At 56.5% G+C, this 52428-nt stretch carries 44 protein-coding genes and 1 tRNA gene (1 of these 45 cut by a window edge); 25 read left to right on the top strand and 20 right to left on the bottom strand.

What is annotated here, in order from left to right:
* The 5 genes from ACR0AL_RS13905 to ACR0AL_RS13885 all read left to right on the top strand — a co-directional run.
* Positions 1-184 (top strand): hypothetical protein (locus tag ACR0AL_RS13905; protein ID WP_480567545.1); only part of this gene is annotated, 184 nt, incomplete at its 5' end.
* Positions 185-476: 292 nt separating this feature from the next.
* Positions 477-1229: a 5-oxoprolinase subunit B family protein gene (locus ACR0AL_RS13900; protein WP_170397355.1), complete on the top strand. Its 753-nt coding sequence runs from the start codon at positions 477-479 to the stop codon at positions 1227-1229.
* Complete coding sequence (locus tag ACR0AL_RS13895) at positions 1226-2224, top strand: 5-oxoprolinase subunit C family protein (RefSeq protein WP_480663445.1); 999 nt, start codon at positions 1226-1228, stop codon at positions 2222-2224. The genes ACR0AL_RS13900 and ACR0AL_RS13895 overlap by 4 nt, the downstream gene beginning before the upstream one ends.
* Before the next feature lie 11 nt (positions 2225-2235).
* Positions 2236-2997, top strand: a complete 762-nt coding sequence (locus ACR0AL_RS13890; protein ID WP_170412923.1) for a LamB/YcsF family protein — start codon at positions 2236-2238, stop codon at positions 2995-2997.
* A 151-nt stretch (positions 2998-3148) separates the two neighbouring features.
* Entirely contained in the window at positions 3149-4396 is a 1248-nt protein-coding gene (locus tag ACR0AL_RS13885; RefSeq protein WP_480663443.1) for a hypothetical protein, read from the top strand.
* Between the two features lie 71 nt (positions 4397-4467).
* Here ACR0AL_RS13885 and ACR0AL_RS13880 read toward each other — a convergent pair whose 3' ends face one another.
* Both ACR0AL_RS13880 and ACR0AL_RS13875 read right to left on the bottom strand, forming a co-directional pair.
* Positions 4468-5850, bottom strand: coding sequence for a D-alanyl-D-alanine carboxypeptidase family protein (locus ACR0AL_RS13880; RefSeq protein ID WP_170412917.1), 1383 nt, complete (start codon positions 5848-5850; stop codon positions 4468-4470).
* A 281-nt stretch (positions 5851-6131) separates the two neighbouring features.
* Entirely contained in the window at positions 6132-6833 is a 702-nt protein-coding gene (locus ACR0AL_RS13875) for an HAD family hydrolase (protein WP_170361593.1), read from the bottom strand.
* Between the two features lie 93 nt (positions 6834-6926).
* Between ACR0AL_RS13875 and clpS the strand changes: the two genes are divergently transcribed.
* Genes clpS through hemF form a run of 4 tightly spaced genes read left to right on the top strand, consistent with a single transcriptional unit; the run spans position 6927 to position 9992 of the window.
* Positions 6927-7271: an ATP-dependent Clp protease adapter ClpS gene (clpS, locus tag ACR0AL_RS13870; RefSeq protein WP_170350453.1), complete on the top strand. Its 345-nt coding sequence runs from the start codon at positions 6927-6929 to the stop codon at positions 7269-7271.
* Between the two features lie 27 nt (positions 7272-7298).
* Positions 7299-8264 (top strand): class I SAM-dependent methyltransferase, encoded by a 966-nt coding sequence (locus ACR0AL_RS13865; RefSeq protein ID WP_480663441.1) that lies wholly within the window; start codon positions 7299-7301, stop codon positions 8262-8264.
* Positions 8265-8301: 37 nt separating this feature from the next.
* Complete coding sequence (locus ACR0AL_RS13860) at positions 8302-9102, top strand: SDR family NAD(P)-dependent oxidoreductase (protein WP_170350457.1); 801 nt, start codon at positions 8302-8304, stop codon at positions 9100-9102.
* A gap of 5 nt (positions 9103-9107) precedes the next feature.
* A complete protein-coding gene (hemF, locus tag ACR0AL_RS13855; protein ID WP_170377575.1) occupies positions 9108-9992 on the top strand; it encodes an oxygen-dependent coproporphyrinogen oxidase in 885 nt (294 codons plus the stop codon).
* Positions 9993-9999: 7 nt separating this feature from the next.
* Here hemF and ACR0AL_RS13850 read toward each other — a convergent pair whose 3' ends face one another.
* Positions 10000-10413 (bottom strand): hypothetical protein, encoded by a 414-nt coding sequence (locus ACR0AL_RS13850; RefSeq protein ID WP_480663439.1) that lies wholly within the window; start codon positions 10411-10413, stop codon positions 10000-10002.
* A gap of 191 nt (positions 10414-10604) precedes the next feature.
* On the opposite strand from ACR0AL_RS13850, the gene ACR0AL_RS13845 reads away from it, so the two are divergent.
* Positions 10605-11117, top strand: coding sequence for a toxin-activating lysine-acyltransferase (locus ACR0AL_RS13845; RefSeq protein WP_480663437.1), 513 nt, complete (start codon positions 10605-10607; stop codon positions 11115-11117).
* A 1-nt stretch (position 11118) separates the two neighbouring features.
* The gene (locus tag ACR0AL_RS13840) at positions 11119-12033 is read left to right on the top strand and encodes a Hint domain-containing protein (RefSeq protein ID WP_480663435.1); all 915 of its coding nucleotides are present in this window, start codon (positions 11119-11121) and stop codon (positions 12031-12033) included.
* On the opposite strand, the gene modC is transcribed toward ACR0AL_RS13840, so the two are convergent.
* The 3 genes from modC to modA are packed head-to-tail and all read right to left on the bottom strand — an operon-like array spanning position 12030 to position 14599.
* Positions 12030-13127, bottom strand: coding sequence for a molybdenum ABC transporter ATP-binding protein (modC, locus tag ACR0AL_RS13835; RefSeq protein ID WP_170506829.1), 1098 nt, complete (start codon positions 13125-13127; stop codon positions 12030-12032). The two genes, ACR0AL_RS13840 and modC, sit on opposite strands and share 4 nt — an antisense overlap.
* Positions 13124-13816, bottom strand: coding sequence for a molybdate ABC transporter permease subunit (gene modB, locus ACR0AL_RS13830; protein WP_170350469.1), 693 nt, complete (start codon positions 13814-13816; stop codon positions 13124-13126). Before modB ends, modC begins: the two co-directional genes overlap by 4 nt.
* A 3-nt stretch (positions 13817-13819) precedes the next feature.
* Positions 13820-14599 carry a molybdate ABC transporter substrate-binding protein gene (gene modA, locus ACR0AL_RS13825; RefSeq protein WP_170350471.1) on the bottom strand — a complete coding sequence of 260 codons (780 nt, stop codon included), beginning with the start codon at positions 14597-14599 and terminating at the stop codon, positions 13820-13822.
* A gap of 217 nt (positions 14600-14816) precedes the next feature.
* Between modA and ACR0AL_RS13820 the strand changes: the two genes are divergently transcribed.
* The 3 genes from ACR0AL_RS13820 to ACR0AL_RS13810 all read left to right on the top strand — a co-directional run bounded on the left by ACR0AL_RS13820 (position 14817) and on the right by ACR0AL_RS13810 (position 18081).
* Positions 14817-14892: transfer RNA gene (locus tag ACR0AL_RS13820), tRNA-Val, on the top strand.
* Between the two features lie 252 nt (positions 14893-15144).
* Positions 15145-16029 (top strand): tyrosine-type recombinase/integrase, encoded by an 885-nt coding sequence (locus ACR0AL_RS13815; protein ID WP_480663433.1) that lies wholly within the window; start codon positions 15145-15147, stop codon positions 16027-16029.
* Positions 16030-16569: 540 nt separating this feature from the next.
* Entirely contained in the window at positions 16570-18081 is a 1512-nt protein-coding gene (locus ACR0AL_RS13810) for a hypothetical protein (protein ID WP_480663431.1), read from the top strand.
* Between the two features lie 698 nt (positions 18082-18779).
* Here ACR0AL_RS13810 and ACR0AL_RS13805 read toward each other — a convergent pair.
* A complete protein-coding gene (locus ACR0AL_RS13805; protein ID WP_480663429.1) occupies positions 18780-21278 on the bottom strand; it encodes an arylsulfatase in 2499 nt (832 codons plus the stop codon).
* Positions 21279-21585: 307 nt separating this feature from the next.
* On the opposite strand from ACR0AL_RS13805, the gene ACR0AL_RS13800 reads away from it, so the two are divergent.
* The 4 genes from ACR0AL_RS13800 to ACR0AL_RS13785 all read left to right on the top strand — a co-directional run bounded on the left by ACR0AL_RS13800 (position 21586) and on the right by ACR0AL_RS13785 (position 28833).
* Positions 21586-23544: a DUF3604 domain-containing protein gene (locus ACR0AL_RS13800; RefSeq protein ID WP_480663427.1), complete on the top strand. Its 1959-nt coding sequence runs from the start codon at positions 21586-21588 to the stop codon at positions 23542-23544.
* A gap of 346 nt (positions 23545-23890) precedes the next feature.
* Entirely contained in the window at positions 23891-25156 is a 1266-nt protein-coding gene (locus tag ACR0AL_RS13795) for a TAXI family TRAP transporter solute-binding subunit (RefSeq protein ID WP_480663425.1), read from the top strand.
* A gap of 227 nt (positions 25157-25383) precedes the next feature.
* On the top strand, positions 25384-27258 hold the full coding sequence (locus ACR0AL_RS13790) for a DUF3604 domain-containing protein (protein ID WP_480663423.1): 1875 nt from the start codon (positions 25384-25386) through the stop codon (positions 27256-27258).
* A gap of 576 nt (positions 27259-27834) precedes the next feature.
* On the top strand, positions 27835-28833 hold the full coding sequence (locus tag ACR0AL_RS13785) for a LacI family DNA-binding transcriptional regulator (protein WP_170350473.1): 999 nt from the start codon (positions 27835-27837) through the stop codon (positions 28831-28833).
* Here the strand turns inward: ACR0AL_RS13785 and ACR0AL_RS13780 are convergent, their stop codons facing one another.
* Both ACR0AL_RS13780 and ACR0AL_RS13775 read right to left on the bottom strand, forming a co-directional pair.
* Positions 28834-29967, bottom strand: coding sequence for a Gfo/Idh/MocA family protein (locus ACR0AL_RS13780; RefSeq protein WP_170350475.1), 1134 nt, complete (start codon positions 29965-29967; stop codon positions 28834-28836).
* A gap of 36 nt (positions 29968-30003) precedes the next feature.
* Positions 30004-31107: a Gfo/Idh/MocA family protein gene (locus ACR0AL_RS13775; RefSeq protein WP_480663421.1), complete on the bottom strand. Its 1104-nt coding sequence runs from the start codon at positions 31105-31107 to the stop codon at positions 30004-30006.
* Positions 31108-31219: 112 nt separating this feature from the next.
* Between ACR0AL_RS13775 and iolC the strand changes: the two genes are divergently transcribed.
* The 4 genes from iolC (at position 31220) to ACR0AL_RS13755 (ending at position 34762) form a co-directional block, all read left to right on the top strand.
* On the top strand, positions 31220-32200 hold the full coding sequence (gene iolC, locus ACR0AL_RS13770) for a 5-dehydro-2-deoxygluconokinase (protein WP_480663419.1): 981 nt from the start codon (positions 31220-31222) through the stop codon (positions 32198-32200).
* Positions 32201-32209: 9 nt separating this feature from the next.
* Entirely contained in the window at positions 32210-33046 is an 837-nt protein-coding gene (locus ACR0AL_RS13765; protein ID WP_170412888.1) for a 5-deoxy-glucuronate isomerase, read from the top strand.
* Positions 33043-33882, top strand: coding sequence for a class II fructose-bisphosphate aldolase (locus tag ACR0AL_RS13760; RefSeq protein WP_480663418.1), 840 nt, complete (start codon positions 33043-33045; stop codon positions 33880-33882). The genes ACR0AL_RS13765 and ACR0AL_RS13760 overlap by 4 nt, the downstream gene beginning before the upstream one ends.
* Positions 33883-33955: 73 nt before the next feature.
* Positions 33956-34762: a hypothetical protein gene (locus ACR0AL_RS13755; protein WP_170350484.1), complete on the top strand. Its 807-nt coding sequence runs from the start codon at positions 33956-33958 to the stop codon at positions 34760-34762.
* Positions 34763-34773: 11 nt separating this feature from the next.
* Here ACR0AL_RS13755 and iolB read toward each other — a convergent pair whose 3' ends face one another.
* From iolB to nhaC, 11 genes are all read right to left on the bottom strand, one after another.
* Positions 34774-35580, bottom strand: a complete 807-nt coding sequence (gene iolB, locus ACR0AL_RS13750; protein ID WP_480663416.1) for a 5-deoxy-glucuronate isomerase — start codon at positions 35578-35580, stop codon at positions 34774-34776.
* A 24-nt stretch (positions 35581-35604) separates the two neighbouring features.
* Complete coding sequence (locus ACR0AL_RS13745) at positions 35605-36786, bottom strand: phytanoyl-CoA dioxygenase family protein (RefSeq protein WP_480663414.1); 1182 nt, start codon at positions 36784-36786, stop codon at positions 35605-35607.
* Between the two features lie 49 nt (positions 36787-36835).
* Positions 36836-37735 carry a myo-inosose-2 dehydratase gene (gene iolE, locus ACR0AL_RS13740; RefSeq protein WP_480663413.1) on the bottom strand — a complete coding sequence of 300 codons (900 nt, stop codon included), beginning with the start codon at positions 37733-37735 and terminating at the stop codon, positions 36836-36838.
* The gene (gene iolD / locus ACR0AL_RS13735) at positions 37732-39564 is read right to left on the bottom strand and encodes a 3D-(3,5/4)-trihydroxycyclohexane-1,2-dione acylhydrolase (decyclizing) (RefSeq protein WP_170350491.1); all 1833 of its coding nucleotides are present in this window, start codon (positions 39562-39564) and stop codon (positions 37732-37734) included. The genes iolE and iolD overlap by 4 nt, the downstream gene beginning before the upstream one ends.
* Before the next feature lie 87 nt (positions 39565-39651).
* Positions 39652-40470 carry an ATP-binding cassette domain-containing protein gene (locus ACR0AL_RS13730; protein ID WP_170350493.1) on the bottom strand — a complete coding sequence of 273 codons (819 nt, stop codon included), beginning with the start codon at positions 40468-40470 and terminating at the stop codon, positions 39652-39654.
* 1 nt (position 40471) lies between these two features.
* Positions 40472-41596, bottom strand: coding sequence for an ABC transporter permease (locus tag ACR0AL_RS13725; RefSeq protein ID WP_480663412.1), 1125 nt, complete (start codon positions 41594-41596; stop codon positions 40472-40474).
* A gap of 80 nt (positions 41597-41676) precedes the next feature.
* Entirely contained in the window at positions 41677-42618 is a 942-nt protein-coding gene (locus tag ACR0AL_RS13720; RefSeq protein ID WP_170361549.1) for a sugar ABC transporter substrate-binding protein, read from the bottom strand.
* A 125-nt stretch (positions 42619-42743) separates the two neighbouring features.
* Positions 42744-43757 (bottom strand): inositol 2-dehydrogenase, encoded by a 1014-nt coding sequence (iolG, locus tag ACR0AL_RS13715; protein ID WP_170350499.1) that lies wholly within the window; start codon positions 43755-43757, stop codon positions 42744-42746.
* Between the two features lie 162 nt (positions 43758-43919).
* Complete coding sequence (locus tag ACR0AL_RS13710) at positions 43920-45176, bottom strand: Hsp70 family protein (protein ID WP_170350501.1); 1257 nt, start codon at positions 45174-45176, stop codon at positions 43920-43922.
* A gap of 108 nt (positions 45177-45284) precedes the next feature.
* A complete protein-coding gene (locus tag ACR0AL_RS13705) occupies positions 45285-46301 on the bottom strand; it encodes a GlxA family transcriptional regulator (protein WP_170350503.1) in 1017 nt (338 codons plus the stop codon).
* A gap of 70 nt (positions 46302-46371) precedes the next feature.
* Entirely contained in the window at positions 46372-47844 is a 1473-nt protein-coding gene (gene nhaC / locus ACR0AL_RS13700; RefSeq protein ID WP_170350505.1) for a Na+/H+ antiporter NhaC, read from the bottom strand.
* A gap of 344 nt (positions 47845-48188) precedes the next feature.
* On the opposite strand from nhaC, the gene ACR0AL_RS13695 reads away from it, so the two are divergent.
* The 3 genes in view from ACR0AL_RS13695 to ACR0AL_RS13685 are tightly spaced (at most 56 nt apart) and all read left to right on the top strand, a layout consistent with a single transcriptional unit that may run on beyond the window.
* Complete coding sequence (locus ACR0AL_RS13695; protein ID WP_480663411.1) at positions 48189-49427, top strand: hydroxymethylglutaryl-CoA reductase; 1239 nt, start codon at positions 48189-48191, stop codon at positions 49425-49427.
* Positions 49428-49483: 56 nt separating this feature from the next.
* Positions 49484-50335, top strand: coding sequence for a UbiA family prenyltransferase (locus ACR0AL_RS13690; RefSeq protein WP_480567537.1), 852 nt, complete (start codon positions 49484-49486; stop codon positions 50333-50335).
* On the top strand, positions 50332-52428 hold the 5' portion of the coding sequence (locus ACR0AL_RS13685; RefSeq protein ID WP_480663409.1) for a PEP/pyruvate-binding domain-containing protein. 360 nt of this gene lie beyond the right edge of the window; the window shows 2097 of its 2457 coding nt (coding positions 1-2097); it begins with the start codon at positions 50332-50334; its stop codon lies beyond the right edge, outside the window. Before ACR0AL_RS13690 ends, ACR0AL_RS13685 begins: the two co-directional genes overlap by 4 nt.

The raw sequence follows: 52428 nt of genomic DNA, 5'->3' as shown, positions 1-52428 counted from the left end.
TAACAAATCCCTCAAGATGCCCCCAGTCTCTCCTGAGCGTCTCCGCCGTCTCCAGCGTCCCAACACCGCCTCAGCAGCGCCGGTGAAGGGGGTTCTAAGGTTTACCCAAACAACCCGCAAGTGGAAAATTGCATCTTGCGCGATTTTTTTGCGAATTGATTTTTTTCACTTATATTTCAAATGATTAAGATGAACCCAACTAAGCCACATACACCGCTCACGAAGTAGGCACACGCAGTTGCCCCACCATAAGCAATCGGTCAACCACCCGCATACCCTATATATAGTGAGTTCCTAACCGACATCCACAAGACCCAACCGAGTCGCATCATCTGATCCGGGCCGATTTTGAGCCCGTTTCCCCGACTCGCCTCCAAACAGGGCACTGAAAAAGGCACAACGCGCGCGCCGGGTCTTGCGCATTACCCTCGGATACTGTCACCTCGCCGGAAAGAGACAGCCAAACGCACAGTAATATGACAGCTACACACGCGCACCCCTTTCCTTGCATACGGACGGTTGGTCAGGACGGTCTATTGGTCTCGTTTGCTGACACGATGGCTGAATCCTCGAACCGGGCGGCGCTTGCATTTCGCAATGCGGTCGACCTTCTTGGATGGGAAGGTGTGATTGAGACATCGGCGTCTCTGGCCTCGGCCTATGTTCGGTTCGATCCCCTTGCCCTGCCGCACACGGAAATCCACGGGCGGATCGAAGAGATGCTGCATCAACAAGACTGGTATCGGGCACCGCTTCCTGCAGGTCGCCGCTTGTGGCAGGTACCCACTGTGTACGGAGGTGAATTAGCGCCGCAATTGGACGAAACCGCAGCGGCAGCTGGGCTGACACCAACCGAAGCCATACGACGCCTGAGTGAAACCCGTGTTCGCGTACTGACCATCGGCTTTGCGCCCGGCCTGCCATATCTTGGACCGCTAGGGCCTGAGTTCAACATTCCACGCCTCAAGAAGCTCACTCCTATGGTGCCGGAAGGAGCGCTGATCCTGGCGATATCGCAACTTGTGCTGTTTTCCAGACCCAACCCGACAGGATGGCGACATGTCGGCCAAACCGCTTTTCGCTGCTTCCGTCCCGAAGCCGAACAGAGCTTTGTCCTGCGCCCCGGCGACGAGATGCAATTTCTGCCGGTCTCACGCGCAGAACTGGAACAGATACGCGAAACCAATGATGGTCTAGGCGGGGCGACCCGAGAGGAGATCCCGGCATGAGCCTGCTGGTACATCAGATTGGCCCGGCCTGCACCATTCAGGATCAGGGGCGTTCGGGATATCTGGATCAGGGACTTTCACGGTCAGGGGCGGCAGATCAACTGGCGTTGCATGAGGGTGCCGCGCTGCTGGGTCAAAACCCGGACTGCGCAGCCCTGGAAATGGCGGGAATGGGCGGCACGTTCGAGGCCACGCAACCGGTCAGCATCGCCCTGACCGGCGCGCCAATGCAGGCCAGTATCGATGGCTTCCCGATTGTCTGGAATGCCTCTTTCTCTATGGAGGCGGGTCAGAAGCTGACGATCGGCGCCGCCAATCAGGGCAACTATGGCTATTTGCATGTTGGTGGCGGATTTGAAGTACCGCTGTTTCTGGGTTCACGTTCCGCCCACCTGACAGCGAATGTCGGGCGTGCCGTGCAGGCCGGCGACCGACTGCCCGTCGGTCCCTATTCAGGCAACACCGGTATGAAACTGCGCCCCGATGACCGATTTTCCGGGGGCACCCTGCGCGTGTTGGCAAGCTTCCAGACCCCCCTGTTCGATCCAGAAACGCTGGACCGTTTTACCAAAACCGCGTTTCGGCGCGGTGCGCGGGCCAACCGAATGGGCATGCAATTGGAAAACGATGGCGAAGGCTTTGCCGCAAAGGGTCAATTGAACATTCTGTCAGATGTGATCACCCCGGGCGACATCCAGATGACCGGCACCGGAAACCCCTTTATCCTGCTGCCCGAGTGCCAGACGACCGGTGGTTACCCTCGTATCGCCACTGTCCTGCCCTGCGATCTGCCCCGGGCGGCGCAAACCCCGGCCGGCGGGCAGATAAAGTTTACATTTGTGTCCATGGACGAGGCCGTCGCCCTGCACGCCACTTACCTGTCCGATCTGTCGCGATTGCGCGCGCGGGTCGAGCCCTTGGTCCGCGATCCGCACGACATCCCTGACCTGTTATCCTATCAATTGATCAGCGGAATGATCTCTGGCACCGAATAAGGAGTTTGCCGATGCCCAGCGTCGATTTGAATGCCGATATGGGGGAAAGCTTTGGCCCTTGGAATATGGGCGATGATGAAAGCCTGCTGAAGATCATCACCTCGGCCAATATCGCGTGTGGTTTTCATGCGGGTGACCCCGATGTCATGGCGAAAACGATGACGTCGGCTGCCCAGAACGATGTCGGCATTGGCGCGCATCCCGGCTTTCCCGATCTGCAGGGATTTGGCCGCCGCAATATGAAGGTGCCCCACGAAACCCTGCGCAATCTGGTCCGTTTTCAACTTGGCGCGGCGATGGGCATGGCCAAGGCGGTTGGTACGAAGGTCCGACATCTGAAGCTGCACGGCGCTTTGGCCAATATGTGTTCGGTCGATATCGATATGGCACGAGCTTGTTATCAGGGCGCGCTGGACGTGGACCCTGACATTATTGTCATGGTGCTGGCTGTTACCAAGCAGGAAGAGGCAGTGCGCGAATTGGGTTGCAAATGGGTGGGAGAAATTTTTGCCGACCGCGCCTATAACGATGACGGTACGCTTGTTGATCGCAGCCTGCCCGGCGCGGTCATCCACGACCCCGAACTGGCAGGACCACGCATGCTGAACATGGTCCGCAAAGGTGCAATCATCACCGAAACCGGCAAGCGGTTGGAAACCTCAATCGACACGATCTGCCTGCATGGGGATGGGCCGACCGCGGTACAGATCGCCCGGTCTGTTCGCGAGAACCTTATCGCAGGTGGCGTCGAGGTGACAAAATTCACCCGATAGACATCCGGGTGTAAGGTTTGCACCCCACCTTCTTACTGTTGCCCAGTTGGATTTCTGACCCTAGCATGCCTGCAAGTGCATGTTCTGATTATTGGAAATCCAGGCAACGCCGGACCCAGAACTCTCTGGGCCCACGCAAGGAGGGAAATTTATGTCTTTCGATTTGATGTCTTATGAACCGCGCGGGGACAAGAAGAACTCTGACTTCTTCGGCGAGTATCTACCCAAAATTTATGAGCGGCGCAGCAGCTCTGGTGTTGCCGATCAGGTCGGGCCGATGCGGGCGATTGTCCAGCAAGTGGAAACCACGGCGCTGTTCGATACGCTGATCGAATTGTATGTGATGACCCCTTATCGCCACACGGCCACATATTTGGGGCAAACGCATAAGTTTTCGGTCCTGCATTCGCATGCCGACTACCCGGCGTTGATCGTGATGGCGCCGCTCAGCCCCAGCTTTGAGGATTTCATTCCCCGCATCAATCGCATGTATCCGCTGGCGCGCGGCACTCCACAAACACGTTACGTCGGAGAGATTTACGGCGTGACAGACTTGAATACCCTTAGCAAGACGCTTGAGGATCAGAATATCCGCTTTGAATATGAAGGCGATACCGAAAACCCGTTCTACACGCTGGATGGGTTCCGGTTCACCACCCCGTCGGATTTCACTTGCAACCGGGTCGGTTATTCCACGCTGGATTTCAACGATCCCGACAGTCTGGGCTTGGGTGACCGCGTGTTGCTGAGCGATGCCGAGCAGGCGCAGTTGGATCAAGCCGCCGCTTTTGGCTCTGACAGCAGAATCTCACCCTTGATGTTGGGGGTCGACCACCTTGCCACACGTATTCTGGCTGGTGAGCGTGAAGACGCGATCCTCGAGTTTCTGACCATGGTGCCCTATTACTTCTGGGGTGCTTACAACATCTTTGACATGAACTCGTCGACCAACGTGAACCGAAACCCGAATGTGGATGATGACAAAAAATCTCCCGCCAAGGTTTTCACCGCCAACAACACCCCGTCCTTCATCAATTCATTCGAGCGACTGCCGATGCCGACCGAGGATTTCGTCCGAAATTTTGGCCGTCGCCTGCATCACATGGCCATCGAAATTCAGGACGGAGATCACAACGCCGGTGAGAAAAACGTCGATTTCGTGGTTAATACGCTCAAGGATAAAGGCGTGCCGTTTCTGGCCCATGTGGTGGGTGAATGCAAAGACGATCCGAACCTCAAGCAGATTTTCTCGAAACACTCGAAGAATACGCTGCTGATCACGGAATATATCGAACGCTGCCACCACTATGACGGGTTCTTCACCAAGGACAACGTGGCGGCCCTGACAGCCGCCGCCGGGCAGGACGAACAATACCAGCATGGCCACGTGTTCGACTAAAACGCCCTGACAAAAAAGGGCTGCGAGTTTCCTCGCAGCCCAGATCCATCCAGGAGAGTATATGTCGGATCTTATGACGGCCCGATCATGAAACAGGTGACATTCCGGGCCTGAAGCCTGCGGCAGGCCAAATCGGCCTGTTCGCGGGTCATGCCCTGGAATGTCGCGTCAAAGCCGCGCGAGCTTTGGTTCACCTTGCGCAGCGTGCCTTCCAGAGTGGTCATTTCCGACAGGGCAGTTTTCAGCAAAACCTTTTCCGCCTCGTATCGGGTGGTATAGCGGCCCACGTTGACGCCCCACAGATGCCCGCCGGACGTGGAAAGGCGGGTGACAATTTCCGGTTCGGGTTCCGGCTGCACGGCCGGATCGGCCGACGCCAGAACCAGATCATCCGGACGCGCAGCGGGGCGCGCTGTGTCGCCGGTTGGGGTTTGGATATCCGCAGCGGCCATGGCGGCTGCAATACCGTCCTGAATACGCGCGCCGTTCTTGGCCGCTGTCGCAGCAACCGTGCCCGCAACCTGTACCGCAGACCCTGCCGTTGGACGCAGTACCGGACGGAGACTGGAATTTGGTGCACCGGTCAGAGCTGCAACCGTCGCGCCCAATCCGGCATTCCCGGCATAGGCCGGGCGCGCCGGTTTACGGATCGGTGCCCGAGACGGGGCGCGGCGGAAGCCCATGTCCAACAGCTCGGCCACTTTGGCGTTGCGCGATGCGCCCGACTTGCCGCCAAAGACGGTGGCGATGATACGTTCATCTTTGCGCTTGGCCGAGGCCACAAGATTGAAGCCCGCAGCCCGGGTGTAGCCTGTCTTGATCCCATCAGCGCCCTTATAGGCGGCCAGCAGGCGGCGGTTGGTGTTGGGAACGGTCTTGATCCCCGCATGTGTCGATTGGCGCGAGAACAGATTGTAGTATTGCGGGTAATCATACAGCAGATGACGGCCCAAAGTGGTCATATCACGCGCGGTCGACAGGTGGCCTGATTCCGTCAAACCATGCGCGTTCTTGAAGGTTGTGCGGCTCATGCCCATCGCCTTGGCCGTACGGGTCATGCGGCGGGCAAAGGCGGCCTCGGACCCGCTGATCGCAATACCGATGGCGGTAGCAGCGTCGTTCGCCGATTTAACCGCCGCGGCACGGATCAGATAGCGGAATGCAATTCGCTGACCGGACCGCAAGCCCAGCTTTGACGGCGGCTCGGACGCGGCCTTTTTGGTGATGCGCACCTGGGTATCCAGATCGATCTCACCGTTCCGCACCGCTTCGAACGCAATATAAAGCGTCATCATCTTTGTCAGCGAAGCCGGATGCAGCCGTGTGTCGGCATTGCGCGAATGCAGCACCTCGCCGGTGCGTGCATCGATCACCATCGCCGCATAAGGAGCAGCCACCCCTTGCAACGGCGCAAAGGAGAGCAGCCACAAGAATGCTATAAGGAATAAGCCCATTCGGGCCGGAACTGTCCGCCGAACCTGCACGATCTTTGCCTCTGTCTACCTCGGGCCGCCGGGTTTTCCCGGTCGGCTAAATAATTATTTTATTATTGATCAGGCTAACACAGAGACCCAGTGAAAGAAACAAAAAGCTCGTGAATTCGCGGTTTCTTGAGCTTGCCACGGACACACCACATGTGGTCAGGCGCACCCTTGCCACCACCAAATCCATGAATATGACCAGATTTTGCCGACGCTGGGCGTCGATTTTTCAGGACTGAGACCATTCGGCCACATCAGCTGAGTCGCTGAACAAGATTGGCAAGCTGACCCAAATCCTGAAGCTCGCGGTATCGCGGGTTATCCGCCGGGGTTTCGGCCTGTTCGATTTCCCAAACCAGACCGTGCGGCACATACACGCCCCAGCACCCGGCCTGTATCGGGGCCACCACGTCCGAGCGCATCGAATTGCCAACCATCATCGCCGATGCAGGCCCGTCACCGTATTGGCCAAAGATGAGCCGATAGGTCTGAGGCGTTTTCTCGGACACAATCTCGACCCCGTCGAACAGCTCACCCAACCCCGACTGGGCCAGTTTCCTCTCTTGATCAATCAGATCGCCCTTGGTGATCAGCACCACCTGATGAGTCGCCGCCACGCTTTCAATCGCCGCGCGTGCATGGGGCAACAGCTCGATCGGATGGGCCAGCATCTCTTGCCCGGCTTCTATCAATTGCCGAATGACCGAGGCGGGAACCCGGTCATCCGTCACCTCAATCGCAGTTTCGATCATTGATAGGGTGAAACCTTTGATTCCATATCCATAGTGCCGGATATTGCGTTTTTCTGCGGCCAGCAGACGCTCCATCAGGTGATCCCTTTCGGCGTGATCCGCCAGAAGATCGGCGAAATAAGCCTGCGTCAGCTGAAAAAACCGCTCATTGTGCCACAATGTATCATCCGCATCGAAGCCGATTGTGGTAAGATTTTGGCCCATGGCTATTACGTCCTGCTGGCTCTTTTCTCTGGCTGGTTCGACGTTATATAAGCGCAAAGACAAACCGAAGCCTGAATCGGACAGTAGAACGCGATGCTTGAACACCAATGGATGATGTCTGACAAATCGGACGACGACGATGCCGACGCGTCTGTCCTGGTACAGACGCGCACCAAGACCAAGCGTCCGCCGCTGTACAAGGTTCTGCTGCTGAATGACGATTACACGCCGATGGAATTCGTTGTGCATGTACTGGAACGGTTCTTTGGCATGACCCACGCGCAGGCGTTCGAGATCATGCTGACGGTGCATAAAAAAGGCGTGGCCGTCGTTGGCGTGTTCAGCCACGAGATCGCCGAGACCAAAGTGGGCCAGGTCATGGATTTCGCCCGCAGGCACCAGCACCCCTTGCAATGCACCATGGAACGGGAAGAGTAAGACCAGACCGGTCTTACGGAATCGCTTATGTCCCCTCGCCTTGATATTGCGCTGCAAAGCGGTCTGACCTTGTCGCAACCACTGACTGTACTGGGGCCAACAACGGCCAGTGACCTGTCTGATTTGCCGCGTGAAACGCAAGTGGTGCAGCCGTTTAAACCCTTTCACGACCATTTCACCCAACAGGGCTTCGCGGTTGTACCCGTGGCGCAAGATCCCTGTCAGGACGCCATCGTAATCCTACCTCGCGCCAAGGCATTGGCCCGGTCGATGGTGCAGCAGGCCTGCACCCGCGCGAATGGCGTGATTGTCGTTGACGGCGCCAAGACCGACGGTGTGGACAGTTTGCTGAAGGACATCCGCAAGCGGGTCGCGGTTGAGGGGCCGATTTCAAAGGCGCATGGCAAGATCTTCTGGTTCCAGTCCGATCCGCATGCTTTTGCGGATTGGGCCGCGCCCGCCCATCAGACCGCGGACGGTTTTAAAACCGCGCCAGGCGTATTCTCGGCCGACGGCATTGATCCGGCCTCGGCCCTGTTGCGGGCCGCGCTGCCGGACAAGCTGGGCGCTCGGGTCGCCGATCTGGGGGCTGGTTGGGGGTATCTTTCGGCCGGGCTGCTGCAGGCGCCGGGCCTGAAATCCTTGCACCTGGTCGAGGCCAACCATATTGCGCTGACCTGTGCCCGCACCAATGTGACTGATCCCCGCGCTCAGTTTCACTGGGCCGATGCGGTGACATGGCGTGCCGACGAACCCATCGACACCGTGGTGATGAACCCACCGTTTCACACTACGCGCAACGCCGATCCGGCACTGGGGCAAGGCTTTATCACATCCGCGGCAAAGAACCTGACCCGCAATGGCACATTGTGGATGGTGGCCAACCGCCACCTCCCCTATGAGCCCACATTGACCGACACATTTGCGCATGTCGAAGAAGTGACCGGCGACAATCGGTTCAAGGTGTTCCATGCCTCTCGCCCTCGGCGGTGATCCCAGTTAACCTGCGCCGCAATTCAGGAGGAAGCGCATGTCCTTTTCCATAGCAGGCAAAACCGCAATCGTGACCGGCGGCGCCAACGGAGTCGGCCTGGCCATCGGGCGCCACTTTGCCGATGCCGGGGCCAATGTGATGTTCGCCGACATGGACGAAAAGCGGCTGGCCGAAGAACTGGGCGAGCAGGCCGATGACAGCAATATCCGTTTCTTTGCTGGCGACCTGCGGGAAAAGCTGACAATTGCCAACCTGCTGTCGGCCACAATCGACGCCTTCGATCAGGTGGATATCCTGATCAACGGCGCCCGTCAGGTGATCCCTTCTGATCCGCTGGATGCCGAAGACGATTCAGTCCGCACCCTTCTGAATCAGAACCTAATGCCCGCCCTACGGTTAAGCCAGTTGGTCGCCAAACGTATGATCAAACAAGCCGGAGATGACGAGGAAAACATTGCAGGCTCGATCATCAACCTGTCTTCGATTGCAGCGCGACGAACCCACCCTGACCTGATGGCCTATTCCGTCTCGACCGCCGCGCTGGATCAGATGACCCGATCCTTGGCTGTCGCGCTGGCCCCCAACCGTATTCGGGTAAATTCCATCGCATTGGGATCCGTGATGAGCGCCTCATTGCGCTCCACCCTGAAAGAGAACCGCGACTTTCGGGACGATATAGAAAAACACACTCCGCTGGCCCGCATTGCTGCGCCGACCGAACTGACCGAAACAGCACAGTTTCTGGCCTCGGACGCCGCAGGTTTCATCACCGGACAAATTCTAACCATTGACGGCGGCCGCACCCTGCTGGACCCCGTTGCAGCCCCAGCGCACTGACACATATGTTCGACACCGAAAAATCCACCGCTTCTGCATGGTTCCGCCAATTGCGGGACCAAATCGTCACCGCCTTTGAGGCTCTTGAAGACAGCCACGACACCGGGCCGTTTTCGGACGCCAGACCTGGACGGTTCGAAATCAAGGAAACCACGCGCCAGTCCGAAGATGGCACGGATGCGGGCGGCGGATTGATGTCGGTGATGCGCGGTGGCCGCGTGTTCGAAAAGGTCGGCGTCAATATCTCAACCGTCTACGGGACACTTGGCGCGCGCGCGCAGCAGGCGATGGCAGCGCGCAAAGGCATTCCGGGCATGACCGAAGACCCTCGCTTTTGGGCCTCGGGCATTTCGCTGGTCGCGCATATGCAAAATCCGCATGTTCCGGCGGTGCATATGAACACTCGCATGTTCTGGACCCCACATGCATGGTGGTTCGGCGGTGGATCCGACCTGAACCCTTGCATTGAATATGACGAGGACACGGCCCATTTCCACGCCACGCAAAAGGCGCATCTGGACCCGCACGGGCCAGGTCATTACCCACGCCTGAAAGAATGGGCGGACGAATATTTCTATATCCCGCACCGCAAACGCGCCCGCGGGGTTGGCGGTATCTTCATGGATGATTACTGCACCGGCGATTGGGCCGCGGATTTTGCGCTGACACAAGATATCGGCCGTGCCTTTCTTCCGGCCTTTTTACCCCTGGTCGAACAGCGCCGAGTACAAGGATTCAACGATGCCGACAAGAACGCTCAGCTTGTGCATCGGGGCCTCTATGCCGAATACAACCTGGTTTACGACCGGGGCACCAAGTTCGGGCTGGAAACCGGCCACGATCCCGACGCCGTGCTGATGAGCTTGCCGCCGATGGCCAAATGGGTCTGATCTACCCTCAGAAATCGAAATCCATAAAGTTATCGTAGCAACGGCTTTGCGCCCCGGATGCCGACATACTTTCGCCCACGCGGCTGACGCTGATCGAATAACTCTTTTTTGTGCTGCCCCCTTCGGGCTTAGTCAGCGAAAACTCCACCGTCCGTGTTTGCTTTTCATAAGGTCTCGAGACATAAATCTGCTGCGTTGTCGGCAGGCCAAGGGTGCGGATGGCGAAATCACCGATACCGCACCAATAGGCAATTGCCTTTGACGTGCCATGCGTGGCCACTTGATAGTTGCCATTGTCCAATGGCGTCACTGTCGTGCGAAAGCCGGGATTGAAGCCATACCTAAACCCAAACCCGGTCGCTTGCGCCAGGGTTGGCACCAACACCAGAACACCTATGCTGAATAATCTGAATAATTGCATGGCAAAACTCCTCTGACCAAAATTCGGCTTTGGTTGAAATGATAGGGATCAGGCCCGTTGAGTAAAGTTTGCGATATGCGGCGCAATTCTCACCGTTCCGCAACGGAAACAAGCCGCTGTGACTGAAACGGTATCATTTCAGGGCGTTAGAGGGTAAACTCAGATCGTCGGTCATTTGCACGAGGCACGGGTTGAGCAAGGCATTCCCAAAGGACTGGTTCGACATTCCGCCCGAAAAATACGCGGATTTCGGCGCGATGTTCTATCTGGCGTCGCTGACAACACCGCATGGGGATCGCAGTCTGGCGCAGGTGCTTTATGCCTTTGAAACGCCGTTCCGGCTGGGCCAATATCACATCTTTCGGCAAAATGGCTTTCCGCGCGGATTCGTGACATTCGCTGGCCTTAGCCCCGAGGTCGAGCATCGATACGCCATTCAGGGAACCCCATTGACCGAAGTTGACTTCACCAGTGGCTCATCGTTCTGGATCATCGACTTGGTTGCCCCGTTCGGGCAGACCAATCAGATTGTAGAGATGCTGAAAAAGAGCATCCCCCATCCTAGGGTTCGCACGAACCGCATGGACAGTGATATGTCTCAAAACCGGATCGTGGAATGGACGCGTGATGACACGGGCGCGATTCATATGCAGCTGTACCGCAAGCAGGAGTTCGCGCAGATTCTGGCGGCAGAGGGCACGTGACATGGTTTCGATAGCAATTACGGGTGAAATAATTGGCGATGTGACCGGCAACCCTCCGAACCAGGCTATGGGCGATCTGGATCTGGACAGCAACGTCCCCATTTTGTCGGAAACATGGGTCATCTCTTCGCCTCCGGCTTTTGGAACAGCCAGCGTCGACCCGAATACTGGGGAATGGACTTATACAGTTGACCCGACTTTTTTTGACAGCCTGGACGACAATCAAATCGTCACCGACACCTTCACCATTCAAGTGACTGGTGAGTTCGGCACATTTCTTGGGCCGTTCCCTTTCGACCTGCAGCAAGAGATCACGATCACCATCGAAGGGGTGTGTTTTACGGCTGGTACGCTGATCGAAACCCTGGAAGGTGCGCAACTAATCGAGGCCTTATCCGTTGGAGATCAGGTTCTGACCGCAGATCACGGCCCGCAACCGATCCGATGGATCGAAAGCAGCGTATTGCCACCCGAGCGATTACGAGAAAATCCCGCCATGCGGCCTGTCAGGATCAGCGCGGGCAGCCTTGGCCCAAATACGCCCAGCCGGGATTTGCTGGTGTCGCAGCAGCACCGCGTTCTGATCCGCGGTCCCAAGGTCGATTTGCTGTTCGGCACGCCCGAGGCGCTGGTCGCGGCCAAACATCTGTGTTCCTGGCCAGGGATCGATATTGAAACCTCTGACGCGGCCGTCGAGTATTTCCACATTCTGCTGGACGAACATGAAATCCTGACCGCCGAAGGCGCATCGGCTGAAAGCCTGTTTCTGGGTGAGGAATCCTTGTACACGCTGTCATCCGAGGCATTGCAGGAATTGGCGGCGATATTCCCCGATTCCGCGACCCCTGATGGGAAGGGCTTCGGTCGCGCCGCCCGTTTGGTTCTGCGTGAATTCGAAGCGCGCGCGCTGATTTAAGACGGGGTCAGCCTGCCGCCCACATCCTGCGGAGCCAGGGCAACGGTCTTGATTACCGCAAAACAGGACTTGCCCGGTTCCAACCCCAAAGCCGCGACAGAACGGCGGGTCACGCGCGCCAAGATCGGCCCTGCGGACGTTTGCAATGAGACGATGGCGCCCGGCCCGCCGCCCGCGCGGATGGTGTCAACCGTCCCTTCCAACATGTTCAACGCCGACAATCCATCAGGCCGCTTGCTGGACAGGATCACCTCTTGCGCGGGAATACGGATTCGAAGGTCTTCCCCTACTTGATGCGGGATACGTGGCAGGAACAGGCGTGCACCGCCGGCCTCCAGCTCGGTCAACCCATCCGCATGATGTTCCTGAACCCGCACATTCAGCACCGCGCCCACAGCGCGAACCCCGGCCGGAGCCACGGACGGGTCAGCCATAACTTCTGAGGCCGGGCCATGCCGCACCACTTTGCCATCCTGCAAAGCGACGACAGAGGTGGCCAGCCGTGCGACCTCGGCCGCGGAATGGGTGACGTACAGAATGGGCACTGAAACCTCATCCCGCAGCCGTTCGAAATAGGGCAGGATCTCAGCCTTGCGCGCCTCGTCCAGCGCGGCCAGCGGCTCGTCGGCAAGGATCAGGCGCGGGCTGGCCAATAGTGCACGCCCAATGGCGACTCGCTGCTTTTCTCCGCCCGACAAGCCCGCTGGACGGCGATCCAGCAGATGCCCAATGCCAAGCATTTCGATCACTTTGTCCGGGTTCTCGCGGCGCGCGCGCTTTGGTGCGAACCAGCGACCATAGGCCAGATTTTGGCGCACTGTCAGATGCGGGAACAGGCGACCTTCCTGAAAGATATAACCCAACCGCCTGCGATGCGGCGGTAACCAGAGGTCCTGTTCGGTATCAAATAGTTCCCACCCATCAACGGCAACACGCCCGGCTTTGGGCCGCAGAAGTCCCGCCACGGCATTGACCACGGTGGTCTTGCCCGACCCCGACCGCCCGAACAGAACCGTCACCCCCAAGGGCGCGTCAAAGCTGAGGTCCAGCTTGATATCGGGCAGGTCATGCTGCAGGCGGACAGACAGCCTCATGACCCGGACACCCGAGCGGCGGCGCGACGACCAATATATTCCGACAGTAGCAGTGCGCCCATGGCAATGATGATTGAAATCACAACCAGTCGGGTCGCTGCCCCCTCACCGCCGGGCACCTGCAGGAAGGCATAGACGGCTGACGGCAAGGTCTGTGTCTGGCCGGGAATGTTTGAGACAAAGGTGATCGTGGCGCCAAATTCGCCCATTGCCTTGGCGAAAGCGAGAATACTGCCCGCGATCACACCGGGCAGGATCATTGGCAGGGTCACGGTCGCAAACACAAAGGGCCGCGACGCGCCCAAGGTCGCTCCGGCCTGTTCCAACTTGGGGTCTACCGCCTCGATCGACAGACGAATAGCGCGCACCATCAATGGAAAGGCCATAATCCCCGCCGCCAGCGCCGCTCCGGTCCAGCGGAAGGCGACCACGATGCCGAACTCCCCCAGTAGCCTGCCCATCGGCCCCTGAATCCCGAATGTCAGCAGCAGCAGATACCCGGTTACAACCGGCGGCAGGATCAGCGGCAGATGCACCAACCCATTCAGCAATTGACGCCCGGGAAACCGCCAGCGCGCCAGCGCATAAGCCACGAAAATGCCAAAGGGCAATGTCACCAACGTCGCCCAGAAGGAAACGCGCAGCGACAATCTCAGCGCTTCAATTTCTGCGGGCCCCAACCATCCCATGTGTCAACTGCCCGGCAGGGTAAAACCCTGTTCTGCAAAGATGGTTTGGGACGTATCCGATTGCAGGTGGTCCAGAAACGCCCGTGCCTCAGGCCGCGCCGAAGTGTTTACGGCAGCGGGGTAAATGATCGGCGGGTGAAGCTCTGACGGGAACGAGGCCACGACCTTCACCCGATCTTCAACCTGCGCATCGGATTGGTAAACGATCCCCAGTGGCGCCGCCCCTGCCGCGACCAGCGCGAGCGCCGCGCGCACGTTGTCAGTCTGGGCGATCCGAGGTTGCACGCCCTCCCACAGCCCCAGTTTTTGCAGGGCCGCCTTGCCGTAGATACCCGCAGGCACCGCATCGACCAGCGCCATGGCCAGATGCCCGCTGCCCAGCCTTGCAATCAAATCGGTGTCCGCCTGAATATGCCCGATCTGCGCCTGATCCGACCCACCGATCAGAACCAGCCCATTGCCCAGCAGATCCACGCGCGAGGCCACGTCGATCAATCCCTGATCCTGCAGAACATCCATCCAATCCACATTGGCGAAAATGAACACATCTGCGGGCGCGCCCAACTGAATCTGCCGCGCCAACACTGACGAGGCCGCATAGGACACCGTCACCTGATGCCCTGTTTGCTGCTCGAATATCGGTGCGATCTCATCCAACGCGGTTTTCAGACTGGCAGCCGCAAACACCAAAACTTCTGCCGCGCTGACCCGGAGCGGTGCCAGCGTTACAGTGCCAAGCACCAGGGCCGCGATTGCGCATCGGCGGGCAAGGGACAGGATCATATGCTCTCGCGTCAGGAAGGTTGCGTCCCTTCGGAGATATCTGAGGCAACCGGGGGCACGCAAGCGTCTTTCCCATACGATCAGGGCCAGCCTGCGGAAAATGAACAAGACTACCGGGGCCTGCGATACACTGGGGCGGATTATCCGGTATTGAGGTAAAGAAATTGTGCCGGACCCTCTTGCACCCGCGCGCAGGCTTGGCTACATGCAGCGTCACGGGTGATTAGCTCAGTTGGTAGAGCGCTTCGTTTACACCGAAGATGTCGGGAGTTCGAGTCTCTCATCACCCACCATCCTTTCCCTGCAATGTATCAAGGTCTTATGCGACTAGCACCTTTTGCTGTGCTGCGCGTAAAACAGTGTCCGCTGCGCCTCCGCTGCACTTAGACAGAAGAGATGTCTCCAACACAGGAGATATGGCCATGGCAACTATCGTAAAGCGGCCTAGTGGAAAGTGGCAAGCGACGGTTCGGAAAGACGGGCAATCTCGATCTAAGTCCTTTCTGAAGCGTGCTGATGCAGCGAAGTGGGCGCGAGAGACGGAGTTGAGCGCCGACAGAGGATTGCTGACGCCTACTCTCGGTGTCAGCCCATCCGAGATGACCCTTGGAGAGGTGCTGCGCAAATACCGAGATAACGTCACGAGCGAGAAACGATGTGCGAACAATGAAAGTTACGCAATTAACGGGTTCCTGCGGAAAGGCTCCAAGCTAGCCAAAATGAAGGTCAGCAAGCTGCGATCCGCTGACTTCGTCCGCTATCGTGACCAACGCATCAAAACCATGAAGGCGGCGACTGTCGTTAGGGAACTGGGTTGGTTGCAGCACGCCCTTGATATCGCCTGTGAGGATTGGGGGCAAAACGTGCCGCAAGGAAACCCGGTCAAGCCTGTCCGACGACCAAAGATTGACAACCGCCGCGAGAGACGATTGCAGCAAGGAGAATGGCAGGCTTTGTTGGCAGCCGTAAACCAAGTCCGGTCTCCGCTGATGAAACCGTTGCTGACGCTGGCCTTGGCAACCGGGATGCGACGCGGGGAATTGTTATCAATGCAATGGAAGAACGTAGACCTTGAGCGTCGGACAGTGTTCTTGCCCCAAACCAAAAACGGTTGTGCCCGTACAGTGCCTCTAAGCCCGAATGCCGTTGCCGTATTGATGGGCCTGCCACGCGGTGAGGACCGTTGTTTGCCCCTGTCTGGTAACTCTGTGCGATTGGCCTTTGAACGCCTCAGACAACGTGCAGGCGTGGTTGACCTTACATTTCATGATATTCGACACGAGGCGGTGTCCCGCTTTGTGGAAAGCGGGTTATCGTTGGCGCAGGTCCAAATGATCAGCGGCCATCGGGATTTGCGGATGCTGATGCGTTACACCCACCTGCAGACCGATGACATCGTGGCAAAGTTGGCAGCCGTAGAACATGCCTAAATCGGCGTGATGCTGTGCAGGGTGGTCGTAGTTTCTCGATGCGTCAGTTTTTGACCACCCTACTCCCTATCAAGCGACGACACTGCTCCCTTTGCCTTTTGGCTGTTCCGTGGCTGGCGTTCTGTCCCGCACACATTTGGAAATGGCATTAACCCTTCCTCTTATGAACACACAGGCGCTAACCCTCCGTCTTGTGAACTAACAGGCGTTACCACTCCCTCATTTGAGCAAAACCCCTCCATCAATTGAGCATACAGGTTTCGCTTGGTCAGTGTTGATCGGGTCGCTTAGACGACTTGGCCTTCCTTCACTCCAATGCGAGTGGAGTAAGTGGCCAGCAAGCACAAGTAAATAAACACTAAATTACGCCGACCTGTAAGCAAAGGTACTTAAAAGAAGGCTATTGATCCCTCTAGCTTAGCCATTGCGTGTTCACCGGGATTTTCTCCCAGTCGCCCCAACGGGGCAGTTCCATTTGCTCGGTATCCACCAGAGCGCATTCCCCAAACTGGTCCAATGGACCGAACACAGGAGGCTTACATGCCCTATATCACTATTGTCGACAAACCGTGTGGCTATGGCAAATCCACACAGATCAACCGCAGCTTCAAAAAGCGGGAGAAATATATCGCCGTTGTACCTTACCTGAGTGAGGTGGAACGGTTCATCGAAGATGCCCGAAAAGGTTCCGATTTCATTCTTACACAGCCTGGTAACAATGGTGGCAACAAGAGCGATCACTGCGAGAAGTTGATCCATGCGGGCAAATCAATCGCTTGCACTCACGCACTTTTCTACCGGCTTGGAACTCTGGCAACCCAAAGCACAGGGATTGCGAGATGTACTGATTTCGACAGTGGCGGCAAACCGACAATCGTAGTCGACAACCTTCTTGATGGATACAACCTCATCATCGACGAAGTCATAAACCCCTTCGAGGTGGAACAGACAGTCCGAAAGGTTGATTTTGACGCAGCTTACCTCGGCCTTGGCATGGCAAAAGAGGAGCCTGACGGACGTATTGTTCCAACGGAAAAGTGGGATGAGCTATACTGCATAGGGGATAAGACATTTGACAGATCACTCTATGACAAGGCCAAGTCGGGTGCACTGTATCGCATAAGCGAGAAGCTGTTCGTCCTCGCCATTCCCAAAGAACTCTTGCTCAAGCCCAAATCCGTGACGATTTACACGTACCTTTCGGAAGGATCGGTGCTGCTGCAATACCTGCAAAAACTGCAGAAAGACCACCCCGAATGCTTCACATTGGAGGTGGAGCGTCTGGATGCAGTAGATGAGGCAGCATGGCGAGAAGATGTTGCTAACGCGCTAACGGTTCTACCCATGCCAGAGATAGGGAACCAAAAGTGGACACATTGCGCACAGCTAAAGTCGATCAAAACGCATCGGGAGTGCTCTTCGATTGGTCAGAAGCTACGCAAGTTCAAGGATAGAGAACTGTATGGAGTAAACCTCAATACCGTTATGCTGACTTGTGCACGTGACCTGTGGCATGGGGCAGTAACAGGCCAAAAGCCAAAGGCAGGCAGGCTATCAAAGCATACACGACTGTTCGGACGCGCTATGAAGGAAGAGGTGTACAACAAGGATACTGAAGTCTTTGATGAAGTGTGGACCACAAACGGCGTTAGCTTCGTGCCAAACACCACACGCGGGACCAATGATCATATCGGATGCACAACAGCGGTATACCTATATGACCAATACCCCAACCCACAACTGTTGACCTTCCTAGGCATGAAGCGCGACAGCAAGGAGGCCCATAGGTTCTCTGATGCCTATGCATTGACCGAACTGGTGCAGTGGCTATTCCGGTCCGCAATACGTGTGGGTGGGCTAAATGGCACAGAACGCGCCCACATACCAAGGCGTCGCGTAACGCTCTACATGCCATCTCAGAGAATGCGGAACCTACTGCTGAATTGGCTGCTATCGGGTGAGGTCAATAGTGGACAGGTTTGTGCCAAGGGGCAGAGGCAGAAAGAAATGCTTGCCCGGTGGGAGGGTCGTCAGGTGGCGGCAGCAGCATAATGCCGTTTGACATAGCTGGGGAACAGACGTTCCTAACTCGTGAAGAGGCCGCCCTGAGCGGCCTTTCTCGTTTCTGGACTGGTCGTCCGTGTAAGTATGGGCACGTGGCTGAGCGGTATGTCAGCAATCGCCAATGCGTTCAGTGCAACGCTGAGAAAACGGCTGAGCGGGATCGGAGGTGTCGAGCAATTGATCCATCTTACCGTATGTTCAGGTCAGTACAAAACCGGTCAGGTCAGGTATTGAGGGGTTGGGCCAGCCCGTCTCGGGCAGTCGGTTGCTCGCATGCTGCTTTAAAGCGGCACATTGAAGCCCGGTTCACGGACGGCATGACATGGGATCGGTATGGTCAATGGGAGGTGGACCATATCGCCCCTCTCTCAGCTGCGCGGTCTTTGGAACACCTCATCGAACTTTGCCACTACAGCAACCTGCAACCTCTTTGGAAGCGGGACAACCTAGCAAAGGGCGGGGCGTAAGCCTCGCCCCTGCGAGTGGGCATCTATCTTCTTTGGATTAGGCCGGTTTCAAGAGTGGCATAGGCCGCTCTGATAGCGTGTTCCGGTTAGAAGGACCAAGCAGAGATTCCATGAGTTTTAGCCGAACTTCCGCTTAGCGGACGAAGCGGACAAATATACCATCCGGCTTTCCACTGCCCGACTCAAGCAGGTAGGCAGCCTCTCAACCCTGTGAGCCAACTAGTCGCTTGCTCTTTGCATCGCGTCTTCGAGCTTTTGAATGTCGGCTTGACTCAACTGGGGCCGGTCGATTTTTATCGTTAGCTTTTCCAGCTTAGCGGTTAGTGGGAAAGGTGGTTGGTAATCGTCGTCGTTAAGGCCAGTCAATGTATCAGAACCTATGTCAAACGCCTCGTCCCACTGAAGGGTCGTGGGAATAGTGTTCTTCATCTTTTGGGTTGCTACGACTTCGCCATCGACTTTCAGCGTCCCGGTGCCACCCTGGCCTAAACCACTGGTGCTTCCATATGCGAGGGTTCCTAGTCCGAGACCGTCATATTTGAAGTCAAACTCCAGAGTGTGCTTTCCGGGTGCCAAGGCCTCTTTGCCTTCCCATTTGATCCGTTCGAGATTCAACATATTCCAGAGAAAGACTGGCTTGCCATCAAGTAGGTAGAAACCGTAACCGGCAAAGCGGCCGCCTGATGTCAAAATCATGCCTTCAGCACCACCTTCGGGCACATCTATCTCTGCTGTAATGGTGTACGAGCTGTTAAGAATACTTGGGGAATCTCCCTGAGGAACCCCAGTCATTGGCCGGACATAGACGAACTCGTTTCGTCCCGCCGCAATGCTTGGCCGAGGCAATGAAATTCTGGACGTGACCGAGGCATCCATCGGGAAGACCTGATACTTATTTGCTTCTTCTATAAATATAGCCTTCAGTTCTTCGATCTTCTCTGGGTGCTGCGCCGCCAGATCATTTCTTTGATTCATATCCGTGGTTAGATCGTAAAGCTCGAGCACTTGATTGTTCAAAGGGTCAGGGTTTGGCGTCTTTGGCGTTTCCCATGGCATCCGGTTTACTTTGGTGCTCAGTAACCAACCTTCGTGATACAAAGCCCATTGTCCCATCATCTCGAAGTACTGAGTTCGGTGGCGGCTCGGTGCATCCTTGTTTTTCTCATCGAATGTATAGGCAAAGCTGGTGCCTTCAATTGGAGATTGAACAATCCCGTCGACTTCCAACGGCGCTTCAATTCCGGTGACTTCGAGGATCGTCGGCACGACGTCGATTACATGCATGAACTGATCTCGCTGACCGCCTTTGTCTGCGATTCCGTCAGGCCATGACACCACCATGTTCTGTCGGATGCCGCCAAGCCTGTTTGCATTCTGCTTGAAGTAATCGAACGGAGTATCAAAAGCCCAGGACCATCCTGCCGACATGTGGTTGTAAGTCTCTTCGGTTCCCCAAACATCGTACCACTGCAACTGCGTTTTTGCAGGCATCTCTGCGATACCGTTGAACCAAGCCACCTCGTTCGGTGTCCCCATCGGCCCGCCCTCAGCCGAGGTGCCATTGTCACCGTTGATGTAGAAGATCAGCGTGTTGTCACGTTTTCCAAGGCCCTCTATTGCGTCAATCACACGCCCAATTTCATGGTCTGTATAAGCCGCATAGGCGGCGAACACTTCCACCTGTCGCACGAAGAGTTTTTTCTCGTCGTCTGTCAATTGATCCCACGGCTTGATTTTGTCTGCGGGCCAAGGCGACAGCGTTGCATCTTGCGGTACAAGCCCCAACTTTTTCTGGTTCTCAAAAATTGTCTGCCTAAGTGCTTCGTACCCGCCATCAAACAGGTTCATCGCCTCGATCTTCTCGACCCACTCTTTGGTCGGGTGGTGAGGCGCATGCGTTGCACCGGGCACATATTTGACAAAGAAAGGCTTACTTGGCTCGATTTGGTGCAACCGCGAAATGTGGTCAATCGCATCGTCGGCCATTCCGGTGATCAGGTTCCACTCAGGATCACCTTCAAACGGGTAAATCGGGGTGGTGTTTCGATATAGGTTCGGCTGCCATTGGTTCGCGTCTCCACCAACAAACCCATAAAAGTACTCAAAACCTAAACCAGTCGGCCATTTGTCAAATGGACCAGCCTGGCTCGCCGCAAATGCTGGAGTGTTATGATTTTTTCCAAACCATGAAGTGGCGTAGCCATTGTCTGAAAGTATCCTCCCGATAGTGGCTTTGTTGTCTGGAATAATACTGTTGTAGCCGGGATACCCGGTCGAAGATTCCGAAATCACTCCGAACCCGACCGAGTGATGATTGCGGCCTGTCATCAAGGCTGCCCTGGTCGGTGAACAAAGTGCGGTCGAATAGATGTTCGTAAAACTCAAACCCTCTTTTGCCAATTCATCCATCGTATCAGTCGGGATGACGCCGCCAAAAGTACTAGGAATACCATACCCAGCATCATCCAACATAATGAGGAGGATATTTGGCGCGTTCTCAGGTGGCACGACACGCGGCGGCCACCAAGGGGTTGAATTGGTCGCTTGCTCCTCAATTTTTCCCCCGAACACCGGAGGTTCCGGAGGCAATTGCCTGCCATCAATTGTGGTTGTTCCGTCTGGAGAGCCCACTTGCGATTGGGATAGCGCCAATTCAGTAGTGGAAACGAATGAGACCAAGACTGCTACAGTTAGCTTCAATCTATTGGTTGCAGGCATTTCTAACCCTCCCTCCACATTGACACACGGGATTGCGGTCAACATCATTTCCGACGGTTTCGGGTTTTAGAGCCGTGCTAGACCAAATCCCGTAGTGATATTCATATTCAAGAATGTTCTATGTGTAGCATTAAGTTTCCTTGGCACGGCATTTTTTTTGCGACCCCTATGGGCTCAGAGCGGTCATCTGACAACTTCTGTCAGCCATCAAAGGCCTCCCAGCGCGCCAGAGGTAGGCTAAGCGGACAAAGCCGCCGTTTTTGAATTGGTAGCTTTTGGTAGTTGGGCTGGATACAGTCCTAGGATTATGAGACTAGTTTGGAAGCTTCAGGGATTTTCCAAGATGCGGATACCGTACCTTGTTGTATGCATGGCCTTTGTCACAGGGACTGCTTCTTTTGCACAAGTTGCTCCGCCTGACGCCAGCGATACGTTTTTGAAGGGGCGACCTTATTCCCCTTACGCTGATCGCGCCTATCCAGAGAATGTTTTCTTCGGGGATACACACGTACATACTGGCCTGTCGGCAGATGCGGGAGGCGGTGGAACACGCCTCATGCCACGCGATGCTTATCGTTTTGCACGAGGAGAGCAAGTTACTTCTAACACTGGACAGCCCGTTAAACTGCACCGCCCGTTTGATTTTTACATGATTACTGACCATTCCGACGCGATGGGGGCTATCACGGACATTATTTCGGGAGCCCCCAACATTCTGGCTGACGAGCAAGGCCGCGAGTTTCACAATGCTTTCAATGCGGGTGGCGAAGAGGCCCTTCGTGCGATGCAGCAACTCATTGCGAGTTTTGCCCAAGGTACAGTCTCCCCCGCGCTCAACTATCAACCCGGCAATCCGGCATTTGCGACAGTTTGGGGTGACATTATCGATGCAGCAGAAGAGTTTAATAATCCCGGTGTGTTTACGACTTTCATCGCTTTCGAATGGACCTCACTTGTCCAAGGCAACAACCTGCATCGCAACGTGATCCTGCGCGATGGGCCTGACATTGCGCGCCAGATACTGCCCTATACAACGACGCCACCGGTAGGCTCACCTAATCCGCGGGACCTCTATGCCTGGCTTCAGAATTTCGAAGACACTACAGGCGGAGATGCCCTCGCGATTGCGCATAATGGCAATCTATCCAATGGTTGGGTGTTTTCACTGGTTGATGACTTTGCAGAGGGCAAACCGCCGTTGGACCGCGCATACGCCGAAGCCCGCGCGAAGTGGGAACCGCTTTACGAGTGGTCCCAAATCAAGGGCGATGGTGAAACGCACCCGCTGTTGTCGACAGAAGATGAGTTTGCCGACTACGAGACATGGGATTTTGGCAACCTTGATGCCAGCGCTACAAAAACGCCGGAGATGCTGCCCGGAGAATATGCACGGTCAGGGCTACTGCGCGGCCTTGCTCTTCAAGCTGAGCTTGGTGTGAACCCCTACAAGTTCGGTGCCAGCGCGGCAACAGACACGCACACTGGTTTGTCTGCCGTCACAGAAGACAATTTCTTTGGTAAACACACGGCTTACGAACCAAATGCGGAACGTGCAAGCCATGTCGGGAAGTCTTTTTCTGATGGCGATGTAGCTTACTACGGTTGGGGTTACAGCGCCGCCGGATTGACTGCCGTGTGGGCGCGGGAAAACACGCGAACATCTATATTCGACGCAATGGAACGTCGCGAAGCCTATGGCACTACTGGCCCGCGCATGACTGTCCGCTTCTTCGGCGGTGACTATTCCAAAGACGCAATTGCACGGCGTGACCTGGCTCGGATTGGTTACGGTGGAGGGGTGCCGATGGGCGGTGACCTCACCGTCGCTGAAGGCGAGGCGCCGGACTTCTTGGTCTATTCATTGCGTGACCCCGTTGGCGCAAACCTCGACCGCATCCAGATCATTAAAGGTTGGATTGATGCGGATACCGGTGAGGCGCAGGAGAAAGTCTATGACGTGGCATGGGGTGGAGACAGAAGCCCGGACGAAAATGGTAAGCTGCCAACTGTTGGGAGCACGGTCGACTTGTCCATTCCGTCTTGGACGAACACGATCGGCGCGTCGGAGTTGGTAGCGGTTTGGACAGACCCGGACTTCGATCCCTCGGAACTCGCTTTCTATTATGCTCGCGTGATCGAAATCCCAACACCACGGTGGACTGCTTACGATGCCGTAAAATTTGGGGTCGAGATGAGTTCAGATGTACCGATGACAACTCAGGAACGGGCGTACACTTCTCCTATTTGGTACACACCGAATAACTGAGAGTGAATCGTTTACGCTTGCTGGCTTAAGGCTGCTTTGGGCTCACTGCGGTCGTTCGCTGCACCTTGCTTGAACGTCCTCTTTGCGGGACATTGCCGACGAGAAAGACAAAACTAAAATTCTAGTTTATGATAGGATAAACCGTTGCTTAGGCGGCCAGTTTTTGATTTCAACCTCGTTCAAGCGCTCTTGGTTTTTTGCGCAACCAACTTAATCTTCAGGGATACTTGAACCGAAGAACTCGAACTTTCGAGTGCTACCCACTGTGATCGGTTTCTCGTTGGCAAAAAGACTGCTATCAAATGAGAACGAATTATCGGTTCCGATCATCTGAATGTGAGAATAAATGCGCTTAGCTCTTTTCATTCTCTTTCCGATTATGTTTATCGGGTTGCTTGTTTTTCTGATCTTTGGCTTGAAACCGCCCAACAGTATTAAGCTGGCCGCTGGCATAAGCGGCGGCGGATATTGGCAAGTTGGACAACTCTACAAAGCAGAACTTGCACGTGACGGCATTCAGGTAATTTTAGTTGAAACTGAGGGGTCCATTGAGAACATTCAGAAACTTGTTTCTGGCGAAGTGGATGCCGCATTTGTTCAGGGTGGCCTGGAATTACCTCAGGACGAAAACCTACAGTCTTTGGGCGCCATTTTTCTTGAACCCATGGTGGTGTTCCGCGGAAAGTCTAGTCCAGTCGGGGCCAATGCAGGAGAATGGGGAGACATTCGCTTAGCTGCAGGAACCAAGGCGTCCGGTACTCGCGCCGCCGCTTTAGCTCTAATTGAGGCCGCCGAGTTGCAAAATGTCGGCATAAACCTCGTCGATGTCGGGGGCAATGATGCGATAAAGGCGTTATATGCCAACGAAGCGGATGCGGCGTTGTTTGTCGCTCCACTCGATGCACCTTACCTTATGGATGCAATTTTTGATCCAGAAATCATTTTCGTCCCTATGGCTTTGGTCGATGCCCTTGCATTGAAACTTTCCGGAGCGAATTCGGTAACTGTACCGGCAGGATCAATCACACTTGACCCTCCGAGACCACCAGAGGACGTCAAGATCTTAGCATTGCGAGCTTCACTTATCGCCGCATCCGATCTGCACCCTGCAGTAACTGATAGGTTAGTGAATGCAGCAAAGAACATTCATAGCGAACCTAATATTTTGCAAAGTGCGCGCGAGTATCCGAACACGGCTTCACCGCCTGTACCACTGAACAAAATTGCCACAGAACTCATAAACTCTGGGCCAAACTTTTTGCATGGCGTCTTGCCATATTGGATCGCAGCGCAGTTCGGCAGCGTACTGTTATTGCTGTTGCCTTTGTTGTTCTTAGTACCGTTTTTGCGGATAGTCCCGTCCAGTTACGTGTGGTTTCAAAAGCGCCGGGTCTGGCGTTTTTATCAGCGTATCATGGCGCTCGAAGAGGAACTCAGCAAGGCACAGACCTCAACTGAGGTTGAAGAAGTCGCCAAAAATATCGAAAACGTGGACACCGCCCTTGCAAATCTGAATCTGCCGCTCGCATACCGCCAGGGAGCATATGATGCACGTTTGCACATAGACCTAATTCGACAGGAGATTGCGCGTCGTCAAACTGCAAAAAGTTGATCAAACCTCAACGTTCGCAAGCAAACCACGCTAAAATACCTTTTCAATTTGAGACTTCGATACAGGTGTGTGCTTTAGTTGTTGCGTGTACGCCGCTTTGGGGTCGCAGCCATCGTTCGCAGAGATTTATTGAGCGGCGGCTGTGCTGGACGAATAGAGTTCAGATTATGCGTCATAGTTACTTGTATTGAGCGTTGTAAGGTTTGAACAAAATATGAGGTTACGAAATGTTCCGTTTAGCATCTATTTTGACTGTTGCGTTTACTGCTGCCGCGTATGCCGAGGACGTCCCAAGCACTCAACCCGGCGAAAGAGAGTATTCCCCATACCCACAACAAAACTTCCCTAATCAGGTCTTTTTCGGCGACACCCATTTGCATACATCATACTCTGCCGATGCCGGTATGATCGGGAATGTACTTGGCCCTGATGAAGCGTACAGGTTTGCCAAAGGCGAAGTCGTTACATCCAGCACCGGTATCGAAGCGAGGTTGCGCCGACCATTGGATTTTCTGGTTATTGCCGATCACGCCGAGAACCTTGGTCTTGCGCCGCTGCTCTCAGCCAAAGACGCCACGCTGCTCTCCACGGAGTTTGGCCAGCAACTGAACGCGGCTGTCGAGGCCGGTGATCCCGTTGGCGCATGGTCGATTTGGAGCCAAGCCAAGTCCACTGGCACAGACCCATTGGCGGATTATCAGGAGATTTACCAAACAGCGTGGAGCAACATTACCACCGCCGCTGAGGCACACAATCAACCGGGTTTGTTTACTGCGCTTATCGGGTTCGAGTGGACCTCAAACCCACAGCGGAACAACCTGCACAGGAATGTCATATTCAACGGTGGCAAAGAGGGCGCTGACAAGATCATCCCGTTCTCGAACTTTGATAGCTTCGACCCCGAAGACCTTTGGGCATGGATGGAACAAGCCGAAGAGACAACAGGCCAAAAGCTGCTCGCGATCCCGCACAATGGCAATTTGTCCAACGGGTTGATGTTTGACGAAGTGCGCTTGTCCGGCGAACCGTTCGATGTTGAGTATTTCAAACAGCGTGCCAAGTGGGAACCGATCTACGAAATCACGCAAATGAAAGGTGACGGCGAAGCACATCCCATGCTGTCGCCAGACGATGAATTTGCTGACTTCGAAACGTGGGACAAAGGACAACTTGGACCGGAGCCCAAGACACCGGAGATGCTTCCGCGCGAGTATGCACGGGCAGCATTGCGGCGGGGGCTTGGATACGAGGCGGAAACAGGGACAAACCCGTTCAAGTTTGGCGTGATCGGCTCAACTGATGCTCATACATCGCTGTCCACGGTTGGCGAGGACAATTTCTTCGGGAAAGTCGCGGCTGTTGAACCTACTGCTGACCCGATCCGATTTGAAGAGGTCGTCGGCGGTATTGGTGGTGACGAGAGTGTTGCCCAATATGCATGGCAGACTTCGGCGTCCGGTTTGGCGGCCGTTTGGGCAAGGGAAAACACCCGCGAGGCCATTTGGGATGCTTTTGCTCGGAAAGAAGTCTATGCAACCACGGGGCCGCGCATGCGTGTTCGCGTTTTTGCGGGGTACGAATTTGATGAAACAGACCTGCCACGTGCGGACTTTGCCTCGTATGGATATGAAAATGGCGTCCCGATGGGGGCGGATTTGCCAGCGGATAGTGACGGGCGGTCTCCACGCTTTCTCATCCGTGCTCTCCGTGACCCCGATGGGGCCAACCTGGACCGTATTCAGATCGTCAAAGGCTGGCTGAACGGTGACGGCACGACTTCGGAACGAGTGTACGACGTAGCCTGCGGTGGACGTGAAATTGTCAGCGCTGAATGCGATGGCCCGGTTGGCAATACGGTGGATGTAGAAAACGCGTCTTGGACAAATGACATCGGCCAAGCAATTCTTGCCGGATATTGGGAAGACCCGGACTACGACCCAACGCAAAGCGCGTTCTACTACGTAAGAGTGCTGGCAATACCAACGCCGCGTTGGACGACATACGATGCAAAGGTGTTCGGAACAGAGATCCCAGACGAAGCACCGCACTCGATACAGGAGCGGGCCTACACATCACCAATTTGGTACACACCTCAGGGATGAGTGGTATTAGGTTAAGACTAGAACTCACTCAGTCTGCTCTGGGCTCGAAGGGATCATTCGCTGCGGATCCTACAAAATCCCGCTTAGAGCAAACGGAAATTTGCGGCACATTTTTTTGGGAGGGCATCTAAACGTACTTTGTAGCCGGTTGCCCCCATACCCCCATCAACAAGTAGCGACCGCTGCGCCTCCGCTGCAAATGTGCCACTGCTCTTACTGAATTTTGGGGTTAGTTTGTGGCTAAACACACTTGCAGTGTTGCAGTGCCTTGTCGACTGTGAGAGTGTCAAGCTACTGGCAACGAAAGACATCTTTCAAAAGGGTGTTGGTGGCGGCAGTGGAAAACAGCACCTTGTTGCACATGCGAATTGGGTAAGAGCGCTTCGTTTACACCGAAGATGTCGGGAGTTCGAGTCTCTCATCACCCACCATTCTCCCTCTGCTTCCACAAATACCACGGACTCGGTGTTATTTGACTCTCGGCCTTGCAACCGATTGCAAAATATAGCTGTTGGCGCATACTATCTGTTTCATGAAATTGCTGATCAGCTTCCCCCCTAACCGTGGGTGCCAGTCATGAGTGTCACCTTGAAAGATGTTGCTGCCCTAGCGGGTGTGTCACGCTCGGCCGTGTCGCGGACCTTTACCGAAGGTGCCTCGGTTTCGGCAAAGACCCGCAGCAAGGTTGAAAAAGCCGCCAAAGAGTTGGGCTACAGCCCCAATGCGCTGGCGTCGTCGCTGACAACCGGGCGGACCAAGCTAATCGGGCTAATTTCCAACAACTTTCACAACCCGATCTTCCTTGAGGTTTTCGACCAGTTCACCCGCGCCCTGCAGGAGCGCGGGCTACGACCCCTGATCGTCAACCTGACGGACGAGACTGAACCGGCCAATTCGGTGCGGATGCTGCGGCAGTATTCTGTGGATGCCGCCATCGTCGCCTCATCGACCCTGCCGCCCAGTTTTGCCAAGGCGTTCCATGATGCTGGCGTGCCGGTGGTGCATACGTTTGGCCGCTCAGCCACGTCGCCCGAAGTGCATGTGGTCGGAATCGACAACGTCGAATGCGGGCGCATGGCGGCGCGGGAATTGCTGGCGCGCGGGTATCGGCGCGTGGGGTATCTGGGGGGGCCAAAAGATGCGACTTCGGCCATGGACCGATATCGCGGCTTTATGGAAGAGGTCGAAAAGCACCCCGAACTTGATGTGTCCCACTCATTCGCGGGAGCCTATTCGTTCGAGGCTGGACGTGCCGAGATGTTGCGACTGCTGGCAGGTGCCCCGGCTGATGGGTATTTTTGCGGTGACGACATTCTGTCGGTTGGGGCGCTGTCCGCCTTGCGCGACCACGGGCTGAAACCCGGCGAAGATATCGGCATCATTGGCCTGAACGACATGGAAATGTCGCGTTGGGAGAACATTGACCTGACCACCATTCATCAGCCGATCAAGCAGATCATCACCTCGTCCGTCGATCTGGTTGAAGAGATGCTGAAAGATCCCAAACGCTATCCCGAAGCGCGAATTTTCCCCTGCCGGGTGATCGAGCGGGGCACATTGCGGCCCCGCCCCTGATTATCGGAACATCGGCGGGCGCGCATCTTTCCACGCGCCGTCTTCTTTGCCTGATGCGACTGCCGCGTGGACGGCAGCAATCGAGCGGACGCCGTCTGAAGCGCCGGGCAGGCCGTCACGGGTTTCTCCGCGGATCGCATCGGCCAGATCGCAATAGATATTGGCGACGGCCAGGGGGAACCCTTCGGGATGCGCAATCGCCACGCGGGACAGGCGCTGCACCTCATCATGCAATCCACCCTCACCCTTTTCAATGATCTGAGTACGCCCCCCCACGGGTGTATAAATCAGCTGGTTGGGCTGTTCCGAGTGCCATCGCACTCCCCCGATTTCGCCAAACACCTGAATGTCGAACCCGTGCTGCCGCCCGATTGCCACGGATGAGGTCCACAGGCGGCCGACTGTGCCGCCCTCCATTCGGAAATTCACCATGGCATCGTCCTCCAGTTCCCGGCTTGGGATGGTCGAGGCCATATCGGCGGACAGTGTTTTGACCTCATCATCGCAGATGAAACTGGCCATATGCAGCGCGTGGATACCGCAATCAGCGAATTGGCCGGACACACCCGCCATGGCCGGATCATACCGCCAACGGACGCGCGGGTTGTCGGCGTCGGTGGCGTCGCCGTGGTGGCCATGGCTAAAATTAGTCACCACCAAGCGCACTTTCCCAATGTCGCCAGCCCGCACCATTGCACGGGCCTGCCGCACCATCGGATAGGCGGAATAGCAATAATTCACTGCACAGATCTTGCCCGAAGCCTCGGCCACGCGGACAATCTCTTCGCCCTCTTCCACGGTCATGGTCATCGGCTTTTCGCACAACACATTGAATCCGGCTTCAAGAAACGCCTTGGCAATCTCGAAATGGGTTGAGTTTGGCGTGGCAATTGTCACCAGATCAATCCGGTCCTCGCGCCCTTTTTCACCTGCCAGCATTTCCTGCCAATCGCCATAGGCGCGGTCCGCAGCAACACCCAGCCGTCGGGCATATTCCCGACCCACATCGGGGCGGTGATCCAGCGCGCCCGCGGCGAGTTCGAACATCCCGTCCGCCAGCGCTCCCAGACGGTGCGCGGGCCCGATCTGGCTGCCTTCGCCACCACCGATCATGCCCCATCTCAGCTTTGCCATGGTTCTAGTCTCTCTTCAGGTTTTACGGTTGCGCGATCAGAAATCGCTTATGTTTTGCCATTGCCGCCGCTCGGACGAGGCCAGCGCTGCAGCCAGCACCCGGTTGACCTCATGCCCGTCTCGGAAGGTGGGCCAGATCGGTTGGCCGGCATGAATGGCTTCAAGGAAATCCTTGGCCTCAATGATAATCTGATCCTGATATCCAGTGCCATGGCCAGGGCCCTGACAGAAGGGTTCGTAGTCCGGATGTGCAGGACCGGTCAGGATCTTTGTGAAACCGCGATGCGCCTCGGGGCCTTCGCGACGATAGAACCACAGGGCGTTTTGGTCTTCCTGATCGAAACGCAGCGCGCCTTTAGTGCCCGAAATCTCATACGCATAGCCCATTTTACGCCCGGTTGAGATTCGGCTGACATAGATATTGCCCATCGCGCCATTTTCGAACCGGCACATGATCTGAGCATGGTCGTCATTGGTGACTTTTCCGCCGGGACGGGTTTCGTGGACGGTTTCAACCTCGGCCATCACTTCGGCAATCGGCCCCATCAAGGCCAGCGCCCCATTGACCATATGTGGCGCTAAATCGCCAATGGTGCCGTTGGCCATACCCGTTGTGCGCCACGTGGCCGGGGCATCGGGGTCGGCGTAGAAATCCTCGGTATGTTCACCCCGAAACCAGGTGACCTCGCCCAATTCACCGTCGGCAATCAGATTCCTTGCAAATTGAGTGGCAGGCGTGCGGACGTAGTTGAAACCAACCATGTTTGTGACACCAGCCGCTTCGGCCGCGGCAACCATGGCATCTCCATCAGCCATCGACGCGCCAAGGGGTTTTTCGCACAGGACCGGCTTGCCCAATGCAAAGGCCGCCTCGGCAATCTGACGGTGGGTTTCCTGAGGCGAGGCGATGACCACGGCCTCGACCGCCGGGTCATTGACCAGCGCCTGCCAATCCCCAGTCGCGCGCTTGAATCCATAGGCCGCCCGATAGCGTTCGGCGCTTTCAGGGCTTGAGGCACAGATCATTTCCAGACGCGGACGCAACGCGGTGTTGAACACCGCACCTACTGCTGACATCGCGACGGAATGAGCCTTGCCCATATAGCCGCCACCTACAATTCCAATTCCGATTTCCGGCATCTATCACGGCTCCGAACATACTATTTGCAACCGGTTGCAAAATGAGTATCGTGTGAATCGATTCAACGCAAGGTCCAAACTTTGCCGACCCCACTTTGCCGGAGGACATGACGTGAGCGCTTTGATAGACGGTATCAAAGGTAACCGCTTTGCCGTATTGGGGCGTGCAGGCATGGACCTGTACGCAGATCCCATCGGTGTCAAAAGCGAAGATGCTGACACCTTTCACGCCGATCTGGGCGGGTCTTCCGCAAATATCTGCGCCGGTCTGGTCAAGCTGGGCAGTCAGGCATCTCTGATCACATCAGTCTCGGATGATGCGGTGGGGCGGTTCTGCCTTAACAAGCTGCGCGATTACGGCGTGGACACATCCTATATCCGCGTTCTGGGCGGTGAATACCGCATGTCGCTGGCCGTCTATGAAAGCCGAATCGAGAATTTCCAGAACGTCATCTATCGCAATGGCGCAGTCGATTTTCAGGTCACCGACGAAGATATGGACAGGGTTGATTACTCGGCTTTCTCTGCTGCGATTTCGGCTGGAACCGTCTTTGCCGCCGAACCCTCGCGCAGCGCCACGTTCCGCGCTTTTGACAATGCCCGCGCGGCTGGTCTGCCGATCATCTTCGACATCGACTATCGCCCCTACAGCTGGCCTTCGGCTGAGGTTGCCGCGGGTGTGCTGTCGCGCGCGGGAGACGCCAGCGACCTGATCGTCGGCAATGACGAAGAATTCGGCTTCATGGCTGGCGGTATCGAAAAAGGGTTCGCAAAAGCCAAGGAACTGGCCGAAAAACCCGGCCGGATCGTCATCTACAAGATGGGCGAGAAAGGTGCCGTCACGCTGGTAGACGGTCAGGAAATTGCCACCGGCATATACCCCGTCACCGCCGTCAAACCCAACGGCGCGGGCGACAGTTTTATGGCTGGCCTGCTGGCCTCGATCGCGGCGGGGCATTCACTGAAAGACGCCGTGATGCGCGGCTCGGCTTGCGCATCAATCGTGGTTTCGCAACCCGGTTGCGCCCCCGCCATGCCCACAACACCCGAGCTGGACGCATTCCTTGCCGCCCATCCCGGCCCGACCACATAGGAGACCCCAATGCATATCGCGCCCTATGACAATCAGAACAAACCCATCGTCGATGCCGACGACCCTACGGTGCCTTTGAACTATTTCAACATCGTTAAACTGAAAAAAGGTGAGGTGTTCGAATACCAGGTGCCGGGGTATGAAACCTGCATCGCCCCCGCCACCGGCAGCGTGGATATCGACGTTGAAGGCGTACAGTTCCCCAAGCTCGGCAACCGGGGTGAAGACGTCTGGGATGGCGAGCCCGAGGGCGTCTATGTCCCCGTCGGCGCCAAGGCTCAGATGGTCTGCGTCTCGGACCAGGCCGAAATATTCATCGCCGGGGCCAAATACGACAAGGTACTGGACCCGTTCGATGTGCGCGAGCATGACCTTGTGCAATACGGCAGCGATGACACCAAAACCCATCGCAAGATCAAGCACATCCTTGGTCAGAAACAGCACGACAAGGTAGGTCGTCTGTTGGTCAGTGAGCTGTTCACTGTGGGTCAAGGCGGTTGGTCCGGATTCCCCAGTCACAAGCACGACACCAACCGCCTGCCGGAAGAGTCGCGCCATGACGAAACTTATAACTTCCGCTTCAAGCCCAATTGGGGATCGGGCCTGCAGATGTTGCAACGCGAAGATAACGAGCCCGGCGATGCCTATCACATCGTCGACGGGTCCACGATTTGCATCGACAAGGGCTATCACCCCTGCTGTGTGCTGCCGGGGTATGAGATGTACTATTTCACCATTCTCGGCGGTCTCAGCCAGAGGTCTCTGGTACAATATTTCCAGCCAACCCATGCCTACCAGATCGAGACTATTCCGGGCATCAAAGACATGATTGCAAAGTTCAAATGACCCTTGTCACGCTGAAAGACGTTCTGTCCCCTGCTTATGAACAAGGTTATGCCGTGGGTGGCCTGGTTACGCTGGGCTGGGAAGACATGCGCGCCTATGTGGCCGCGGCCGAGGCTGAAAACGCGCCAGTAATCCTGCAAGCGGGCCCCAGCTGCCGCGAACACACGCCGCTGCCTGTGCTGGGCAAGATGTTCCGCCATCTGGCCGAAAACGCCTCGGTACCCGTCGTCGCGCATCTGGACCACGGCTATACGTATGAGGACTGCAAAATCGCGCTGGACAGCGGGTTTACATCGCTGATGTTCGACGGGTCGCGCAAGCCACTGCGGCAGAATATCGACGAGACGGCCGCGATTGCCGAAATGGCCCACGCGGCGGGGTTTTCATGCGAAGGTGAGATCGGCTTTGTCGGCTATACCGGTGGCGAAGGGTCAAATGGTACCGACCCGGCCGAGGCCGCGCAGTTCGCACGTGAAAGCGGTGTGGATGCGATGGCGATTTCTGTCGGTAACGTCCATCTGCAGCAGAACAAGGAAGGCGGCCTAGACGAAGACCGCATCCACCAGATCGACGCCGTGACCAACGTGCCCTTGGTCATTCATGGTGGTTCCGGCGTGCCGGTTGAACAGCGCACCCGCCTGGCCCGCGAGACCTCGATCTGCAAATTCAATATCGGGACCGAGCTGCGCATGGCCTTTGGCGCCGCCCTGCGCGAAGCCGTAAACAGCGACCCCGAAAGGTTCGACCGGGTCACCATTCTAAAAGAAACCCACGACCCGGTCGAAGCCGCCGCACGGCTCGTGATCCGGGCCTTCGGAGCGCCGCCGCAAAGTTAATATCAGAGCATCTAACATATTGCTTCAAAAAGAGGATTTTGCGCTCCATGAATAATCCTGTTATTCGTGAGGTATGCAACAAAACGCCGAACGCTTCCTCAATAAGCTCTTGCGGGGCATTTCAACTGACCACATAGAAACTGTTAGGGATGCATGGCGGGCATTACTTTCTGATAAGGAAGAGGCCGTCCCGGTCATAAAGAAAAAACTCAACTCCAATGCCTGGAAAAACAATCCTCCGGGTCCTTTACCAAAGTACTTTGGTATCCTGTTGGCGCTGCTAAGCGAGATGGACGGCGACGCGTTCCGGCAGGAAGTCATGCGGCTGGGACCGATCAAACTGCATCCAGTTCATCGCAGAACGCTGAACCTTTTGGCAAAACGGCTGGAAGATGCACCTTCAGCCTATTTGGCCGAAACCGTTCCGGTATTCATTGCCGATGACGTCGCAAATTCGCGTCGCGTCATTCGTAACCTTCAGCGTTGGAGCAAAACCAAAGGATTGTCGTTAAAGGACGTGACCCGTATCGACGTTATCGCCGAGCGGCCTGAGCTTGACTATCTGGGCAGGTACAACCTGTTCTTCTCCGGCATTGTGCTGACCCAACCAACGATCCAACTCAAAGGTCTGATTAGTTGGATTGAAACACTCAACAATGAAGTCACCTTTTACCACGAGGTCGGCCATCACGTTCTTGGGCACAGTGAGGGTGGACAGGTGGCCGAGCAAGAAGAGGAAGCCAACGCCTATGCCCGGTCCATGATCCGCGCGTCGAGACCGGTTTTCTTTTTCGTTGTGGACGTGTTCAAAAAGCCACTGAAGCTGGCCCTCAAACCCTTATTTCCGCAAAGCAAACGTAACTCAAAGCGCGCCGCGTAGACCGATCGGACCTACCCGTCGCGCTCCATGATCCATTCAACCTCGGGAGCGGGTACAAACCGCCACTTGCGTAAAGGTCCGGCCATGACGTTCAGATAGTACATCTCAAACCCATAAGGTGCGCCGCACGGGTGATGGCCGCGCGGGACGGTCACGACCTCGCCGTCTGAGACTGCCATCGTCTCATCCAATTGACCGTCATCGGTATAGACCCGCTGAACGCCAAAGCCGTTGGCCGGGTTCAGGCGGTGGTAGTAGGTCTCTTCCAAATAGGTGATCCGCGGGTAATCATCTTCGTCATGTCGGTGGCTGGGATAAGATGACCAGTGCCCGTTCGGCGTAAACACCTCGGTCACCAGCAGACTGTCGGCATAATCCTCGGCTTCCATCGCGATGTTGTTGATATAGCGCGTGTTCACCCCTTTGCCGCGTTCGGTCAGAGTGATGCCGTCGGGCCCGATCCGCCGCGCCGCGTGCCCACCTTTTCCCGGAGCGGTGCAGACGGCGATGACGCAATCGGTTTCGGCGATGGCCTCCCACTCGGTTCCATTTGGCAAATACAGGCAGTGCGGCGGGGTCTTCTCAAAGACATTCATCCGGTCGCCCAGAATGCCCCAATCCTGGCCGGCGCCAGTGATCTGCGCCTTGCCCTCGACCATGACCAAAATGACCTCGCGCTCACCAGTGGCTTCCGCCGCCTTATCCCCTGCGCGCAGATGATAGAGGCCGAACCCGACATACTGCCAACTCGCACTGGCCGGGGTGATGTCATGGACCTTGCCATGGGTACCGAAGGGTTTCTTAAGCAGGTCTGCCATTTTAGCCTCCTTGATGTTCTTGCTTCAGGCAGCTTGCCTTGTGTGCAGGGCGGATAGCGCCTCGGCCAGAATTGTTTCGGTCCAGCCCTCGGCCACGGCCCTTCGAAGGATATCGGCCTGACTTTCCGGCGCGTTGCCTCCGATCGGAGGGTCCGTGTCCAGATTTGTCGGAAACGGGTAGCCTTCCGCTGTGGCGGCGATGGCGGCGTCCAGTTCTGCTCTTGCCAGCTCGCCGCGCTGTTTCAGGGCAACGAGAGACGGGAAAACCTCCAGCGCCATGGCGCGGCGATCCACCGCCTCCATCGCACGCCCGAACGCGGATGAGATTTGCAGCAAGTTGGCCATCCTGTGAATGTCGGCGCTGCTGTTTTCACCCGCCGCATGAAACAGCGCCGGGTTGAAAAACACTGCATCACCTTTTGCCAGTGGCAGTTGAACATAATTGTCTTCGAAATGATCCTGATGGGCGGTATCGTGAAACGCCAGATATCCTGACGGGTAAAGCTGTGAGAACGGCAACAGCTTTGTCGGCCCACTTTCCACTGGCATGTCGCAATGGGCAATCGCCCCCTGCAACGTAAGAGACGCGGTCACAAGATGGGCATGCGCCGGATATTGGGCGGCACTGTCCGCGCTTTGGAACCCTAGGTGGTAATCCCGATGCGCCTGTTGTGCCTTACCGCCGGGACGCACCTGATTGACCTGCGCGGTGAGCTGATAGTTCGGGCCTAACCATGCCTCGCACGCTGCCGCAATCGCGGTATTCCCGAAATACAGCGCAAAGCCTTCGGGGTCGCGAAGGCACTGTTTTTGCAGTGCGTTCCAGATCCGATCATTCGCGCCCGAGACCGCAAAGTGATCGCCCTCGCCCGCCCCGCTTTGGCGTTCCTCGTCAATAAGCTCTCGGAAGATTTCGGTGGCGCGGTCGATGATAGAAGTATCCGCATACGCCCCCTTGAGGGCGATCACGCCAGCGGACTTGTCCAGCACCCAAGCCCATTCCGCCAGCACTGCCCGGCGTGTATCGGGCCGTTCCAATGCCGGGCGCAACGCCTGCATGTCATAGACAGGAATGTTCTTTTCAACCGACGCGGCAAGGGGCACCGCGTCGGCCAAAAGACTTTGCGAGGTCAACACCTTAAATTCATCCAGATCGCAGGATTCCCGGTCGAAATAGCCGACATATCCGAGGTCTTGATTTACCATGACTTTTTCCTTTCTCATGGCTTTTGGTGTTGCTCTCTTGGGCGGCGTGTTACGCCTTGATCTTCAACCCTGCCGTTCCGCACACGTCCACAATGTGGTCGTAACCCATCTTGGAGTATTCATAGGGTGGCGCCTTGGCTGGGTCCTGTTCCGCCTCGACCACGATCCAGCCGTCGTAGTCCATCGCCTTCAGCGCGTTTGCAATCGCCTGGAAATCAATGCAGCCGTCGCTGGGCACGGTAAAAGCCCCGGCGATAACGGCATCCAGAAAACTGCGGTTTTTTTCGCGCGTATCCTGTACCACGGCGGGCCGGATATCCTTGAAATGCACATGATGCACCCGGTCGCCCCAGCGGTTCAGGGTGGCCAGCACATCGCCGCCGCCAAACAGCAGGTGGCCGGTGTCAAAGCACAGCTTCACCTCGGGGCCCGACCCCTCCATCAGCCAGTTCACCTCATCTTCGGTTTCGATGATCGTGCCCATGTGATGGTGATAGGCCATCGTCATGCCCTGATCGCCCATCCACTTGGCCAGATCGGTGATCTTAGCCGCATAGGCCATAACCTCATCTTTCGACAGTTTGGGGCGGTGGTTGACCGGCGTTCCAATCTGCCCCTGCACGGTGTTCGAACACTCGGCGTAAACGATGCAGGGACTGTTTAGGGCTACGAATTGCTCGACCTGCGCGCGCACAGCGTCGCGTTCAGTTGCAAAGTCATTGACCAGCGACGCGCCCGAGCACCAGCCACCGCACAGCGCAATGTCGTTGCCGTCGAGATAGGCGCGCAAACCTTCGGTATCGCTGGGCATTCGCTGGCCCCGTTCGACGCCTGTATAGCCGATCTCACGCGCCTCTTTCAGCGCCTGCTCCATGGTGAAGGCCGCAGTAATGTCCGGCAGGTCATCATTCTGCCAGGCGATCGGAGAGATTCCGATTTTTACGCTCATTTCGTGTTTCTTTCCTTGATAGCAACCTCGTAGGCCGCCCGTTTTTCATTCACTTCGGGGCGGATGCTGACCTCGGGAACGGCCACTTCCCACCATGTTCCGCCATGTTCGGTCGAGGGGTACGGATCAGTGTCGATAACCACCACATTCGGCCCCTTGATCTCGCCGCGTTTAGCCAGCGCCTCCTCAAGCTCGGCAATCGAGCTGACCTTAACCGAAGTCGCCCCCATCGCCGCCGCATGGGCAGCAAAGTCGATGGCAGATGGCGTTTCGTGCACCGCATGATCCAGCAGGTTGTTAAACTCAGCCCCGCCCGTGCCCATCTGCAGCCGGTTGATACAGCCAAACCCGCGATTGTCGGTGATGACGACCGTAAACGAAATTCCCATCATCGCTGCCGTCGCCATTTCCGAATTCGCCATCATATAGGTGCCGTCGCCGGTAAAGCAGATCACATCACGTTCCGGTTGAGCCATCTTGATCCCCATGGCACCAGCGATTTCATAGCCCATACAGCTGAACCCGTATTCCATGTGATACGAACCCGGGCGCGGCGCTTTCCACAGCTTGTGCAACTCACCCGGCATGGTGCCCGCCGCACACATCACAACGGTGTCGTTGTGCGAGGCGCGTTGAACCGCACCCACCACCTGCATGTCGGTCGGCAGAGCGTTGCCGTCCCCCGGCGCATCGGTCAGCTTATCGACCTTGCCAAACCATTCAGCCTTCAGCGTGTCGGCCACCGGATCGACACGGTATCCTTGCAAGGCCGTGCCCAGCTCTTGCAGCCCGACTTGCGCGTCGGATTGCAGTGGCATGGCGCCGTGTTTTTCGGCGTCATAGGCAGCTGTGTTCAGGCAAATCGTCTCACGTTCGGGATTCGAGAACAGGCCCCATGAACCTGTGGTGAAATCCTGCAACCGCGTGCCGACTGCCAGAACCAGATCGGCGGCGGCACAAACGTCATTGGCGGGCTCACCGCCAGTGACGCCAACCGGCCCTAGATTCAAAGGGTGATCCCAGGCCAGTGCCGATTTACCAGCCTGCGTCTCGGCAACGGGGACGTTGTGCGTCTCAGCAAAGCTTTGCAGTGCATCGGTCGCGCCCGAGTAATGCACCCCACCCCCGGCAACGATAACCGGACGCTTCGCCGCTTTGATGGCCGCGACGGCACGGGCCAGTTCGCCTTCATCCGGGCGGATACGGCGCTGGTACCAGACCCGCGGCTCAAAAAAGCTTTCGGGATAGTCATAAGCTTCGGCCTGCACGTCCTGACAAAAGGCCAATGTTGCCGGTCCGCAATCGGCCGGGTCCGTCATGGTGCGGAAGGCACGCGGCAGTGCGGTCAGCAGATGTTCGGGGCGCGAGATACGGTCATAATAGCGGCTGACCGGGCGGAAACAGTCATTGGCGCTGACGGTGCCGTCGCCAAAGCTTTCGATCTGTTGCAATACCGGATCGGGTCCACGCGTGGCGAATACATCACCGGGGACGATCAGAACCGGCAGGCGGTTCACATGCGCCAGCGCGGCCGCTGTCACCATATTGGTCGCGCCCGGCCCGATCGACGAGGTCACTGCCATCGCCCGGGTACGCCGCATCTGCTTGGCATAGGCAATCGCGCAATGCGCCATGGTCTGCTCGTTATGGCCGCGATAGGTGGGAAGGGTGTCTTTGACAGCGTGCAGCGCCTCACCCAGACCTGCCACATTGCCGTGGCCGAAAATGGCCCAGACACCAGCGATGAACGGCTCTCCGGCCTCGTTCATCTGCGCACCCAGATAGCGCACCAAAGCTTGCGCTGCGGTCAGTCGGACTGTTTTGCCCATTGTGATCCCTTTCAACACAAGGCCGATTTGGCCAAGCCTGCAATTTTGTTTGATGTCGGGCCGTGGGCCCAAAATGGGGGAACGGGGTTAAACCGTTCCGCCCAAGGACCCTTCCAGTTCGGCCAGTTCCTGACCGCCTGCCATCAGGTCCTGCAACTCTTCTGGCGTGATTTCCCCGCGCCGTGCAGTGCCCAGCGTCTTGCCCCGATTCAACACGGTAAAGCGGTCGCCCACAGCCAGCGCGTGGCGCACGTTGTGGCTGATGAAAACAACGCCTACGCCTTGACTGCGCACCTTGTCGATGGTCGCCAACACGTTCGAGGTCTGGCGTACACCAAGGGCCGAGGTCGGTTCGTCCAGGATCAGAATCTTGGCGCCGAAATGAACCGCCCGAGCAATGGCCACCGTCTGACGTTCACCGCCCGACAAGGTACCCACGGCCTGATCGGGACCACGCAAGTTGATGCCCATTTTTCGCATCTCTTCCATAGTGATTTCATCGGCCAGTTTCTTGTCGAAGAAATTGATCCCCGCGACTTTGCGCGTTGGTTCATTCCCCATAAAGAAGTTCCGGCTGACGCTCATTAGTGGGATCATCGCCAGATGCTGGTGTACGGTGGCAATTCCCGCTGCAATCGCATCACGCGGATCTTCGAAATGCATCGGCTTATCTTCAAAGAAGATCTCGCCGGCGGTGGGCTTGTGTACGCCCGACATGGTCTTGATGAAGGTCGACTTGCCCGCGCCATTGTCGCCCAGCAAACAGTGGCATTCGCCGGAACACAGATCAAAGCTGACACCGGCCAGCGCAATCACCGAACCGAAATGCTTTTGAATGTCGACCATCCGAATAATCGGTTTCTTGGCCTGCGCGTCGCCGTGGTGGAACTTGGTGTCTTCGGTCATCTCAGCGTTCTCCTGTGATGATGCGACGGATGTAAGTGTTCAGGATCACAGCACCCAGAAGGATGACACCCAGGAACACCCGGAATAAAGAGCTTTCGACACCGGCAAAGAACAGACCCTGCTGCACGACGCCAAAGATCAACGCGCCCAACGCCGCCCCAAGGACCGAGCCATAGCCACCGGTTAGCAATGCGCCGCCAATGACCACGGCGATGATCGCCTCGAACTCTTTCAGCAATCCGCGATCCGCACCGGCCGAACCGAACTCCATCACCTGACAGGTGGCGAAAACCGTGGCGCAAAAGGCAGTGAACATGAACATCAGCACCTTGACCCGATTCACCGGCACGCCTGAGTTCCGGGCCGCTTCGGCGTCACCACCGGCAGCAAATATCCAGTTCCCGAACTTGGTTTTGGTCAACAGCACATGGCCAAAGATGATCAGCCCGATTGCCCAGATCAGCAGCATGGGAATCCCATCGACGACGGGTTGCCCTTCACGTGTGCCACGTGAGAACGTTTCGATCAGGCCATTGTTGCCCAGCCAGACAAAGAAGCCTTGAAACACCTTGCCGCCAAACACCCACGCCAACCAATCGCCCTCGGCCACGTCCTTGATGCCGCCAATGATGGTTTTGCGTTCGATAGTCTGCGGCAGGTAGATCGTGAAACCGCGCAAGATGAACAGAAATGCCAGGGTGACGATAAAACTAGGCAGCCCCGTTCGTATGACGATGTAGCCGTTCAGCGCGCCGATTGAGACACACAGGGCAAATGTCACCAGGATCGCCATCCAGACCGGCCAGCTAAGCGTGACCGAAAAGATTGCGATCATCATGCCCGCGAAACCAATCATCGACCCGACGGACAGGTCAAATTCACCCGCGATCATCAGCAGGCAGGCCCCTACCGCGATGATCATGAATTGCGCCGAGACAATGGACCAGTTCATGATGCCCTGGCTATTGAACATGCCGCTGTCAAAAGCAAAAAGCAGGAAAAAGGTGAAAACAGCAACTGTCCCGACCATGCCGCCCAATTCGGGGCGGATCAGGGCGCGACGCAGTGGCGAGATCTCTTTGATCCGTTCGTCACCGCCTTCCGTGGATTGAACTGTCTCAGACATTGTGGTCCTCCCTCGCGCGGGTTTCCGAGTGTTGGAGTGGGCGGCGGGCGCACTCCTCTTGCGCCCACCGCATTGTTAAATCAGCGGTATTCGCCCGCGAACTCTTCGATTTTTGTCAGGCCGTCCGCTGTTACAAAACCGGGACCCGAGTTGATGTTGTTGCCCGGCAGAACGCCATAGCGGTGGTAATTGGCCAGAACCACAACCGGCAGATAGGCCTGCAGGAACGGCTGCTGGTCGATACCCCACTGGATGGTGCCGTCCTTGATGCCTTTAACGATTTCACCGCCCAGATCGAACGTGCCGAAATAAATGTCACCGGCCATGCCATTTTCCTGCAGCGCCAGAATGGTCGGGTCCGCCGATGTCGGACCAAGCGTCAGAACAGCGTCGGTTTCAGGGTTTGCGGAAAGATAGGCCAGAACCCGGTTCTTGATTTCAGCGGGGTCCTGACCGGCGTCGATCATCTGCTCGCCCAGTTCCACACCCAGACCATCGGCAAAACCTTGGCACCGCTCTTGGCTTGAGGGTTGAACGATATAGTGGTTCACACACAAGAAGGACCCGATCCCGTCCGCCTTGGCCCGCTGACCGGCAGCCAGACCCGCATCATATTCAGGCTGCCCCACATACATCAAAGCGCCAACTTCACGCGCCTTTTCGGGCGTGCCGGTGTTCATGATGATCACGTCGATGCCGGAATCCACCGCTGCCTTGATTGGACCTTCCAGAATGTCCGGGTCGGCCAGCGTGGTAATGATGCCATTGGGGCCAGACGCCGCTGCCTGGTCGATGATCCGTGCCATGTCAGCCAGGTCACCTGTGGGCGGGTTGCGGTATTCAACCTCGACACCCATCTGTTCGCCCGCCAGGGCAATGCCATTTTTGATTGTGTTCCACCAGCTGTCGCTGTCAGGGGCGTGGCTGACCAGAATGTATTTCTCACCCTCAGCCGCAACGCCAGTAGCGGTGACCAGCGCCAGCGCGCTGGCAGCCAGTGCGCTTTTTACGAACTTTTTCATTTGGTTTCCTCCCATAAAAACAGTTTGTCTTTATTGCCGGGGCAGCAGCCCCAGTTATTCGGACCGGCCGAATCTCCTCCGCTCCGGGAATCTGGCGGAGCTTTCCCCAGTTTCCGGATATCCGCTCATTTTGCAACCGGTTTCAAAACATCGGCCATTGCAACAGGCTGCCCTGATTGGGCCGAACGGTTCGCAGCTTCGGCCATGGCCAGGGCAGCAACCCCGTCTTCCAGCGTCACTGGCATTGACGAACCGGACTGCACCGCCTGCACAAACGCATCCCATTCTGCGCGGTAGGCAGGCATATAGCGTTCCAAGAAAAAATAGGTCGGTTTCGCCCCAGTGATGCCGTCGGCTGTTGACTTGACCACCGCGTTTTCCAGAATGTTATGGGCTTGCAACAGCCCGCCCGACCCAAGCATTTCGATCCGCTGGTCATAACCGTAGACAGCACGCCGCGAATTCTTGATCACCGCAATCTGACCGCTTGCATAAGTCATTGTTACAACAGCTGTATCCACGTCGCCCGCCCGTCCGATTTCGGGATCGACAATCGAGGTGCCGAAGGCCGAAATCTGCACCGGCAACTGCCCCATCAGATAGTTCGCCATGTCGAAATCATGGATCATCATGTCCCGGAACAGACCACCCGAGACCTTGATATAGCTGACGGGTGGAGGGGCCGGATCGAAAGACGTAATCGACAACAACTCGGGCGCGCCAATTTCACCCTGATCAGCTGCGGATTTCAGAGCCGAAAAGCTGGGATCGAACCGGCGATTGAACCCAACCATCACCGGTTGGCCGGTTTCCGCCGCAATGGCTTGGCAGGCAAGTGCCCGTTCAAGGCTGAGATCGACGGGTTTTTCACACAGAACCGCCTTGCCCGCCCGTGTAGCGGCCTCAATCAAGTCAGAATGGGTGTCAGTCGGCGTCGCGATCAGGACGGCATCAATCGACGGGTCTGCGATGATCTCCATCGAGTCGCGCGCGGTTGCCCCCTGTTCAGTGGCAAGGCTTTCAGCCGCATCGGAAATCGCGTCAGAGACAGCGCACAGCTGGCTTTGCGAATGCGCAGCGATGGCCTGTGCATGTACGCGGCCAATGCGTCCGGCACCAAGCAATCCGATTCTGAGCATGCAGGCCTCCCGATTCTTTAATTCGAGGATACCATGATTTTCTTTGCAACCGGTTGCAAGATATTTTTCAACTTACTCGATACAATCAGGCTTAAAGGGCTCCGCCCCACGTGAGCGGGCCCCAGTAAACCGCCGTCCATTTCAAGTGGTGCGATCTTTGCCCTACCCAAGCTCTTGCGCTGCCACCAGGGCCAGCCCCTCGGCCACGGCGGTAAAGACAGAGGCAAAGGAATGCTCGGCCGAAGGGAAAACGCCACGCATCGTTTCGGGCACGATGCCCATCAGGCTAGAACCCCCGACATAGACGACGCGGTCGATCTGCTGTGCGGTCAAATCAGCCTGGCGCAGAACTTCGCGTGCCCCCGTGTCCAACTGCGCGGCATGCGCGGCAAGGCTTTCGGCCACCAACACATCACTGAGTTGCGCGGTCAACCCCGTCTCGAGCATGTTCAGCGTGATGGCCGGGTCAATCGCCCCTGAGTTCACGGCTATTTTTCCGCGCTCCACCGCAAAGGCCAGTTCGTGACCCAATTCGTGTTCAAGCACTGTTGCAAGCCGCGCTAACCGCTTGGGAGACTCGGCCAGCTTCAGCATATCTCCCACCATGCGGCGGTTCTGGGCCGTGTACAGAAAAGGGATCATTTCCCAGGTCGCAAGGTCATTGAAGATCGCGTTGGGCGTCTGCGACACGCCTTTGCCAAAAACATCTCGAACCATCGACCCTTTACCCAACAGGGGCATGACCTGATTGATGCTTATTGTACGATCAAAATCCGTACCGCCAATTCGTACCCCGTGGTTGGCCAGAATCTCGACCTCTGCGGATCTAGTGCGGAAAACCGAAAAATCTGACGTTCCGCCACCGATATCCACAACCAATCCAACCGTGTCATCTGGCCCGGCCGCACCGTTCGCAATGGCAGCCGCGGCGGGCTCAGGGCAGAACCGGATGTCGGTAAATCCGGCGGCCTCATAACACGCGTGCAAATCAGCCTCAGCCTGCGCCTCGCGCGGATCGCCCGAGCCATGAAATACCACGGGCCGTCCCGAGACCACGCGGGTGCAAGACACGCCACGCTCGGCCTCGGCCCGCTCTCGAAGCCTGCGCAAGAAAGATCCGATAATCTCGACGAAAGTCACCCTCTGGTTCAGGATCTGGCGCTTTTCATGCATCAACGTGGTGCCCAGCACGCGTTTGAGGGCGCGCATAAATCGCCCCTCCAACCCTTCAAGCAATGCCTGATTAGCAGGCTCGCCGATAAGGGTTTCGCGGGTTTCGAAATCAAAGAAAAAGGTTGTGGGAAGGGTCGTGGCGGCGGCGTCGAACCGCACTAAACGGGGTGCACCCGCGTCCACATATGCCACCGCCGAGTTCGACGTGCCAAAATCAATGCCAATCCACGGGCTGCTGGGGGCCATGGCGCATGTCTCCGAGATGTCTGAGCAAAGACGACAGGGCCTAGAGCGTTCGCAGCCCAGGGTCAAGGGACAAACTTGACCGGCTGGATCGACTGAAACTGGCGGATATCATTCGCGCTTTTCCGACCATCCTCGTCTGAAGGACGTTGGCGCCTCGCCATAACGCTTTTTGAAACGCACCGTAAGCTGGGTCGCACTGCCAAACCCCGTAGCCGCAGCGATTTCGGTAACGGGCAATTCGGTTTCGCTGAGCAGTGCATAAGCGCGCGCAACGCGCAATTCGATGTAAAACTGCACAGGTGAAACTTCGACATATTTCTGGAACAGGCGCTCCAACTGGCGGCGTGATATCTGAACAGCCTCTGCTATTTCCGAGATATCCAACGGATCCTCCAAGTTCTCATGCATGATCTGCATGGCGTTGATCAGGTACTGGTTGCGGCTACCCAAAGCCACCGAAAAGGCTGATTTCTGGAGGGTTTTGCGGTTGTTCGACCGAAAATGAATGCACATGTCGGAAACGATGACGGCCAGATCCTTTCCGAAATCAGACTCGATCATATCCAGCATCATATCGGTCGCCGCATTGCCGCCGCCGCATGTCATAAGCTCATTATCGATTTCATACAGGTTTGCAGAAGGTTCCATCCCTTCAAAATGCTCGATAAAGGCGGGGTGGTTTTCCCAGTGTAAGGTGAACCGCTTTCCGGTTAGCGCTCCGGCTTTGGCAAGTGCAAATGCACCGGTGCAAATACCACCAAGCTTGCAGCCAAAGGCCTTCTGGCGACTGATCCACGACAGTACCCTGGGATTGGTGCTTTCTGCCGGTTCTATGCCAGAGCAGACGAACATCCTTGATAGGCGCGGTAGGTTTTGCAGTGCAGTGTCCGGGGTGATTTCAATTCCGTTTGAGCATTGAACCGGGTTTCCATCTTCGGTGATCAGATACCATTTGTAGAGCTCTCTGTTCGTGACCTGATTGGCGATCCTCAACGGCTCGACAGCTGCGCTAAAGGCCAGCATGGTTAGTTTCGGCAGAAGCAGGAAATAGATCTCTTTGGCTGGCCCGTCATGGTCTATGCGAAAACTGGCCGCCCCTTTTGGAATGAAGTTCTTGGGGCTCATTCTTTTTCCTCCCAATACCAACCGAGATGGGTGAAACGCACCAACACCCGAAGGTGTTGGTGCAGGTCGATCAGGCGTGCCACTCAGCAACAGGCTCGCCGCTGGCTTCCCAAGCGTGGATTTCCTCGTCACTGGCTTTGGGCGAGAAAAGCCCAGTCATAGCATAAAAGATACCGATGACAGGTGACAGCCAGCAAGCAAACGCAAGGGGAATGTATAGCAGGTTTTCAAAATTCCCGTCTGCGATCCCAAGACCAAGTGCGGTGATCACAAAGGCGCCTCCGGCGTTCCAGGGGATCAGGGGCGAGACCAAGGTACCGCCTTCTTCGACAGCGCGTGACAGGTTCAACGGTGAATACCCCATGGCCCGATAGACAGGCGCATACATGCGGCCCGGCAGGGCGATGGAAAGATACGGGTCGCCCGCAACGGTGTTTGTCGCCACCGAAGTCAAAATGGCCGAGGTCTGAATGCCCGCGAAGGTCTTCACCTTCGAGATGACCACATTGATGATCGCCTGAAGGCAGCCAACGCGCTCCAACGCGCCGCCAAACCCCAAGGCAAGCAGCACCAGCGAGATGGTCCACATCATCGACTGAATACCGCCACGGTTCAGCAGCGGGTCGATTTCGGGAACGCCGGTATCAATGGAATATCCGCTGTTGGCGAAGGTAAACGTTTCGTGCAGACCCGCACCCTGGCAAAAGATGGCCATGATGCCACCAACGACGGCCCCTGCAAACAGCGACGGGATCGGAGGCTGTTTCATAACCGCCAGAACGATGACCAGAACCGCCGGGAACAACATGATCGGGGAAATCCAGAATGCCTCATCCAGTGCGGTTGTGATGGCATGGATGCGGTCAAACGACACTTGCGATGTGTCGATCAACGTAAAACCGACAACAAAGTAGATCACCAGCGCAATCAACATGGACGGAACCGTGGTGGGTAACATGTTCCGGATATGATCGAACAGATTGGTGCCTGTCACGGCGGGTGCCAGGTTCGTAGTGTCCGACAAAGGTGAGATCTTGTCGCCGAAGAAAGCACCTGAGACGACCGCACCAGCCGTCCAATACATCGGAATACCAAATCCGGCGCCGATGCCCATCAGGGCCAGCCCGACAGTGCCCGTCGTTCCCCAGGAGGTGCCCAGCGAGACAGAGACGATGGAACACAACACCATGCCCGCGGCCAGAAACAGCTCGGGCGACAGTATCTTCAGACCATAATAGATCAGTGTCGGAACCGTGCCGCTTGCGATCCACACACCAATGATCATGCCAACCGTGATCAGAATCGAAACAGACGGTAGTGAAATATTGATGACGTGGAATACGCCCTCTTCGATGCTGGGCCATTTGTGGCCAAGCATAAGGCCGACAACCCCAGTAATCGCTATCCCAAACGCCAGCGGAATATGTGGGGTAAAGTCGCCAAAATAGAAAAGCTGCAGGCCAAGCACGAAAAGGGTCAGCACAATTGGTACAAGCGCCAGCCCCAGACTTGGCTGTCTTATGTGTTCTTCATTCGCAGACATTTGGGTCTCCTCCGTTGGAATAATCCAGAACCGTGATGATCCGCGGAAGAAACCAAGTTTTAGGGAACCGCACCGTCGGTCAAAGCGCACATCCTATAGAAATTTGCGACACGGTTGCGTCGATTTTCGGCCCAGGCCCGACGCGGCGATGCACATGTAAGCACGCATAGTGCAATCAAACATATCCACTGCCGCACGGTTGGGGTCCTTTCGATTCAGGGAGATATGGCTGGATATCGGCGGACCTTTTGGTAACGTGCAGACACATTGATTTGCATCTGCAATAGTTTTTGCGGGACAGATACCGGAGCGTACTTTTGATAATTCCGTTTCACGTTCGTGAGATGCTTCATCGCATCAAGGCTCGATTTGATGCCGATCAGATACCGCAGCAGATGGCGTCAAACGACGCCGAATTTGCCACCTTGCGACCATCGCGCAAGACAACCCCTGAAATGGTTGTGCGGTTTTGGGAAAAGCTGAAACCAACCGCAGGTGATGAAGATCAGGCGCAGATTGCGGACCCTGCAACGCTTGACGCTGCAGAAATTTACAGTGCCAATATCGAAAATTTCATTGGGACGGTTAAGCTTCCTGTTGGAGTTATTGGGCCGTTGCGTTTGAACGGAATGAACGCAAACGGGGATTTCCACGTTCCCCTCGCCACAACCGAGGCGGCGTTGGTCGCCTCATATGCCCGGGGTGCCTATGCCGCCACCCGGTCTGGTGGTGTCAGCACGGCTGTATTGTACGAAGGGGTGCTGCGCACTCCGGCTTTTGTGTTTGAAAGCCTGCTAAAGGCCGGGCAATTCGTGGATTGGGTGGTTTCAAATGTCGAAATGCTCAAATCCGCGGCCGAGGCGACCACCGGCCACGGCAAGCTAGTTTCGCTGGAACCGTTCATAGACACCAACGTCGTGTTCCTGATCTGCCGATACACCACCGGCGATGCAGCCGGACAGAACATGGTGACCATTGCCACCGACGCGATGTGCCATGAAATTGCAGATAACTGTCCGGTCGAGTTCGAGAACTGGTATGTCGAAGGGAATTTCTCAGGTGATAAAAAAGCTTCGGCGCTTGGGCTGGTGACAGGGCGCGGACGAAAGGTTAGCGCCTCGGTCACACTTCCTTCTGAAATTGTCAAAAAGACGCTGGGCACAACGGTCGAGGCAATGTTGGCCTATGGGCGTGTCGCCAATCTGGGTGCGCATCTGTCGGGTCAGTTTGGCGCACAGGCGCATTATGCCAACGGGCTGGCCGCGTTTTACATAGCAACCGGCCAGGACGCGGCTTGCGTGGCCGAAAGTGCGATGGGCGTCACAAGAATGGAGCCAAGGGGTGATGATCTATTCTGTTCGGTGACGTTGCCAAACATTTTGGTTGGATCAGTCGGGGGCGGCACCGGGTTGCCAAGCCAGACTGCGGCCCTGAACATACTCGGCCTCAAGGGCAACGGGTGTGGCACAGCGTTGGCTGAGGTGGCCGCGGCAACCTGCCTGTGTGGGGAAATATCCATCGTCGCGGCGATCGCGGCAGGGCATTTTACCCGCGCTCATGAAAGTCTGGCCCGCCAAAGATGAGCTTTCAAAGCCGCTTCTGGATTTATCAGACTGAGCGATTTCCGCTGAAGAAAACCGTGCCCCTGCTGCTTGTGTTTTCTGCGGCCAGTATTTGTGTGTCCGCCCGTCTGGCGGATCGCCCCCTGCCGGAATGGCCTGCATTTGCCGCCGGTTTTGTCCTTGCCATGGCGCTGTTTTTCCAGATGCGGGTCTGTGACGAATTCAAAGACGCCGAGGATGACCGACGTTACCGGCCCGACAGGCCAATTCCACGTGGTCTGGTATCCAAGCGCGAAGTATTGGGCTGGGGCCTGTTGACCGTGCCTTTGTCTGTTGCCGCCGCCTGGCTGTGGTCCCCGCCGGTCTTGTGGCTGTTGGGTTTAGTCTGGATCTGGCTTGGGGCAATGACCGTCGAATTTTGCGCACCCGCCTGGTTGAAGGCACGACCGGTTCTGTACCTGCTAAGCCATATGGCAATCATGCCTCTGATCGATTTGCTGCTGACCGGCATCGAATGGCTGCCAAAAGGTCAGGCGGCACCCTTCCTGTGGTTGTTTCTGGCGCTGTCCTTCGTGAACGGGTGTGTGCTTGAGATTGGCCGCAAATTGTGGGCACCCGAAAATGAGATCACCGGCGTGGACACCTATTCCGGGTTATGGGGCCCGCCTCAGGCAGGGCGCATCTGGGTGGGTTGCGTTTTGATATCCTATGCGCTGCTTGTGGGCACAGGTGCCGCAACTGGCGTTGGTTGGTTAAGCGCCTTGATCGGCGGGTTGGCCCTGATCCCCTGTTGTCTGGCAGCAAAACGCTATGTTCAGGCGCCGACAGTGAAAGCCCAAGACCGGATGGACACAATCGCCGGCCTATGGGTGTTTTTCTGCTACGCCACAGCTGGTTTCCTTCCGTACCTGATCGGAGCGCTTACATGACCTTCATCGTCGCCCAATCGGATGCAAACGATGTTTCCGTTGTAGGGGGCAAGGCAGCTGCTTTATCGCATCTTACGCAGCATGGTTTTGCCCCGCCCGCATTTTTTGTCATCACCAGCGATGCATTCCGCTTGGGGAAATCCGGTCCCATTGCTCAAAACGGTCTACAATCGGCTTTGACTGCCGCGCTGAAAACACTCGGAACCGGGCCTTACGCGGTTCGTAGCTCTGGCAAGGCCGAAGATGGTGTGGAACACAGCCATGCAGGACAATATGAAACGGTTCTGAACGTTTCGGGCGGCTCTGTTTTGAAAGCGGCCAAAAAGGTCTGGCATTCCGGTTTCTCAGAGACGGTCGAGACATACCGCGCGGTCAAATCCGCGGGCGAGGCCGAAGGACCCGCGATCATCGTACAGCGCATGACTAATCCAAAATCTGCAGGTGTCGCATTTTCCGCCGACCCGGTTAGCGGTCGTCGCGGTGTGGTCGTAATTTCGGCAATTGATGGTCTGGCTGAGCAGTTGGTTTCTGGTGAGACGGACGGGGAAGATTGGATCATAGGCGCGGATGACGCACCTGAAAGCGCACCGGATAAGCCTGAGTATTTAACGGTGAGTGACGCGCAGTCCATTGCCGCCCTCGCGCGTAAAGCCGAAGAGCTTTTCGGATCGCCCCAGGATATTGAATGGGCCATTGATGCACAGGGGCTTCATATTCTGCAGGCCCGACCAATCACAACGCCGTTGCGCCCCGCGGCCTTGGCCGACACAACGCTGACGATTTTCGACAACTCGAACATTGTCGAAAGCTATCCCGGTATCGTTAGCCCGCTGACCTATTCCTTTGCTCTGCACGTGTATGCTCAAGTCTACCGCGCGTTTGTCAGGTTGTTGGGCGTCTCCAAGCGTACGGTCGACCAGAATCCAACGGTGTTCGACAATTTGCTCGGGCGCGTGGATGGGCGTGTCTATTACAACCTGATCAACTGGTACCGCGCCTTGGCCCTGTTGTCGGGGTTTTCGCTGAACCGCGACTATATGGAAACGATGATGGGCGTGTCGGAACCCATGCCGCGCGAGGTCACGGATGCCCTTGCCCCACCCCCCTCGGTTGGTTGGCGCAGGATTGTGGAATACGCAAAGCTGGGCAAGGTCGCGGCCGGGCTGATCTGGCAGGCCATCTGCCTGCCACGGACGCGGCGAAACTTTTATGACAGGCTGAACGGGGTATTGCAGGCAGGGCTGGACGTAGATGCGTCTAATGCGACCCAGCTTGCAGCCGAATACCGCCGCATCGAAAGCACCCTGCTGGATCGGTGGGATGCCCCATTGATCAATGATTTTCTGTGCATGATTTCATTTGGCGGGTCGCGCAACCTGCTGCAAAGGTGGCTTGGTGAAGACGGCCTGACGCTGCATAATGACCTGATGATCGGCCAGGGTGACATCGTGTCAGCCGAACCTGCACAGCGCATTGCCCGGATCGGCCATCTGGTGCGCACCGCCGGTATCACGGAGCAGTTGAAAGCTGACGCGCGGCTGTCCGTTTTGTCCGCGCACCCACAGATCGAGGCTGAAGTTGAATCCTATCTTGAGAAATTCGGAGACCGATGCACCGAAGAGCTAAAGCTGGAAAGCATCCCTCTGCAAGACGACCCGACAAGCCTGTTGCTGGCGATTGCCGCCAGCGCCGATCATCCTCCCGGCGGGCGTCAGGAAGGCCGTGAACCGGATTGGAAGGCACTGTTCCCAGCGAGCCCGATCAAGCGACACGTTGCGAAATGGATTTTAGGTTGGACCAAGGCGCGTGTGCGCGACCGCGAAAACCTGCGCTTTGAACGCACCCGCATCTTTGGCTATGCGCGCCGTGTGTTTTTGGGGATCGGTCGGGAATTTGCCGCGCGCGACTTGCTTGAAACACCAAAAGATGTGTTCTTTCTGACAACGCATGAAGTTCTTGGCGCGGTCGAGGGGTTCAGCCTGTCGCCTGACCTGAAAGGCATCGTTGCACGACGCAAAGCCGAAGATGCGGCCTCATCCCAACGCCCCGATCCGCCCGAACGGATTGAAATCCACGGTCCTGCCATCGCGCCT

It is taken from the genome of Ruegeria sp. BB1 (assembly GCF_056539465.1).
Note: the sequence above shows the minus strand (reverse complement) of the source record. Positions and strands in the feature narration are given on the sequence as shown.

What these genes read in the sequence shown, in the direction of transcription:
- ACR0AL_RS13900 (WP_170397355.1), top strand. Translation starts at nt 477, where the DNA reads ATGACAGCTACACACGCGCACCCCTTTCCTTGCATACGGACGGTTGGT.
- ACR0AL_RS13895 (WP_480663445.1), top strand. Translation starts at nt 1,226, where the DNA reads ATGAGCCTGCTGGTACATCAGATTGGCCCGGCCTGCACCATTCAGGAT.
- ACR0AL_RS13890 (WP_170412923.1), top strand. Translation starts at nt 2,236, where the DNA reads ATGCCCAGCGTCGATTTGAATGCCGATATGGGGGAAAGCTTTGGCCCT.
- ACR0AL_RS13885 (WP_480663443.1), top strand. Translation starts at nt 3,149, where the DNA reads ATGTCTTTCGATTTGATGTCTTATGAACCGCGCGGGGACAAGAAGAAC.
- ACR0AL_RS13880 (WP_170412917.1), bottom strand. Translation starts at nt 5,850, where the DNA reads ATGGGCTTATTCCTTATAGCATTCTTGTGGCTGCTCTCCTTTGCGCCG.
- ACR0AL_RS13875 (WP_170361593.1), bottom strand. Translation starts at nt 6,833, where the DNA reads ATGGGCCAAAATCTTACCACAATCGGCTTCGATGCGGATGATACATTG.
- clpS (WP_170350453.1), top strand. Translation starts at nt 6,927, where the DNA reads ATGCTTGAACACCAATGGATGATGTCTGACAAATCGGACGACGACGAT.
- ACR0AL_RS13865 (WP_480663441.1), top strand. Translation starts at nt 7,299, where the DNA reads ATGTCCCCTCGCCTTGATATTGCGCTGCAAAGCGGTCTGACCTTGTCG.
- ACR0AL_RS13860 (WP_170350457.1), top strand. Translation starts at nt 8,302, where the DNA reads ATGTCCTTTTCCATAGCAGGCAAAACCGCAATCGTGACCGGCGGCGCC.
- hemF (WP_170377575.1), top strand. Translation starts at nt 9,108, where the DNA reads ATGTTCGACACCGAAAAATCCACCGCTTCTGCATGGTTCCGCCAATTG.
- ACR0AL_RS13850 (WP_480663439.1), bottom strand. Translation starts at nt 10,413, where the DNA reads ATGCAATTATTCAGATTATTCAGCATAGGTGTTCTGGTGTTGGTGCCA.
- ACR0AL_RS13840 (WP_480663435.1), top strand. Translation starts at nt 11,119, where the DNA reads ATGGTTTCGATAGCAATTACGGGTGAAATAATTGGCGATGTGACCGGC.
- modC (WP_170506829.1), bottom strand. Translation starts at nt 13,127, where the DNA reads ATGAGGCTGTCTGTCCGCCTGCAGCATGACCTGCCCGATATCAAGCTG.
- modB (WP_170350469.1), bottom strand. Translation starts at nt 13,816, where the DNA reads ATGGGATGGTTGGGGCCCGCAGAAATTGAAGCGCTGAGATTGTCGCTG.
- modA (WP_170350471.1), bottom strand. Translation starts at nt 14,599, where the DNA reads ATGATCCTGTCCCTTGCCCGCCGATGCGCAATCGCGGCCCTGGTGCTT.
- ACR0AL_RS13810 (WP_480663431.1), top strand. Translation starts at nt 16,570, where the DNA reads ATGCCCTATATCACTATTGTCGACAAACCGTGTGGCTATGGCAAATCC.
- ACR0AL_RS13805 (WP_480663429.1), bottom strand. Translation starts at nt 21,278, where the DNA reads ATGCCTGCAACCAATAGATTGAAGCTAACTGTAGCAGTCTTGGTCTCA.
- ACR0AL_RS13800 (WP_480663427.1), top strand. Translation starts at nt 21,586, where the DNA reads ATGAGACTAGTTTGGAAGCTTCAGGGATTTTCCAAGATGCGGATACCG.
- ACR0AL_RS13795 (WP_480663425.1), top strand. Translation starts at nt 23,891, where the DNA reads ATGCGCTTAGCTCTTTTCATTCTCTTTCCGATTATGTTTATCGGGTTG.
- ACR0AL_RS13790 (WP_480663423.1), top strand. Translation starts at nt 25,384, where the DNA reads ATGTTCCGTTTAGCATCTATTTTGACTGTTGCGTTTACTGCTGCCGCG.
- ACR0AL_RS13785 (WP_170350473.1), top strand. Translation starts at nt 27,835, where the DNA reads ATGAGTGTCACCTTGAAAGATGTTGCTGCCCTAGCGGGTGTGTCACGC.
- ACR0AL_RS13780 (WP_170350475.1), bottom strand. Translation starts at nt 29,967, where the DNA reads ATGGCAAAGCTGAGATGGGGCATGATCGGTGGTGGCGAAGGCAGCCAG.
- ACR0AL_RS13775 (WP_480663421.1), bottom strand. Translation starts at nt 31,107, where the DNA reads ATGCCGGAAATCGGAATTGGAATTGTAGGTGGCGGCTATATGGGCAAG.
- ACR0AL_RS13765 (WP_170412888.1), top strand. Translation starts at nt 32,210, where the DNA reads ATGCATATCGCGCCCTATGACAATCAGAACAAACCCATCGTCGATGCC.
- ACR0AL_RS13760 (WP_480663418.1), top strand. Translation starts at nt 33,043, where the DNA reads ATGACCCTTGTCACGCTGAAAGACGTTCTGTCCCCTGCTTATGAACAA.
- ACR0AL_RS13755 (WP_170350484.1), top strand. Translation starts at nt 33,956, where the DNA reads ATGCAACAAAACGCCGAACGCTTCCTCAATAAGCTCTTGCGGGGCATT.
- iolB (WP_480663416.1), bottom strand. Translation starts at nt 35,580, where the DNA reads ATGGCAGACCTGCTTAAGAAACCCTTCGGTACCCATGGCAAGGTCCAT.
- ACR0AL_RS13745 (WP_480663414.1), bottom strand. Translation starts at nt 36,786, where the DNA reads ATGGTAAATCAAGACCTCGGATATGTCGGCTATTTCGACCGGGAATCC.
- iolE (WP_480663413.1), bottom strand. Translation starts at nt 37,735, where the DNA reads ATGAGCGTAAAAATCGGAATCTCTCCGATCGCCTGGCAGAATGATGAC.
- iolD (WP_170350491.1), bottom strand. Translation starts at nt 39,564, where the DNA reads ATGGGCAAAACAGTCCGACTGACCGCAGCGCAAGCTTTGGTGCGCTAT.
- ACR0AL_RS13730 (WP_170350493.1), bottom strand. Translation starts at nt 40,470, where the DNA reads ATGACCGAAGACACCAAGTTCCACCACGGCGACGCGCAGGCCAAGAAA.
- ACR0AL_RS13725 (WP_480663412.1), bottom strand. Translation starts at nt 41,596, where the DNA reads ATGTCTGAGACAGTTCAATCCACGGAAGGCGGTGACGAACGGATCAAA.
- ACR0AL_RS13720 (WP_170361549.1), bottom strand. Translation starts at nt 42,618, where the DNA reads ATGAAAAAGTTCGTAAAAAGCGCACTGGCTGCCAGCGCGCTGGCGCTG.
- iolG (WP_170350499.1), bottom strand. Translation starts at nt 43,757, where the DNA reads ATGCTCAGAATCGGATTGCTTGGTGCCGGACGCATTGGCCGCGTACAT.
- ACR0AL_RS13710 (WP_170350501.1), bottom strand. Translation starts at nt 45,176, where the DNA reads ATGGCCCCCAGCAGCCCGTGGATTGGCATTGATTTTGGCACGTCGAAC.
- ACR0AL_RS13705 (WP_170350503.1), bottom strand. Translation starts at nt 46,301, where the DNA reads ATGAGCCCCAAGAACTTCATTCCAAAAGGGGCGGCCAGTTTTCGCATA.
- nhaC (WP_170350505.1), bottom strand. Translation starts at nt 47,844, where the DNA reads ATGTCTGCGAATGAAGAACACATAAGACAGCCAAGTCTGGGGCTGGCG.
- ACR0AL_RS13695 (WP_480663411.1), top strand. Translation starts at nt 48,189, where the DNA reads ATGCTTCATCGCATCAAGGCTCGATTTGATGCCGATCAGATACCGCAG.